This window comes from Saccharothrix coeruleofusca, assembly GCF_014648515.1.
GTDB classification, from domain to species: domain Bacteria; phylum Actinomycetota; class Actinomycetes; order Mycobacteriales; family Pseudonocardiaceae; genus Actinosynnema; species Actinosynnema coeruleofuscum.
Map to the genome: position 1 here is coordinate 274 of NZ_BMRG01000009.1, position 41361 is coordinate 41634.

45 protein-coding genes are annotated in these 41361 nt (G+C 73.0%); 22 read left to right on the forward strand and 23 right to left on the reverse strand.

Annotated features, from left to right (window positions below):
* Positions 1 to 763 precede the first annotated feature (763 nt).
* Positions 764 to 1147: a MerR family transcriptional regulator gene (locus IEZ00_RS21465; RefSeq protein ID WP_189225104.1), complete on the reverse strand. Its 384-nt coding sequence runs from the start codon at positions 1145 to 1147 to the stop codon at positions 764 to 766.
* Between the two features lie 65 nt (positions 1148 to 1212).
* Here IEZ00_RS21465 and IEZ00_RS21470 point away from each other — a divergent pair, with 65 nt between their 5' ends.
* Both IEZ00_RS21470 and IEZ00_RS21475 read left to right on the forward strand, forming a co-directional pair.
* On the forward strand, positions 1213 to 2019 hold the full coding sequence (locus IEZ00_RS21470) for an SDR family NAD(P)-dependent oxidoreductase (protein WP_189225105.1): 807 nt from the start codon (positions 1213 to 1215) through the stop codon (positions 2017 to 2019).
* Between the two features lie 25 nt (positions 2020 to 2044).
* Entirely contained in the window at positions 2045 to 2224 is a 180-nt protein-coding gene (locus tag IEZ00_RS21475; RefSeq protein ID WP_189225106.1) for a hypothetical protein, read from the forward strand.
* A gap of 1019 nt (positions 2225 to 3243) precedes the next feature.
* On the opposite strand, the gene IEZ00_RS21480 is transcribed toward IEZ00_RS21475, so the two are convergent.
* Complete coding sequence (locus tag IEZ00_RS21480) at positions 3244 to 4614, reverse strand: helix-turn-helix domain-containing protein (RefSeq protein ID WP_189225107.1); 1371 nt, start codon at positions 4612 to 4614, stop codon at positions 3244 to 3246.
* Positions 4615 to 5023: 409 nt separating this feature from the next.
* Between IEZ00_RS21480 and IEZ00_RS21485 the strand changes: the two genes are divergently transcribed.
* From IEZ00_RS21485 to IEZ00_RS21495, 3 genes are all read left to right on the forward strand, one after another.
* Complete coding sequence (locus tag IEZ00_RS21485; RefSeq protein WP_189225108.1) at positions 5024 to 5344, forward strand: hypothetical protein; 321 nt, start codon at positions 5024 to 5026, stop codon at positions 5342 to 5344.
* A 330-nt stretch (positions 5345 to 5674) separates the two neighbouring features.
* A complete protein-coding gene (locus tag IEZ00_RS21490) occupies positions 5675 to 6142 on the forward strand; it encodes a redoxin family protein (protein WP_189225109.1) in 468 nt (155 codons plus the stop codon).
* A gap of 33 nt (positions 6143 to 6175) precedes the next feature.
* Complete coding sequence (locus IEZ00_RS21495) at positions 6176 to 6727, forward strand: carbonic anhydrase (protein WP_189225110.1); 552 nt, start codon at positions 6176 to 6178, stop codon at positions 6725 to 6727.
* Between the two features lie 53 nt (positions 6728 to 6780).
* On the opposite strand, the gene IEZ00_RS21500 is transcribed toward IEZ00_RS21495, so the two are convergent.
* Positions 6781 to 7179 carry a hypothetical protein gene (locus IEZ00_RS21500; protein WP_189225111.1) on the reverse strand — a complete coding sequence of 133 codons (399 nt, stop codon included), beginning with the start codon at positions 7177 to 7179 and terminating at the stop codon, positions 6781 to 6783.
* A 186-nt stretch (positions 7180 to 7365) separates the two neighbouring features.
* Entirely contained in the window at positions 7366 to 8004 is a 639-nt protein-coding gene (locus tag IEZ00_RS21505; protein ID WP_189225112.1) for a TetR/AcrR family transcriptional regulator C-terminal domain-containing protein, read from the reverse strand.
* A 92-nt stretch (positions 8005 to 8096) separates the two neighbouring features.
* Between IEZ00_RS21505 and IEZ00_RS21510 the strand changes: the two genes are divergently transcribed.
* Positions 8097 to 9299: an FAD-dependent monooxygenase gene (locus tag IEZ00_RS21510; protein WP_189225113.1), complete on the forward strand. Its 1203-nt coding sequence runs from the start codon at positions 8097 to 8099 to the stop codon at positions 9297 to 9299.
* A gap of 45 nt (positions 9300 to 9344) precedes the next feature.
* Here the strand turns inward: IEZ00_RS21510 and IEZ00_RS21515 are convergent, their stop codons facing one another.
* Positions 9345 to 10079, reverse strand: a complete 735-nt coding sequence (locus tag IEZ00_RS21515) for a TauD/TfdA family dioxygenase (RefSeq protein ID WP_209620199.1) — start codon at positions 10077 to 10079, stop codon at positions 9345 to 9347.
* Positions 10076 to 11257, reverse strand: a complete 1182-nt coding sequence (locus IEZ00_RS21520) for an MFS transporter (protein ID WP_189225313.1) — start codon at positions 11255 to 11257, stop codon at positions 10076 to 10078. The genes IEZ00_RS21515 and IEZ00_RS21520 overlap by 4 nt, the downstream gene beginning before the upstream one ends.
* Positions 11258 to 11416: 159 nt before the next feature.
* Here IEZ00_RS21520 and IEZ00_RS21525 point away from each other — a divergent pair, with 159 nt between their 5' ends.
* Genes IEZ00_RS21525 through IEZ00_RS21535 form a run of 3 tightly spaced genes read left to right on the forward strand, consistent with a single transcriptional unit; the run spans position 11417 to position 14242 of the window.
* Positions 11417 to 12391 carry an ABC transporter substrate-binding protein gene (locus IEZ00_RS21525; RefSeq protein ID WP_209620196.1) on the forward strand — a complete coding sequence of 325 codons (975 nt, stop codon included), beginning with the start codon at positions 11417 to 11419 and terminating at the stop codon, positions 12389 to 12391.
* On the forward strand, positions 12384 to 13478 hold the full coding sequence (locus IEZ00_RS21530; RefSeq protein WP_189225115.1) for a FecCD family ABC transporter permease: 1095 nt from the start codon (positions 12384 to 12386) through the stop codon (positions 13476 to 13478). The genes IEZ00_RS21525 and IEZ00_RS21530 overlap by 8 nt, the downstream gene beginning before the upstream one ends.
* Before the next feature lie 56 nt (positions 13479 to 13534).
* Positions 13535 to 14242 (forward strand): ABC transporter ATP-binding protein, encoded by a 708-nt coding sequence (locus IEZ00_RS21535; RefSeq protein ID WP_229795968.1) that lies wholly within the window; start codon positions 13535 to 13537, stop codon positions 14240 to 14242.
* Between the two features lie 46 nt (positions 14243 to 14288).
* On the opposite strand, the gene IEZ00_RS21540 is transcribed toward IEZ00_RS21535, so the two are convergent.
* The 3 genes from IEZ00_RS21540 to IEZ00_RS21550 all read right to left on the reverse strand — a co-directional run bounded on the left by IEZ00_RS21540 (position 14289) and on the right by IEZ00_RS21550 (position 16190).
* A complete protein-coding gene (locus tag IEZ00_RS21540) occupies positions 14289 to 14723 on the reverse strand; it encodes a VOC family protein (RefSeq protein WP_189225117.1) in 435 nt (144 codons plus the stop codon).
* Between the two features lie 187 nt (positions 14724 to 14910).
* Positions 14911 to 15546, reverse strand: a complete 636-nt coding sequence (locus IEZ00_RS21545) for a choice-of-anchor M domain-containing protein (protein WP_189225118.1) — start codon at positions 15544 to 15546, stop codon at positions 14911 to 14913.
* Positions 15543 to 16190 (reverse strand): choice-of-anchor M domain-containing protein, encoded by a 648-nt coding sequence (locus IEZ00_RS21550; RefSeq protein ID WP_209620185.1) that lies wholly within the window; start codon positions 16188 to 16190, stop codon positions 15543 to 15545. The genes IEZ00_RS21545 and IEZ00_RS21550 overlap by 4 nt, the downstream gene beginning before the upstream one ends.
* Positions 16191 to 16422: 232 nt before the next feature.
* Between IEZ00_RS21550 and IEZ00_RS21555 the strand changes: the two genes are divergently transcribed.
* Genes IEZ00_RS21555 through IEZ00_RS21580 form a run of 6 tightly spaced genes read left to right on the forward strand, consistent with a single transcriptional unit; the run spans position 16423 to position 23449 of the window.
* Complete coding sequence (locus IEZ00_RS21555; RefSeq protein WP_189225120.1) at positions 16423 to 17952, forward strand: anchored repeat ABC transporter, substrate-binding protein; 1530 nt, start codon at positions 16423 to 16425, stop codon at positions 17950 to 17952.
* Positions 17940 to 18776, forward strand: coding sequence for a TIGR03773 family transporter-associated surface protein (locus tag IEZ00_RS21560; protein WP_189225121.1), 837 nt, complete (start codon positions 17940 to 17942; stop codon positions 18774 to 18776). Before IEZ00_RS21555 ends, IEZ00_RS21560 begins: the two co-directional genes overlap by 13 nt.
* Entirely contained in the window at positions 18773 to 19525 is a 753-nt protein-coding gene (locus IEZ00_RS21565; RefSeq protein WP_189225122.1) for an anchored repeat-type ABC transporter ATP-binding subunit, read from the forward strand. Before IEZ00_RS21560 ends, IEZ00_RS21565 begins: the two co-directional genes overlap by 4 nt.
* A complete protein-coding gene (locus IEZ00_RS21570; protein ID WP_189225123.1) occupies positions 19522 to 20391 on the forward strand; it encodes an anchored repeat-type ABC transporter permease subunit in 870 nt (289 codons plus the stop codon). The genes IEZ00_RS21565 and IEZ00_RS21570 overlap by 4 nt, the downstream gene beginning before the upstream one ends.
* Complete coding sequence (locus IEZ00_RS21575) at positions 20388 to 21794, forward strand: choice-of-anchor M domain-containing protein (RefSeq protein WP_189225124.1); 1407 nt, start codon at positions 20388 to 20390, stop codon at positions 21792 to 21794. The genes IEZ00_RS21570 and IEZ00_RS21575 overlap by 4 nt, the downstream gene beginning before the upstream one ends.
* A complete protein-coding gene (locus IEZ00_RS21580; protein ID WP_189225125.1) occupies positions 21791 to 23449 on the forward strand; it encodes a TIGR03773 family transporter-associated surface protein in 1659 nt (552 codons plus the stop codon). The genes IEZ00_RS21575 and IEZ00_RS21580 overlap by 4 nt, the downstream gene beginning before the upstream one ends.
* Positions 23450 to 23492: 43 nt before the next feature.
* Here the strand turns inward: IEZ00_RS21580 and IEZ00_RS21585 are convergent, their stop codons facing one another.
* The 5 genes from IEZ00_RS21585 to rpmB are packed head-to-tail and all read right to left on the reverse strand — an operon-like array spanning position 23493 to position 25655.
* Positions 23493 to 24650, reverse strand: a complete 1158-nt coding sequence (locus tag IEZ00_RS21585) for a GTP-binding protein (RefSeq protein WP_189225126.1) — start codon at positions 24648 to 24650, stop codon at positions 23493 to 23495.
* A 60-nt stretch (positions 24651 to 24710) separates the two neighbouring features.
* Positions 24711 to 24944, reverse strand: a complete 234-nt coding sequence (gene rpsR, locus IEZ00_RS21590) for a 30S ribosomal protein S18 (protein WP_189225127.1) — start codon at positions 24942 to 24944, stop codon at positions 24711 to 24713.
* Between the two features lie 8 nt (positions 24945 to 24952).
* On the reverse strand, positions 24953 to 25249 hold the full coding sequence (gene rpsN / locus IEZ00_RS21595) for a 30S ribosomal protein S14 (RefSeq protein WP_189225128.1): 297 nt from the start codon (positions 25247 to 25249) through the stop codon (positions 24953 to 24955).
* The gene (rpmG, locus tag IEZ00_RS21600) at positions 25249 to 25416 is read right to left on the reverse strand and encodes a 50S ribosomal protein L33 (protein WP_189225129.1); all 168 of its coding nucleotides are present in this window, start codon (positions 25414 to 25416) and stop codon (positions 25249 to 25251) included. The genes rpsN and rpmG overlap by 1 nt, the downstream gene beginning before the upstream one ends.
* Positions 25416 to 25655 carry a 50S ribosomal protein L28 gene (rpmB, locus tag IEZ00_RS21605; RefSeq protein WP_229795969.1) on the reverse strand — a complete coding sequence of 80 codons (240 nt, stop codon included), beginning with the start codon at positions 25653 to 25655 and terminating at the stop codon, positions 25416 to 25418. Before rpmB ends, rpmG begins: the two co-directional genes overlap by 1 nt.
* 49 nt (positions 25656 to 25704) lie before the next feature.
* Between rpmB and mrf the strand changes: the two genes are divergently transcribed.
* The 3 genes from mrf to rpmF are packed head-to-tail and all read left to right on the forward strand — an operon-like array spanning position 25705 to position 27208.
* Positions 25705 to 26799: a ribosome hibernation factor-recruiting GTPase MRF gene (mrf, locus tag IEZ00_RS21610; RefSeq protein WP_189225131.1), complete on the forward strand. Its 1095-nt coding sequence runs from the start codon at positions 25705 to 25707 to the stop codon at positions 26797 to 26799.
* Entirely contained in the window at positions 26796 to 27047 is a 252-nt protein-coding gene (locus IEZ00_RS21615) for a type B 50S ribosomal protein L31 (RefSeq protein ID WP_189225132.1), read from the forward strand. The genes mrf and IEZ00_RS21615 overlap by 4 nt, the downstream gene beginning before the upstream one ends.
* The gene (rpmF, locus tag IEZ00_RS21620) at positions 27047 to 27208 is read left to right on the forward strand and encodes a 50S ribosomal protein L32 (RefSeq protein ID WP_189225133.1); all 162 of its coding nucleotides are present in this window, start codon (positions 27047 to 27049) and stop codon (positions 27206 to 27208) included. Before IEZ00_RS21615 ends, rpmF begins: the two co-directional genes overlap by 1 nt.
* 148 nt (positions 27209 to 27356) lie before the next feature.
* Here rpmF and IEZ00_RS21625 read toward each other — a convergent pair whose 3' ends face one another.
* From IEZ00_RS21625 to IEZ00_RS21650, 6 genes are all read right to left on the reverse strand, one after another.
* Positions 27357 to 28097, reverse strand: a complete 741-nt coding sequence (locus IEZ00_RS21625; RefSeq protein WP_189225134.1) for a class I SAM-dependent methyltransferase — start codon at positions 28095 to 28097, stop codon at positions 27357 to 27359.
* On the reverse strand, positions 28094 to 28570 hold the full coding sequence (locus IEZ00_RS21630; RefSeq protein ID WP_189225135.1) for a Fur family transcriptional regulator: 477 nt from the start codon (positions 28568 to 28570) through the stop codon (positions 28094 to 28096). Before IEZ00_RS21630 ends, IEZ00_RS21625 begins: the two co-directional genes overlap by 4 nt.
* A gap of 19 nt (positions 28571 to 28589) precedes the next feature.
* A complete protein-coding gene (locus IEZ00_RS21635; RefSeq protein ID WP_229795970.1) occupies positions 28590 to 29621 on the reverse strand; it encodes a methyltransferase in 1032 nt (343 codons plus the stop codon).
* A gap of 138 nt (positions 29622 to 29759) precedes the next feature.
* Positions 29760 to 30758 (reverse strand): WxL protein peptidoglycan domain-containing protein, encoded by a 999-nt coding sequence (locus IEZ00_RS21640; RefSeq protein ID WP_189225136.1) that lies wholly within the window; start codon positions 30756 to 30758, stop codon positions 29760 to 29762.
* A 68-nt stretch (positions 30759 to 30826) separates the two neighbouring features.
* Positions 30827 to 32320, reverse strand: a complete 1494-nt coding sequence (locus IEZ00_RS21645; protein WP_189225137.1) for a choice-of-anchor M domain-containing protein — start codon at positions 32318 to 32320, stop codon at positions 30827 to 30829.
* 97 nt (positions 32321 to 32417) lie between these two features.
* A complete protein-coding gene (locus IEZ00_RS21650; RefSeq protein WP_189225138.1) occupies positions 32418 to 34595 on the reverse strand; it encodes a TIGR03773 family transporter-associated surface protein in 2178 nt (725 codons plus the stop codon).
* Positions 34596 to 34825: 230 nt separating this feature from the next.
* Between IEZ00_RS21650 and IEZ00_RS21655 the strand changes: the two genes are divergently transcribed.
* The 4 genes from IEZ00_RS21655 (at position 34826) to IEZ00_RS21670 (ending at position 38903) form a co-directional block, all read left to right on the forward strand.
* Positions 34826 to 35872, forward strand: coding sequence for a GTP-binding protein (locus IEZ00_RS21655; protein ID WP_189225139.1), 1047 nt, complete (start codon positions 34826 to 34828; stop codon positions 35870 to 35872).
* A gap of 120 nt (positions 35873 to 35992) precedes the next feature.
* On the forward strand, positions 35993 to 37120 hold the full coding sequence (locus tag IEZ00_RS21660) for a FecCD family ABC transporter permease (RefSeq protein WP_189225140.1): 1128 nt from the start codon (positions 35993 to 35995) through the stop codon (positions 37118 to 37120).
* 2 nt (positions 37121 to 37122) lie between these two features.
* Positions 37123 to 37914: an ABC transporter ATP-binding protein gene (locus tag IEZ00_RS21665; protein WP_189225141.1), complete on the forward strand. Its 792-nt coding sequence runs from the start codon at positions 37123 to 37125 to the stop codon at positions 37912 to 37914.
* Positions 37911 to 38903, forward strand: a complete 993-nt coding sequence (locus IEZ00_RS21670; protein ID WP_189225142.1) for an ABC transporter substrate-binding protein — start codon at positions 37911 to 37913, stop codon at positions 38901 to 38903. Before IEZ00_RS21665 ends, IEZ00_RS21670 begins: the two co-directional genes overlap by 4 nt.
* A gap of 70 nt (positions 38904 to 38973) precedes the next feature.
* Here IEZ00_RS21670 and IEZ00_RS21675 read toward each other — a convergent pair whose 3' ends face one another.
* The 3 genes from IEZ00_RS21675 to IEZ00_RS36920 form a co-directional block, all read right to left on the reverse strand.
* The gene (locus IEZ00_RS21675; RefSeq protein WP_189225143.1) at positions 38974 to 39978 is read right to left on the reverse strand and encodes a pyridoxal-phosphate dependent enzyme; all 1005 of its coding nucleotides are present in this window, start codon (positions 39976 to 39978) and stop codon (positions 38974 to 38976) included.
* A gap of 25 nt (positions 39979 to 40003) precedes the next feature.
* Complete coding sequence (locus IEZ00_RS21680; RefSeq protein WP_189225144.1) at positions 40004 to 40987, reverse strand: GHMP family kinase ATP-binding protein; 984 nt, start codon at positions 40985 to 40987, stop codon at positions 40004 to 40006.
* Positions 40984 to 41361: Rossmann-like domain-containing protein (locus IEZ00_RS36920; RefSeq protein ID WP_268248814.1), on the reverse strand; the 378-nt coding region annotated here is incomplete at its 5' end. The genes IEZ00_RS21680 and IEZ00_RS36920, both read right to left, overlap by 4 nt.

Sequence of the window (41361 nt, forward strand, 5' to 3'; positions counted from 1 at the left end):
GGACCCGCCCGACCAGGGCCAGCGCGTTGCTGGGCCGGGTCGCGACCTGAGCCCGCCCAATTTGGACGACGTCGGTGTGCCCGGTACGGCACACCGGAGTACACGCGGGCGGTATCGGTCAGCCGTGCCCGGTAGCCGGTGGCTGGGGTCTTCCCGTTTTTGAGGGGTGGGGGATGGGGCGCTCGACGGCTTGCGGACCCGTTGATGCCGGTCTTCGCCTTGTCCCTGGGTGTGGTTGGTGGGGTCGGGACTTTGCAATGGGGCTGGATGGTTGGAGTGCCCTGGTAGCCCAGGCCGCAGATGGTGGGGATGCTGACTACCAGGGTGTCGTCATCCGCCTTGGCGGAGGCCAGTCGGTCATGAGCACGCCCGGCCACGGGGCGGTCAAGCGCGGAGAGGGACCGCCCGGACCCACTTGCGCGGGAAAGACCAGTCGATCCACCGGGCGAGGCTCCACCACCATGGACCACCCAGCTCGCGCGAGAAGATACGCCTGCTGACCGGGCGGCGGCCGTCGAACAGAGACCATCCCCGCTCGCGCGGGGAAAACCGGGTCTCGGTGTCGGTCAGGGCCTTGGCCGCCGGACCATCCCGCTCGTGCGGGAAAGACGCGCTGGAAAATCCGGACGCCAAGCTGTTCCAGCGCCCCCCGCTCGCGCGAGGAAGACGTGCCAGCGCTTCCCCACCGGCACGGCCTCGGGGGACCACCCCGCTCGCACGGGGAAGACAACCCTGAGGCACGTCCTCTGCCCCTGTTGACGAGTCAGCAGTCTTGTGAAGGCGAGGTGGCCAGGCCGGTCGGGACCGCAGCGCCGGAGAGGTAGCGCTCCAGCATCCGGCGTCGCTCGGCGAGCTGCTGCTCCTGCTGCGCCAACTGGTCGCGGACCTGCCGGGCACGGGCGACGAGCGCGGCGCAGTCGCCGGTGGGCTGCTTCGACCCGGCGCACGGGATGACCTCCCGGATGACCTCGGAGGGCAGGCCCGCGCGGTAGAGGTCCTGGATGAAGGCCACCTGGCGGATTGCCTGCTCGTCGTACTCGCGGTAGCCGTTGGTGCGCCGTTCGGAGAGCAGCAGACCTTGCTCCTCGTAGTACCGCAGCGCGCGGGTGCTGACCCCGGTGGCCTTGGCGAGCTCCCCGATCCGCATGACGCTACCTCCTGGCCGCACCGGACTTGACATTGACGTCAACGTGAAAGTTTAGCGTCGCTGTCATGAGCGCGAATGAGCAGGGCGAACAGCGGAACAACGATCGGCGCGTCGCGCTGGTCACCGGTGCGGGCACGGGCATCGGAGCCGCCCTCGCACAACGGCTGGCCGCACAGGGCATGGACCTGGTCGTAGTGGGGCGCAACGCCGCCCGCTTGGAGGACGTGGCGCAGCGACTGCACGCCGAGCACGAGGTCGACGTGCTGCCCGTGCCATTGGACCTGTCGGAGCAGGATGCCCCCACCTGCTTGGCCAAGCAGTTGGCGGAGGCGGGCATCGAGATCGACATTCTGGTTAACAACGCGGGTGCCGCCAAGGTCGGGGCGGTCGCCGATACCGATCCGCGGACGATCCGCGCCTTGGTCGACCTCAACGCTGGCGCAGTGGCCGAAACGACCGCGCTGTTCCTGCCCGCCATGGTGGCTCGCGGCCGGGGCGCGATTGTGAACATCGCCAGCACCGCCGCGTACACGCCAGGGCCCTACAACGCCACGTATGCGGCGTCGAAGGCGTTCGTGGTCTCCTTCACCCGATCGCTCTGGCACGAGGTGCGGGGCACCGGAGTCAGGGTCGTGGCGGTCAGCCCCGGCTCGACCGCCACACCGATGAACCTCCGCCGCGTTCCCGGAACGCGGCAGCCCGAGCAGGTCGCGGACACCGTCATGGCTGCTCTGCGCAGCCGCGCCCCCGTGGTCGTCGACGGTTGGGTCAACGCCCTTCTAGCCTTCATGTTCGGCCGCGTCCTCCCGCCTAAGGCGGCAGCCCGGATCACCGGGGCGTTCTTCCGCAAGGCGGCCCGAGAGGGCGATTAGCAGACCGGAACGACGCATCCGCTGGATGGCGCGCTTCTCCCTGTTGGCCGTAGCCGTCCTCGCGACGCTGGACATCTCCTCGCCCCGCCACCTGACCGGGATCGGCTCGCCCGCGCTGTCACGGGTGACCGCGACGCGGACCCGGTTCGCCAGCCACGCGGTACCGCATCCCGACCCGCCCGCCGCATCCACTGAGCAGCGCTGACCGCACCTTCTCGGGTACGGCTTGGCTACTACCGTCACCGCATTGGCGCGTGTTTGCGCTTCTGCGTTGTGCTCGCTCAGGACGGGCTGTAGTCCTGCCACCGGATGGGTGGGGTCCGCGCAGACCGAGACCCCGGTGTCGGATGGTCAGGTCGATGTCGGGTCGTAGGGGCCACTTCGAAGGTCTCCGGCTCGGTGGCAGCCAGGGCGTCGGCGACGGCGCGGTCGCAGCCGAGGTAGGTGCAAGGGGTGTCGAGTTCGGCGGTCACGAACCAAGCGTGATCCTCGGGCCACCGGATCATCCCCGCTCGCGCGGGGAAGGCCAGCCGGGCCGGTCCGCCGGGGTGGCCAGGTCGGGACCATCCCCGCTCGCGCGGGGAAGACTCGACGACGACCCGCAGGAGGTGCGCGAGTACGGGACCACCCCCGCTCGCGCAGGAAGACTGCGGCTACGACGTGCGGTGGGCCTGGACCCGGGACCACCCTCGCTCGCGCGGGGAAGACCGTGCGGGGTATGGCGTTCAACTGCCCGAGGCGGGACCACCCCCGCTCGCGCGGGGAAGACTGAACGGAAAGTAGTTGTGCGCAGGGACAGCCAGGACCACCCCCGCTCGCGCGGGGAAGACACTTTCTGACCAGGCACTTTACACGGCGTTCCGCTGTTTTAGCATCGGTTTGTGCGGGCTGGCACTGAGTGGTCAGGACAGGGGGCCGGTCTGCGGGCACTCACCGGGGTACCTGCGGCGGCTGGCTCCAACTGCTCAGCGGACACGGCGATTTGACGGGCTCGGCTTGACCTGAAGTAGTTGATCATCCGGCTATCCGGTGAGCGCGATCAGGTACTTGAGGGCGTGGCCGGACCCATATGTCGGTTCATCGCTGACCACGAGGGACGTCATCGGGAAGCGGAAAGCTTGATCGGACTGCAGGCGATGTCCAGCCTCGACAACAGCGCCACCGGGCGACGGCGAGATGCGTCGTGACGTGGGCGGCTGGGACTGTGGCCCGCGCGGTATCCGATCAAGCGGCGGTTGATCGGAGCAGGTGGACTTCGTGGGCGAGGTCGTTGACGTCGCTGTTGTGGCGGTGGTGCGCGGTTTCGGTGGCCAGGGGTGCCAGGTGGTGCAGCAGGCGGGTGGAGTTGACCGCGCGTACGGCGTCGAGTGCCTGGTGGCCGAGTTGGGTGCCGGTGTCGGGGTCACCGGCGGCAAGGGTGCAGGTGGCCAGCCAGGTGAGGTTGAACGCGCGTTGGCGGGCGTGGTCCGCGGGGGTGTGGTCGAGGGTTCGGCGCAGCCGGGTGATGGCTTGGTCGCGGTGTGCGGGGTCGTTTAGGCCGAGGTGGCTGTGCACGCGGGCGGCGGCGGTGTCCAGGGCGGTGTGGTCGAAGAAGCGGGCGAAGGGGCGGTCCTGTTCGTCGGTGCCCGCGTGGGCGAATTCGTTCTCGGCGCGGCGCAGGGAGCTGATGGCGTGGTCGGGGTGGCCTTGGTGGGCGTAGGCGACGGCCTGGTTGGCGTGCAGGAAGGCCACGGCGAGGGGGGAGTGGGCGTCCTGGGCGGCGATCTGGCCGAGTTGGAAGTATTTCAGGGCTTCGTCGGGGTCGCCGTTGTCCAGCGGCACGCGGCCCAGGTAGTGCAGCACGATGGCGGTGTGGGCGGGGTCGCCGGCGGCGCGGGTGTGCTCGACGGCGCGGACCAGGTGGCTGTAGGCCTCGGTGGTCAGGCCCAGGTCGTGGGCGGTCCAGCCGGCGAGGGTCCTGGCTTCGGCGACCGCGGCCAGCAGCTGCCTGCGGATGGGGTCGGTGCAGTCGGCGCCCAGTAACGACTCCGCCCAGCGGCTGTGGGCGAGGATGGCCTCGCGGCAGGAGCCGCCGCCGTGGGCGATGTCGTAGGCGCGCAGTCCTGCGGTCAGCGACCGCAGCTGGTCGACCTCGGCGGCGCCCAGGCGCGCCGGTACCGGTGTGGGTTGCGGGTCGGTGCTGATGAGGGTGATGTCGGCGCTGGTCAGCGCCGAGCCCACGACGAGTTTGCCGACGATGCCGAGCAGTTCACGACGACGCACGGGTCCGTCCTTCACGCTGTCCGAGCAGGGGGAGCAGGGCAGGGGAGCAGCCGTACCACCGGCGTAGGCCAAGCCCATGTAGCCGCGTGGGATGCCCAGGCCGTCGGCGATGCGCGCCAGCACCTGGTATGCCTGCACCTCGCGGCCGCGGGTGATCGCGGAGACCTCGGACTGGTGCAGGTCGGTGCGTGCCGCGATCTGCCGCTGCGACACCCCCGACCTGCGCAACAGCGCGAACACCCGCCCGATGTCGTGCCGGGCCAGTGCTTCGCGCATCTGCGGGGTCTCCCACAGGCGCGGGTCGAGCGCCTGCTCGCGGGGCAGCACGTTCATGGGGCCTCCGCTCGTGGTCCGCCGATCACGGTAGCGACGCGGTGGTGGCCGTGCCGAGGTCTGATCGGTCAAACCGATCGGTTGCGCTGATCGGGTCTGCTGATCGGGGCGGTGAGCGGTGAACGGGAGCAGTGCGGCTTCTCGCCTGCCGGGGTCGACGTGGGGCAGGGTCGCGGCACCGCACCTGAGCTGGTGCTTCCCGGATGGGTGGAGCGGAGGTGGGCGAGATGGCCGCCCTGAGGACCGAGCGCGCCGGGTTGACCGGGGGTGTTCCCAGTCCGCGCGCGGATGAGCCGCCGCGTGCCGGGACGGTGGGACGGTCGCTCCGGGTCGCCGTGATCCGGGCCGGTGTCCGCAGCGAGCGGAGCTGAGCGCGGTGGCGGGCCTGTGGCGCGATGCGGTCGCGCGGATGGTTGACGTGGACAGCCCGCTGGGGCGGGTGGGGGTGGCGGTTGACGAGCTGGCCGCCCACCTCCCGATGCCGGGCACTCAGACCCGCTGTCCGCTGTGCTCGACCATGACGTGGCCGTGCGCGAGCTTCCTCGATGCCGCCCGGCACCTGCACGACGGTGGTGTGCCCGTGGGATTGCTGGTGCCGTTGGACCTGCACCCGGTGCTGTGGCCGCCCACCGCTTCGGCGCCTGCCCCGGTCACCGCCGTGGGTGGATCGACCACCTCGACGCCTCCTGCCGTCCATCCCGCGCCCGTTCGGGAGTCCTGGGCGGGGTGACCTGTTCCGCTCGTTGAGCGCGATCGCGTCGTGGCCGGCCTGTTGCGGGGCTACCGGTGGAGGGTTGCTCGCGGAGGACTGGCGCGCTGGTCCCTGCTGTCCGTATGTCCACTTGCGACAGTGAGCGGTCGTTGCGGCGGATTCTCGGGCTGTGGGCGGAAAGTGGCTTCGTCGGAGTGGCTTGCCGGGGGTTCTCGCGTGCTCGCGAGGCTGATTGGGCAACCTGCTTGACAGATTGAGCAGCTAGGTTGACTATATAAGCAGCTTAGTTGCCTATCTGATCCTCGTGTGCCGTCGCAACGCGATCGGCGACCATCCCAGGAGCACCTCATGGCCGAGACCACCGCCGTCCCCGACGTCGGCACCCTCATGCCGGACTTCTCCCTGATCAGCCCGAGCGGCGTCCGGACGAACCTGCATGCCGCGCGTGCCAAAGCGACCACGGTCGTCTACTTCCTGAGGGCGAGCACGTGCCCGGCCTGTCTCAAGCACGCCCGTGCGCTGGCCGAACTCGCCGAGGCGGACGAGCTGGGCGGAGCCGAGGTCGTCCTCGTCGCGCCCGGAGACGTCGACGAGGCGCGCCGGCTCGCCGACCGCGTTGCGTCGTCGGCGGTTTCGGCATGGGCGTCGGGAACCGCCCACGGCACCGTGGGCATGGGCAGCTTCCTGGCCGTCCAGCACAGCGGGACCTTCCTCGTCTCGGACGACGACACCATCCGCTACCGGCGCACGGCGACCCTGCCGACACGCAGCTTCGACCGCGACGAACTCCTGGGCGCGCTCGCCCGTGCCCGCTGATGGACCAGTGGGAGAAGTTCAAAGGATGACTTCATGACCGAATTCCACGACCTCCTCGAGCGCAACCGCGAGTTCGCCTCGACCACGGATCTCCGACTCCTCGAGATGCCCGACCCCGCTCGCATGCCCGAGCGGATGCCCCTGGTGCTCACCTGCGTCGACCCCCGCGTCGAGCCCGCGGGCTTCCTGGGGCTGCGGACCGGGGACGCCGGGGTGCTGCGCAACGTCGGCGGCCGCGTCGACGACCGGATCGTCGAGGACATCGCCTACTTGGCGATGCGGCTCGGCGTCCGGCTCGACGTCGCTGTCATCCACCACACGCAGTGCGGGTCCGGTTTGCTCGCCGACCACCGGTTCCGCGGGGCTTTCGCCGAGCGCACGGGGGCCGACGAGGAGGTGCTGGCCGCGAGGGCGGTCACGGAGCCGTCGCGGACGGTCCGGCACGACGTGCGGCGGCTGCTCGCGAGCCCGCTCATCACCGGCGACGCCGTCGCCACGGCGTCCGGGCACGTCCTGAAGCTGGAGACCGGTCTGGTCGAGACGATCATCGCGGCAGCCGCTCCCGGTGAACCGGCCTCCGACTGATGCGGGAACGTGCCGCCGTGCCCGTGCTGTCAGGGCACCGGCGGCACGGCCGGTCAGAACACGCCGTACTTCGAGCGGCACTTCTGGGGCGTGCCGGACGCGCCGTCCTGGATGCAGGCCTCCAGCCGGTACGAGGTGCCGACCTCGATCCAGTCGACCACCAGGTACGGGTCGCTGCACTCCGCGTTGGACCCGTTGAAGTCCTGCGCGACAACGGCTTTCGTGTGGCCGGAGACCCACAGGAACGCCATGGCGCGCATCCCGTCCGGCTTCCCCTCGTCGCACGCGTACAGGTGCGCCCCGTCGGTGAAGCCGGCCACGCCGTAGCCGCCCTTCGCCGAACTGCCGCTGCTCACCACCGTGGACGCCGACGCGACCGGAGCCGCCAGCGCGGCGGCTGTGAACAGCGCGATCACCATGCCGATCGCGGTGGCGAATCGTCGTGCTGCCATCTGGACCCCTCCCCGTGGGCTGTCGCGGAACGGGGCCGATGGTGTCGCGCCGGTCTTGGGCGGGTCTTGGATTTTTCTTGGTTTCCCAGGTCGGCGAGATCTCGCCGCACGGCGTGAATCACGGTGTCCGGTCTTCGAGGGCGACCTGCACCGCCAGGGGCGGCGCTCATCGCGGCTTCGGGTGCCTCAACCGCTCCGCCGGGTGGCGAGCCCGTCCAGCACGATGCCGAGGTGCCGCTCGAACCGCCGATCGCCTTCGTCGTGGAGCCGCCCGGCCGCCTTGACCAGTGACGCGCCCTCGCCCAGCCAGACCTCGCGGTGGGCGACCGAGTACCGCGTCGGATCGGTCTCGGCGGCTTGGCGCTGTTCCTGCTCCTCGATGACGAAGCCGACGACGAACGCGGTGACCACGTCGGCGGCGTCTGCGGCGTCGGCGAGCCGCCAGCCGGACGCGATCCAGCGCTCGAACCACGGTTCCTTCATGCGGACCACGTCCGGGTCGGTGATCCGCGTGCCGCTGAAGGTGCGGGCACCGTCGCGGTGCAGCAGGTATTCCGCGCGCAGGACGCGGGCGTAGGCGGCGAGGTCTTCGCGCCAGTCCGCGCCGGGTGGCATCGCGGCGAGGGCGCCCACGACCCGGCGCATGACCTCGGTGGCCATCTCGTCGAGCAGTTCCTGCTTGTTGCGCACGTGCCAGTACAGGGCGGGCGCGCGGACGTCGAGCCGGGTGGCCAGCGCGCGGACGGTGAGGGCGTCCATGCCCTTGTCGTCGAGCAGTTCGAGCGCCGCCGCCACGATCCGCTCCCTGGTGAGGCCCTTGGTCATGGTTGACACCTTAACGGTGTTCAGGCACCCTGGCCGTGCCGCTTAACTTAGTTAAGGAGAGTCCGGTCGTCGTGACCGGAGGGGGAGCGATCATGCGGAAGAGGGCACTGGTGGTCGGGCTCGGCATCGCGGGGATGTCCGCGGCGATCGGGCTGCGCCGGGCGGGGTGGACGCCGGTGATCGTCGAGCGGGCGCCCGAGCGCCGAACGGGCGGCTACTTCATCGCGCTGTTCCCGGAGGGCAGGCGGGCCGCGGTCGACCTGGGGGTCGTCGACCACCTGCACACCCGCACCCCGGAGTGGAAGCCGGACGGGAGCACGTGGGCGTTGACCCGCAGGGGCAGGCGGAAACCGGCTCCGAGGTTCCTGGACCAGCCCGACGGGCCCACGGCGGTGCTGCGCGGCGACATCGAGTCCGCGCTGTGGCGGAGCGTCGCGGGCGACGGCGTCGAGGTGCGCTTCGCCACCACCCCGGTCGCGATCACCGAGGGCGCTGCCGGGGTGGAGGTCCTGCTGGAGAGCGCCGACACCGGTGCGCGGTACCGGGAGGACTTCGACCTGGTCGTCGGCGCGGACGGGATGCGTTCGAGCGTGCGCCGGATCGCCTTCGGGCCGCACGAGGACTACCTGACGAAGTGGAACGCGATGATCTGCGCCTTCCAGTTGAAGGAGCAGGTGCCCTCCTTCGAGGCGAGCGACAGCGTCGTCGACGCGCGCTCCAAGCGCGCGGTGTGGGTGTTCGGGTTCGCCGATCACGCGCCCACAACGCTGCTGACCTACCGCACCAAGGACATCCAGGAGCAGTTCACCGGGTCACGGGTCCAACGGCTGCGCTCGGTCTTCTCCGGGATGGACAGTCCCGTGGTGCGCCACGTCCTGGACTCCCTGGAGCAGACCGACGACTTCCTGTTCGACTCGGTGCACCAGGTCAGGATGCCGAAGTGGAGCGCGCGGCGGGTCGTGCTGGTGGGGGACGCGGCGTGGTGCATGAACCTCTACTCGGGCATGGGCGCCACTTCCTCGCTGCGCGGCGGCGCGGCGCTGGGCGCGGCGTTGCGGGAGCACCCCCACGACCTCACCGCCGCCCTGGACGCCTGGGAGGCGGGATTGCGCCCCTTCATCACCAAGCACCAGCGCGCCGCCCGGCTCAAGCAGCAGATGTTCGTCCCGTCCAGCCGCAGGGCCGAGGTGCTGCGCTCGGCCGCCCTCGACCTGCTCCGCAAGGTCCACGACCGCCGGATCACGGCGGACACCACCGCACCGCGGGCCCCGGTCTCGTCCGGCACGACGCGGTGACGACGGTGCCCGCGTCGTGCCGGACGGGATCGCGCCCCCGCCGGACTACCCGGCGTCGGCGGTGCGCAGGGTCTGGATGTGGGTGGTGCGCTCGCCGGTGTGCGGGTCGCGGCCGTGCCAGCAGCGGTAGTTGTCGAGCACGAGGATGTCGCCTTCCTCCAGGGTGAAGCGGGGCAGGGCGGGGTGGACGCGGGCGACCGCGTCGTCGAAGCGGGCGAGCATGGCGGTGACGCGCTCGGCGTCCGGGTCCCGGTGCAGCGGCACGGCGCCGTCGGTGCGGCGGGTGATGCGCCTGCCGGTGCGGGTGTGCTCGATGTGCCTGCCGACCCTGGGCGTGGCGGGCAGCCCGCGCGTGCCCGCCCAGCGGCCGTAGAGGTCCACGTCGCTGTCGGCCAGGAACGCCCGCAGGTCCGGCGGCAGCGAGTCGGTGAAGGCGTGGGCGTCGAGGGCGAACGACTCGCCCCCGCTGGGCGCCTGCCGGGCGAGCATGACCAGGACGTGGTCCTCGTCGGGGTGGCGGCGTCGGGTGGGGGTGCCCGCGACGTCGACGACCACGTCGAAGCTGTCGGCGTGCAGCGGCACCAGGCCGCCGTCCACCGAGTGCCGGGTCCGGTGGGGGTACAGCTCGCGCAGACGGGTGCCGAACAGCAGGGCCGCGGCCACGGTCAGCGAATCGGGCACGGCGGGCAGCCCGGACAGCACCACCGCCCCCGCCTCGGCCAGCAGCCGCCGAGCGCGGGGGTCGGCGGCGTCGACGCGGTCGGGGACGATGCCGGTCACCGGGCGGTCCCGAACCCGCGCGAGGAGGGCACGAGCGCGGCGGCGGCCGGAGCGGCGAAGCAGACCACCGCGCACGCGGCCAGCACCGGTCCCGCGCCGAAGTGGTCGATCGCCGGGGCGATCAGGGCCAGGCCCGCCGGGGCCAGGCCGTAGGAGAGCAGGAAGTCCAATGAGGACACCCGAGCCAGCATCCGGGGGTCCACCTCCCGCTGGGTCGCGGTGAACCACGGCACGTTGAACAGCTCGATGCCCACGCCCGCCAGCACGTAGGCGGCCAGGATCGCGGTGGCGGGCGCGGGCACCAGCAGGCTCAGCGGGGCGAACCCGTAGCAGGCCAGTCCGGCGAGCGCGGCCCACCCCTGGTGGCGGGGCTTCCAGCGGGCCATGAGCAGCGCGCCGAGCAGGGCACCGACGGTGTAGGCGGTCAGCGCGGCGGCCAGCACGGCCTCGGTGCCGTACCGGTCGCGGCTCACCAGCGGCAGCACCACGCCGGTGGCGGAGTAGCCGGTGGCGATCACCGCGGTCAGCGCGCCCAGACCGGCCAGGAACCAGGGGTGCCTGCGGGCTTCGCGGATGCCGTCGAGGAAGTCGGCGGTGAAGCGGGTCCGCGCGCCGGGCACCGGCGCCCGGTCGGCTCCGGCGGGTGGGATCAGCGCGGCGCCCAGCCAGAGCACGCCGGTGGCGACGAGCAGGACCGGGGTGTCGACGACCACGGCGAGCAGCGCGGTCACGCCGGGGGCGACCAGGGTGGTGACCCGCACCGAGAGGGTCAGCGCGGCGTTGGCCCGCTGGCGCTGGTGCTCGGCCACGACCTCGGCGGTCAGCGCCTGGAACGCCGGGCGGCAGGCGCCCTGCCCGGCGCCGACGACCGCCGCCGCGGTGGCCATCAGCACCAGCGAGCGCCCCATGCCCATGGCGATCACCGGGGCGGCCACCCCCGCGACCAGACCCGCCCACAGCACGACCGCGCGGCGGGAGTGCCGGTCGGCCAGCACCCCGGCCACCGGGACGGCGGCGAGGAAACCGGCCGTGCGGGCGGCCAGGACCACGCCCAGCTCGACCGCGGTGATCGACCGCTCCAGCACCGCCAGGCCGAGGACGAACGGCAGCGCCCACGTGGCGATGCCGGAGGCGGTGCTGCCCGTCCAGAGCCGGAGGAAGGACGGGCTTCGGAACACCGATGCCGACTGGTGCTCGGCCGGTGCGACGTCGTGCACCACGCGGACTTCCCTTCGCCGAGGGCTTGATTTGGCAATGATTATCGTTCAGGGTAGCGGTGCCGCTTTCGAGGTGTGGAGGGGACCGTGTCGCGCCCAACGTCGCGCTCAGCTCGCCTGGTGTCCGTGCTCGCCGCCGCGATCGTGGCCGCCGCGTGCGCCACACCGCAGGACTCCGCGGGCACCGCCGCGCCGTCCGGCGCGGTCGAGATCGAGAGCTGCGGGAAGCGGCTGGCCTTCGCCGACGCGCCGCGGCGGGTGGTGGCGCTGGACCAGTCGTCCACCGAGACGCTGCTGGCGCTGGGCGTGGGCGACCGGGTGGTCGGCACGGCCAACCTCAAGACCGAGGTGGCCCCGGAGCACGCCGAGGCGTACGCGAAGATCCCCGTGCTCTCGCCGAAGGTGCTCACCGCCGAACCGCTGCGCGCGGCCAACCCGGACCTGGTGGTGGCCTCGTTCAAGGAGCTGTTCACCGCCGACCGCGCGGGCACGCGCGACGAGCTGGAGCAGCTGGGGGTGCCGACCTTCGTCAGCGCGGTCAACTGCCCCGACGGTCGCACCGAGCCGTTCGAGCGGCTGTTCCGCGACTTCACCGACCTGGGGGAGGTGCTGGGCGTGCCGGACCGCGCCGAGCGGCTGGTGTCCGAGCAGCGCGCGATCGTGGAGCAGGTCCGCGCCGCGGGGGAGCGGCGCCCGGAGGGCATCGAGGTCGCCTGGGTGTACTCGGTGTTCAACGGAATGCCCTACGTGGCGGGCGGGACCGGCATGGCCGACCACATGAGCGAGCTGGCGGGCGTGCGCAACGTCTTCGCCGACGTGGACCAGGAGTGGCCGGAGGTGTCCTGGGACGAGCTGGCCAAGCGGGAACCCGACGTGATCGTGGTCGGCGACCTGTCCGAGCGCGGCAACCCCGGTGACAGCGCCGGGGAGAAGCTGGCGATGATGCGGGAGCACCCGGCGGTGTCGCAGCTGGCGGCCGTGCGCGACGGGAAGGTCGTCGAGCTGTCCGGCATCGAGATGGACCCCTCGGTGCGCACGGTCAACGCGCTGCGCGCGTTCTCCGCCGGGCTCGACGAGATCGCCGCCCGTGGCTGATCCCGCCGCACTCCTGGACCCGGCGGTCGAGCCCGTCGTCACGGCGACCGGCCCGACCGCCGGGCCGAGTGGCGCGGGTGGACGTCGCCTGGTCGTGGTCGTGCTCGGCCTGCTCGTGCTGGCGGTGTCCCTGGTGGCCGCCGTGCGCGTGGGCATCGGCGGCGGCATCGGCTGGGCCGAGATCGGCCGCTCGGTCGGCACGCGGTTCGGGCTGCCGGTGCCGCCGCTGCCCCGGCTGACCGACTCGCTGATCTGGGACCTGCGCGTGCCCCGCGTGCTGCTGGCCGCGCTGGTCGGCGCGGCGCTGGCGGTCTGCGGGGCGGCGCTGCAGAGCGTCACCCGCAACGCGCTGGCCGACCCCTACCTGCTCGGCGTGTCCTCCGGCGCGTCCACCGGCGCGGTGGTCGTGGTCGTGGTCGGCTTCGCGGGCTCCCAGCTGGGCATGACCGGCGGGGCCTTCCTCGGGGCGCTGGTGTCCTTCGCGCTGCTGATGCTCCTGCTGCGCCGCCGGGGCCTGGACTCGGTGCGCATAGTGCTGACCGGGGTCGTGGTCGGGCAGCTGTTCACCGCCCTGACCTCGCTGATCCTGATGGCGACCGGCGACGCGGACAGCACGCGCGCGCTGACCCACTGGCTGCTCGGGTCGCTGGCCCCGGCCCGCTGGCAGTCGGTGGTGGTGTGCGCCGTCGCCTGCGCCGTCGGGCTGCTGCTGATCTGGCTGTGCTCGTCGGCACTGGACGGGTTGGCCTTCGGCGCCGATACCGCCGCCTCGCTGGGCGTGGACGTGCGCGCGGTGCGGGTGGTGGTGTTGGTGACCACCTCGCTGATGACCGCCGTCGCCGTGGCGGCGGTGGGGGCCATCGGGTTCGTGGGGCTGATCGTGCCGCACGGCGTGCGGTTCCTGGTCGGGCCGCTGCACCGGGTCCTGCTGCCGGTGTCCGCGGTCGTGGGCGCGGTCTTCCTGGTGTGGACCGACGCCCTGGCGCGCATGGCCTTCGCCCCGCTGGAGGTGCCGGTGGGCGTGTTCACCGCCCTGCTCGGCGTCCCGCTGTTCCTGGTGATCCTGCGACGGCGGGGAGAGCTGTGAGGATCGAAGCGCGACACCTGTCATGGGGAGTTCCCGGTCGCACCATCGTGCGCGAGGTGGACCTGACCGTCGAGTCCGGTGAGACGGTCGGCCTCGTCGGTCCCAACGGGTCGGGCAAGTCCTCGCTGCTGCGGTGCCTGGCCGGGCTGCGCGCCCCGACCTCCGGCGAGGTCCGCTACGACGGCGTCGACATCACGGGCTGGTCCGCGCGCACCAGGGCGCGGCACGTGGCGTTCGTCGAGCAGACCGCCGACACCGACAGCGATCTGACCGTCGGCGAGGTGGTCATGCTCGGCCGCACCGCGCACGGCTCGCCGTGGCGCGGACCCACCGCCGCGGATCGCGCGATCGCCGCCGCCGCCCTGGACCGGCTGGACCTGGCGGGGTTGGCCGACCGGCCGTGGAAGCAGCTGTCCGGCGGCGAGCGCCAGCGCGCCCACCTGGCCCGCGCGCTCGCCCAGCGCACGTGGGGCCTGCTGCTCGACGAGCCCACCAACCACCTCGACGTCCGCCACCAGTTGGAGCTCATGGAACTGGCCGCCGCCACACCGCGGACGGTGGTCGTCGCCCTGCACGACCTGGCGATGGCCGCCCGCTACTGCGACCGGCTCGTCCTGCTCCAGCGCGGTCGCGTCGTCGCCGACGGACCGGCCGAGCGGGTGCTGACCCCCGCGCTGCTGCGCGAGGTGTTCGAGGTGGACGCCGACGTCGACCGCGACAGCGCGGGCCGCCTCGCGGTGGCTTACCGAGGACCCGCGCGTTGAGCCGTCGAGCGGCGACGAGGGACGGTCGGGGAGGCGGGCACGCGGGTCACGCCGGGGCCGCGCCGACGCAGAACTCGTTGCCCTCCGGGTCGGCCATCACCACGTGGTGTCCCTCGAACTCCTCCAGCACGCTCCCGCCCGCCAGCACCAGACGCTCGGCTTCCGCCTTGATCCGCGCCCACCGCTCGTCGGGACTGCCCTGTCCCGGCACTCGGATGTCGATGTGGAGTCGGTTCTTCGCCGTCTTGGGCTCGGGGACCTTGAGGATGCAGAGCCGGGGACCTACGCCGTCAGGGTCGCAGAGCCAGGCGCCGTCGTCCGCGGACTCGCCCTCCGGCAGGCCGAACTGCGCGAGCCACTGCTCGCGCGTGGCGAACGGAGCAGGTGGTGGTTCGTCGACATAGCCCAGTGCCGTCTTCCAGAACGCGGCGAGGAGCTGCGCGTCCGCGCAATCAAGCGTCAGATCGATTCCGGCTGCCACGGCAGGACCGTACCGCGCACGTCTGACGGCCGAGCTCGTGATCAGAGGAGCGATCGAGCCGGCGCAACCCCGGTCGCGGGGGTACTCGCGCCCGGTGCTGATCGGCCCTGGCTGATCACCGCGAGGTGAACGCGCTTGAGCCCGAGTCCCGGCACCACCGGCTGGGCGGTGCCGGGACTCCGGTCGATCAGGGCTGGACGGTGAAGGTGTAGCTCTTCAGGCCGCTGGTGAGCGCGCCGCCGGTGGCGCCGGTGGCGGTGACCTCGAAGGTGGCGGTGTAGGTGCCCGCCGCCTCGAACGCCCAGTTGGCGTGGGCGTGGCCGCCGATGGCCAGCGCGCGGCTGTCGGGCAGGCCGTTGCCGCTGTCGAACCACACGCTCACGGACCCGCCGAAGCCGGTGGTGTAGACGCTGAAGTCGGCGGGCCCGGTGACCGAGACGAGCTTCACGGTCAGCGAGTTGTTCAGCAGCACGCCGGTGGGGACGCCCGCGGTGTCGAAGCCGGGCCACAGGACGCCGTTGACCTGGCTCTGGGGCAGGACCCAGAAGGTCGACCCCGGTGCGCCGAGGAAGGCGTAGGCGCTGCTGGAGGGCACGGTGGACTTGCTCGCCGGGACGGCGTTGAGCGTCACCGCGGACGGGTCGCGGTCGACGGCGGGGGAGACGGTGCCGTCGCGCAGGTCGAGGGTGAGCGCGCTGCCGGTCCAGTCGACGTCGATGACGTCGACGTGGCCGGAGGAGAGGGTGGTGGCCGCGTGGGCGGTGCCCGTCGGGAGCAGGGCGAGCGCGGCGACGAGTGCGGCGGCGGAGAGGCGGGTGCTCATCGGTTCACCTTGAAGCGGTAGGTGGCGGGCTCGGACACGACCCGCTCGCCGGTGGTGGCGAGCGTGCCCGCGGCGCGGACGGTGATGGTGTAGTAGCCGGGCGCCTCGAACGCCCAGTTGGCGTGCTGGTGGCCGCCGGGGGTCAGCGCCAACCGGTCGGGCAGGCCGTTGCCGCTGTCCACCAGCACGCTCGGGGCGCCGACCGCGTCGGTGGTGAAGATGCTGAAGTCGCCGGGGCCGTGGACGCGGGTGACGTTCAGGCGCAGCGAGCCGTCGACGAAGACGTCGGGTTCGACCTCCTCGGCGGCGATGCCCGGCCACAGCAGGCCGGTGTCCTCGACCTCGGGCAGCACCCAGACCGGCCTGCCCGGCGCGCCGAGGAAGGCGTAGGCGGGGTCCGCGGGCACGGTGGTCCTCGCCTGGGACTTGGCGACCAGGAGGACCTCGGCTGGGGAGTACTCGGCCTCGGCGGCCTCGTCGTGGACGTGCAGGTCGAACGCGCCGTCCTCGTAGGCGACGCCGAAGACGTCGACGTGGCCGGTGTCGATCGTGACCACCGGGGCGGCGGTGGCGGACGCCGCGACGACGCCGGACAGGCCGGCCGTCGCGGCGAGGAGCAGGGCGATGCGTGCAGTCGTGCGCACTGTGGGTGCACTCCAATCGTGCGGTGGCGCGGCCGGGTGGGGCCGCCACGGGAGCATTACACATGATTATCGTTTCCAATACGGCTGAACGGAGCACTTCCTCCGGCGCGTGGCGCACGGTGCGCCCGGCGGGGGCGGGCTCCGTTCGGCCCATTGAAAACGGTTGTCGTTTGTATTAGTTTCGCGGTGCCCCGCCGGTCCGGCGAACGGGCGACTGGAGGTTGGAGAGCAGATGCGAGTGCGTGCGCCCTCGCGCGTCGCCGCGGCCCTGTGCGTGCTCGTGGTCGCCGCCACCGCGTGCACGTCTTCCGCCGCCGGGGGCGCGGGAGACGGGTTGTCCGTGGTCACGACCACCGAGATCCTGGCCGACCTGGTCCGCAACGTCGGGGGTGATCGGGTGCGGGTGGACTCGCTGGTGCCGCCCGGTGGCGACCCGCACTCCTACGAGCCCACGCCCGCCGACGCCAAGAAGATCGCCGCGGCGGACGTGACGTTCACCAACCACCTGCTGCTGGAGGAACAGCGGCTGATCAAGGCCGTCGACGCCAACGCCCGCGAGGGCACGCCGAACGTCTCCCTGGCCGAGGCGTCGGAGACCTACGGCGCGAACGTGATCCCGCTGGTGGAGAACGTCGGGCTGGACGTGCTGTGGCTGGGGCTGCGGGTGCGCGGTGACGGGAAGCAGCGCGGCGCCACGCGCACCTCGCAGGTGCGGCTGACCGCGACCGCCGTGGACGGCCCCGGCGAGCTCGTGGCCTACCTGACCGAGTCGCTGGGCAAGCCCGTGACGTACTTCGACTCCGGCGACGGTCTGTCCGATGTGGACTCGACCACCCTGCCCCCGGCCGCCCACACCCACCTGAACTGGGCGTTCACCGCGCCGGGAACCTACCGGTTGACCTTGCGGGCGGCCCTGCTCAACGACGGGGGAGACCCGGTCCCGCTGGGGGAGGGCACCTTCGCCTTCGCGGTGGGCGTCGACCCCGGCGGCATCGCGCCCACCGTGCTCAACGAGGGCCACACCGACCTGACGGTCGACCTGGACACCGGTGAGCTGTACACGTTCAACGACCGCGCGGGCGGCACCTCGCAGCAGGTCGTGCCCGCCGCGGAGGCGGTCATCGAGGTGCCCAACAAGGCGATCACCACCGTTCCCGACGACCAGCGGTTCGCGTTCCTGGGCGCCGCGGGCGCGTCGGTGCACCAGCTGCCGCAGGCGGTGCTGGGCAAGCACGTGCACGGCGAGATCGACCCGCACCTGTGGCAGGACGTGCGCAACGCCCGCGCCTACGCCGAGGTCATCCGCGACACCCTGCGCACCGCCGACCCCGACGGCGCGGCCGACTACGACCGCGGCACCCGCGACTACACCGCCCGCCTCGACGAGCTGGACGCCCACGTCCGCGACACCGTGGCGGCCCTGCCCCGGCAGCGCCGCCACCTGATCACCACCCACGACGGCTTCGGCTACTTCGCGCACGCCTACGAGATGAGCGTGGCGGGGTTCGTGGTGCCCAACCCCGCGCAGGAACCCAGCGTCGAGGACGTGCGCAAGCTGACCGAGACCATCCGCAACCTGAAGGTCCCCGCCGTGTTCATGGAACCCAACCTCGCCCAGCGCGCCTCGGTGCTCACCCAGGTCGCCCGCGACCAGGGGGTGCGGGTGTGCCTGCTGTACGGGGACTCCTTCGACGAGCGCACCCGCAGCTACGCGGACATGATGCGGCACAACGCGCAGGAGGTCGCCCGGTGCCTCGCCTGACCCGAGCCCTGGCCGCGCCCGTCGTCGCGGTCCTCGCCGCGCTGATGCTCGGCCAGCACACCGCGCACGCCGCGCCGGTGGTCGTCGCGGACGGCCACGTCGACCTCGGTCCACGACTGGTCGAGGGCGACTGGGTGGTCCAGATCCGCGACGACACCGGCGGGGAACCGGTGTGGCGCGAACCCTCCGACGTGGTGATCCAAGTGGCCGACGCGGCGAAGAACACCGTCCCCGACGACCCCGCCTACGCGTTCCTCGGCGCAGCAGGCAGCGACATCTGGGTGCTGCCGCAGGTGCAGGCGCAGGGCGTGGTGTGGCCGGGGTGGAACACCCAGGACCCCAGCATCCGCGACCTCGCCGGGCGTGGCGTGGACTGGCGCCTGCACGGCGTGAGCGGACCCGGCCGCTTCGAGCTGTTCCTCAACGGCAGCTTCGGCGCACCCGAGACGGTCTTCAGCAGCCGGCGGCCCTATCCGCAGCAGACCGGTGTCGAGCCGGGCACCCACGCCCACGGCAACTGGGTGTTCACCGCCCCCGGCGCCTACTCCCTCGACGTGGAGATGGCCACCGCCGACGGCCGCTCGGATCGCGCGACCTTGAAGGTGCACGTCGGGCCGGGCGACCCGGCGGCGGCGTTCGCCGCGGTCGAGCGGAGCGCCGGGCCGTCGAGCACGTCCGCCGCGCGGCAGGCCGGTGCGGCGGACGAGGGCTCCTCCGGCACGCCGTGGGGCTGGGTCGCCCTGGCAGCCGTGCTCGTGGCGGGGTTGATCGCCACCCCGCTGCTCGCCGCGCGGTCCCGTCGGGCGGCGAGGGGGGACCGGTGAACGCCCCCGTGCTCGACGTCCGGGGCGTCACCGTGCACCTGGGCGGCCGGGAAGTGCTGTCCGATGTGGACTTCCGCCTGCGGCGGGGCGAGCTGGTCGGCCTGATCGGGCCCAACGGCGCGGGCAAGACGACCCTGCTGCGCACCGCGCTGGGGCTGGTGCCGATCCACCGGGGCGCGGTCGTCGTGGGCGACCGCACGCCGCGCCAGGCGCAGGGGTCGTTGGGCTACGTGCCGCAGCGCCACGAGTTCGCCTGGGACTTCCCGATCACGGTGGAAGGCGCGGTCGCGACCGGCCGCACCCACCTGACCGGCCTGCTGCGCCGCCGCACCGCCCGCGACCGGGAAGCCGTGGCCGACGCCCTGGACCGCGTCGGCATGGCCGACCTGCGGACCAGGCCCGTCGGCGAGCTGTCCGGCGGTCAGCGCCAGCGCGTCCTGGTCGCCCGCGCGCTCGCCCTGCGACCGCGGGTGCTGCTGCTGGACGAGCCGTTCACCGGCATCGACGTGCCCACCCAGGAGCTGCTGAGCGGCCTGCTGGCCGGGTTGCGCGACGAGGGCGTGGCGGTGCTGATGACCACCCACGACCTCGCCGCCGCCAGCGCGCTGTGCGACCGGCTGTGCCTGCTCAACCGCACCGTGGTCGCCGACGGCGCGCCGAGCGCGCTGGCCGACACCGACATCTGGCTGCGCACCTTCGGCCTGGATCGCGCCGAGCAGCTGCTCAAGGCACTGGGGGTGACCGGGTGACGGCCCTGGAGTTCCTGACCGCCCCGTGGGAGTACGACTTCTGGCGCCGGGCCCTGCTGGTGGCGTTGATGTCCGGCCTGGTGTGCGGCGTGATCGGCAGCCACGTGGTGCTGCGCGGCATGGCGTTCATCGGCGACGCCGTCTCGCACGCGGTCTTCCCCGGCATCGCGGTCGCCTTCGTGCTCGGCACCAACCTGGTGCTCGGCGGCGCGGTCGCGGGCGTGGTCACCGCGCTGCTGATCGCGGTGTTCACGCAGAACCGCAGGCTCAAGGAGGACTCGGTCATCGGGATCTTCTTCGCGGGCTCCTTCGGCCTGGGCATCGTCATCCTCAGCACCGCTCCCGGCTACGGCGGGTCGCTGGAGTCGTTCCTGTTCGGCTCGATCCTGGGCATCAGCGACTCCGACGTGGTGTCGGTCGCGGTGATCGGCGCGCTGCTGCTGGCGACCACCGGCGTGCTCAACAGCCGGTTCACCGCCGCGACGCTGGATCGCGAGCAGGCCCGCGCGGTCGGGCTGCCGGTGTTCTGGCTCGACCTGGCCCTGCACGTGATGGTGACCCTGGCCATCGTCATCTCGCTGCAGGCGGTGGGCAACATCCTGGTGCTCGCCCTGCTGGTCACCCCCGCCGCGGCGGCCAGGCTGCTCACCGACCGCCTCGGCGCCATGATGCTGCTGGCCCCGCTGATCGGCGCGGGCGGCGGCGTGCTGGGCCTGTACCTGTCCTACGCCTTCGACCTGGCCGCGGGCGGCCTGATCGTGCTGACCCTCACCGCGATCTTCCTGCTGTGCTGGTTCTTCGCGCCCCGCCACGGCCTGCTCACCCGCACCCGCCGGACCGCCGCCCCCGCCGAGGAGAAGCCGTGACCCACGCCCGAACCGGCGCGCTGCTCGGCGTGGCCGCCGCGCTGCTGGTGGCGACGCCGACCGCGAGCGCCCAACCCGTTCCCACCACGCCGACCGACGAACCCACCGCGGACGTGGTGCTCGACGCCGAGGGCGGCGGGCTGTCGCTGGACGCCCCGTCCGCGTCCGTCGAAGTGCCCGCCGGGGACGACCGGGTGGAACTGGACTGGGACACCGCCGGCGTCGAACCCGGCACGGTGTTCGGTGATGCCGTCACGCTGAGCGCGTCGCTCCTGGTCCCGCCTGATCCCGCCGAACCCGCGGCGCAGGACGGACCGACCCCCGAGGAGCAGGTCGGCCTGCCCGCCGTCCTGCCGGTCGGCGCCACCGGCACCCTGGAGGTGGACGCGCCCGCCCCCGGTGAGCACGTGCTGAGGGTGCGCGCCCAAGCGCGCTCGCTCGACGGCAGGCCACTGGCCGCCGAGCGCGACTACCGGCTGGTCGTCGCCGAGGTGACCCGGCCGGAGACCGGCAGGCACCCGACGACGGTCGAACCGAGGGCGCTCCCGCAGGTCCCGGCCCCCGCCGCGGCACAACCGCGGCCAGGGGCAGCGGCCGCCGCGCCGCCGCCGACCGCCACGGGCCGGGTCACCCTCGACCGCGGCCACGTCGACGCCGTCGCACCCCGCCTGCTCCCGGACGGCCTGCACCTCCAGGTCAAGGACGGCACCGTCGCGGGCACCGCCACCTGGCGCGAACCCTCCGACGTCGAGTTCCGCGTCACGGCCGCCGCTCGCACCGCGCTCCCCGCGCAGCCGCAGCTGTCCTTCCTCGGCGGGGCGGGCAAGCAGGTCCACCTGCTGCCCCAGACCCAGCGCAACGACCTGCTGTGGACCGGCTGGTCCACCGAGGAGCTGCGACCGGCCGAGGTGTCCGGGCCGGTGACCTGGGCGCTGACCGCGGTCGACGGGCCAGGCGCGTTCGGCCTGTTCACCACCGGCTCGTTCGGCGCCCCGACCGTCATCTTCAACAGCACCGACGGCCTGCCCGACACCCACTCCGCGGCCCTGGGCACCCACGCGCACGCCAACTGGGTGTTCGCCGAGCCCGGTCGGTACCGCCTCACCTTCACCGTCAGCGCGCCCAGGGCCGGTGGTGGCGCGCTGACCGACACCGAGACCTACACGTTCGTCGTCGGTGACGGCGCGGGCACTCCGGCCGACCAGCGGCCCGCCAACACCGGCACCGACACCGACACCGGCACCGGCACCGGCACCGGCCGGCAGAGCGGCACGCCCAACCGCCTGGCGTCCACCGGCCCCGTCGGCATCCCCGCCACGGCGGGCCTGGCGCTCGTGCTCATCGCGACCGGCGCCGCCGCCCTCGTCCTCACCCGCCGCCGCCCCGCCCCGGAGGAGCCGTGACCACCTCGACCCGCCGCCGGACAGCGCTCGGCGCGCTCGCGGCCGCCGCGCTGGCCGCGCTGTCCTCCACCCCGGTCGTCACCGCGGCCCTCGCCCAGGACGCCACACCCGTGGTCGACCGGGGCCACGTGGACCTGCTCGCGCCCGCCGTCGTGGACGGCGCGCTGAAGATCCGCTACAAGGACGGCAGCACCGAGCCGCCGACGATCCACGACCCCGAGCACGTCGTCACGCACGTCAAGCCCGAATCGGTCATCCAGGTGCCCGACATCCCCGAGTACGCCTTCCTCGGGCCGGTGGGCAGCGACCTGTGGCTCATCCCCGAGATCCAGAACCCCGACGTGGTGTGGGCCGGGTGGAACACCGAGTCCCTGACCGCGGACCGGGTCGCCCCGGACTCGGTGCGCTGGACCCTCGACGCCATCGGCGGCGACGCGCCCGGCAGCGCCGCCCCCGGCAAGCTCACCGTGTTCCAGACCGGCCCGGTCGGCGAGCCGCTGCCCCGCGTGTTCGACACCTCCGGACCGCTGCCCCAGAGCACCCCGCTGGTCCCTGGCACCCACGCCCACGCCAACTGGACGTTCTCCGCCCAGGGCGTCTACCGGCTCACCTTCACCGTCGAGGCCACCACGCCCGACGGGACGCCGTTGCGCGACACCACGACCTACGCCATCGCTGTCGGCGCGGTCGATCCCAGCACCGTCAGGCCCGGCACGGGCACCCCGCCCTCGTCGTCCTCCTCGCCTCCCGCGTCCTCTTCGACGCCGTCCACCACCACGACCACGACGACCACGACGACCAGTACGGCCAGCACGACCACGCCATCCACCCCTCCGAAGTCGTGCGTGGTGCTCGACGACGGCCACGTCGACCTCATCGCCCCGCGCCTGCTCGACGGCGCGCTGCGCACCGGGGTCAAGGACGGCGCCGCCGGACCCGAGCGGGCGGTGTGGCGGGAGCCTGCCGACGTGGTGCTGCACGTGGTCCCCGAAGCACGCAACACCGTGCCCGCCGACCCGGCCTACGCCTTCCTGGGGGCGCCCGGCACCCCGGTGTGGCTCATCCCGCAGACCCAGGTCCCCGGCGTCGTGTGGGCGGGCTGGAACACCGAGTCCCTCACCCCGCAGCAGGTCAGCGGCGACGTCGAGGTGAGCCTGTCCGCTGTGGAGGGTCCCGGCGAGGTGGCGGTCTTCCTCACCGGCATCGCCCCGACCGTGCTGGTCGACTCCGGTGACGGCCTGCCCGACGCCATCACCGTCCCCCTGGGCACCCACGCCCACGCCAACTGGGCGTTCGGCGGCGAAGGCGTCTACCGGATCACCGTCGAGGTCACCGCCACCCTCGCCGACGGCCGCGCGGTCGCCGACCGCGACGTGTTCACCATCGCGGTCGGCGACGTCGACCCCACGGCGGGCGAGGACTGCGCGCCGCCCAGCACCACGTCCACCACGTCCACCACGCCCGCCCCGACCGGCACGGCCACCACCGGCCCGCTCACGACCACGCGGCCGGTGGCCGCGGCACCGAGGTCGGCGGGCTTGGCCTCCACCGGTGTCGGCGGTGTGGGCACGATCGTGCTGCTCGCGGTCGTGCTGGCCACCGCCGGTGCGCTGGCACTGGTCCTGGCGCGGCGCAGGCGCTCCCACGGCGGCTGACGGGCGTTCAGGGAGGGGGGAGGGCCGGCCGAGCCCTCCCCCTTCACAGCTCCGCGGTGTGGCGGGAGGGCGGGAAGTGGTGCTCGTGGTCGTGCGGGTCGAGGTCCCACGGCGGCAGCGGGTCGTCCATGCGACGCCAGGCGGTGGGACCCGCGGCCAGTTCGGCGTCGGTGAGCAGGGCCGGGTCCAGGCGGCGGCGCGGCTCGTCGGGGTCCAGGCCGATGCCGATGAAGACCAGCTCCTGGCGGGCGGTGTGGCCGGTGAGCGACTCGCCCGGCTCGATGGTCATGTTCGGGCCCGCTTGGGACCACACGGCCAGGGTGCTCGGACGGCTGGCGAGGTGGCAGAACCCCTTGCTGCGCACCACGCCGGTCCAGTCCTCCAGCGCGGCGGCCAGGCGGGCGGGGTGGAACGGGCGGTCGGCGCGGTAGGTGACCGAGCGGATGCCGTACTCCTCGGTCTCCGGGGTGTGGGAGCCCGCCAGCTCCTGCGCCCAGCCCGGTGACGTCGCGGCGCTGACCGGGTCGTAGCGGCCGGTGTCGAGCACCTCGGCCATGTCCACCACGCCGCGGTGGGAGCGGATCAGCCGGGCGGCCGGGTTGAGCTCGCGCAACAAGCCCTCGGTGGTGGCCAGCCGCTCCGGAGTGGCGAGGTCGGTCTTGTTGAGCACCAGCACGTCGGCGAACTCGACCTGGTCCACCAGCAGGTCGGAGATGCCGCGCTCGTCGCCGTCGGCCGCTTCGAGCCCGCGCTGGTCGAGCCGGTCGCCGCGTTCCAGCTCGGACAGGAAGGTCGAGGCGTCGACCACGGTGACCGTGGTGTCCAACCGGGCGTGGTCGGACAGGCTGGTGCCGTCCTCGAAGGTCCACTCGAAGGTCGCCGCGACCGGCATGGGCTCGGAGATGCCGGTGGACTCGATCAGGATGGCATCGAACCGGCCCTCGCGGGCCAGCGCGCCGACGCTCTCCAGCAGGTCTTCGCGCAGGGTGCAGCAGATGCAGCCGTTGGTCAGCTCGACCAGGCGCTCACCGCCCCGGCCGGACACCAGCGAGGCGTCGATGTTGACCTCGCTCATGTCGTTGACCACCACCGCCACCCGGCGTCCCCCGCGATTGGCCAGGACGTGGTTGAGCAGGGTGGTCTTGCCCGCGCCGAGGAAGCCGGACAGCACGGTGACGGGAACTCGCGGATCGGTGGTCATGGGTTCTTCCTGGTAGGGGGCGGTGTGCTCCGCCCGCGCGGGCGGAGCACACCGGTGAGGTCAGCGACCCCGGGACGGGTAGGGCAGCAGCGCCATCTCGCGGGCGTTCTTGATCGCGGTGGCGACCTGGTGCTGCTGCTGCGGGGTCAGGCCGGTGACGCGGCGGGAGCGGATCTTGCCGCGGTCGGAGATGAACTTGCGCAGCAGGTTCACGTCCTTCCAGTCCACCTCGGTGACGCCCTCCTTGCGCAGGAGGTTGACCCGCCGCTTGGCGGGGCGTTCGACTCGGGGCACGGTTCCTCCTACCAGCTGGACTTGGTCACGCCGGGCAGCTCGCCGCGGTGGGCCATCTCGCGCAGGCGGATGCGGGACAGGCCGAAGGCGCGGAAGACCGCGCGGGGGCGGCCGTCCACGGCGTCGCGGTTGCGCAGCCGGGTGGGGCTGGCGTCGCGGGGCAGCCGCTGCAGCGCGGCCAGCGCCTCGTCCCGGCGCTCGGGATCGGTGCGGATGACCTCCTTCAGCTCCGCGCGCCGCTGGGCGTAGCGGGCGACGGTCTCGCGCCGCTGCCGGTCGCGGGCGATCTTGGACTTCTTGGCCATCAGCGCTCCTCCTTGAAGTCGACGTGGCGGCGCACGACGGGGTCGAACTTGCGCAGCACCAGGCGGTCGGGGTCGTTGCGGCGGTTCTTGCGGGTGACGTAGGTGTAGCCGGTGCCCGCGGTGGAGCGGAGCTTGATGATCGGCCGGAGGTCGGTGGACTTGGCCATCAGAGCTTCACCCCCTGCTTGCGCAGCTGGGCCACGACGGATTCGATGCCGCGCTTGTCGACGGTCCTGATGCCCTTGGTGGACAGCGTCAGCACGACGTAGCGGTTCTCCGAGGGCAGCCAGAAGCGCCTGCGCTGGGTGTTGGGCAGCCAGCGCCGCGAGGTGCGCCGGTGCGAGTGCGAGACCTGCTTGCCGTAGCCGGGCTTGCGCCCGGTGACCTGGCAGTGCCGTGAGGACACGGTACCTCCGCTTTGTGAAACGACAATCGTTTCCGTTAGGCTAGCCCACATGGGAACCGAGGTCCTACTGGTGGCCGGATTCACCGCCCACGACGTGGCCGAGGAGGTCTGGCGCGCCTGGCCGGGGTCGGTGCTGGTCCGCCACGACCTGCGCGGTCTCGCCGAGGGCGTGGTGCGCCGCTGGGTCGACGGCGAGCTGAGCGTGCTGGAACTGGCCCACGGCTGCGTCTCGTGCACGTTGCGCCTGGACCTGCTGCCGCTGCTGGAGCGCTTGGGCGGTCGGGTGGTCGTGCACCTGGACCCGGTGCTGGAGCCGGAAGCGGTCTGCTTCGCCCTGCGCGGGATCGACGCGCGGGTCGAGGCCGTGGTCGCCGCGGTGGACCGGACGACCTGGTTGGCCGACGCCACCGGCGACGACACCCTGGACGAGCGCGGTCTGGGCGCGGGGGACGGCGACGAGCGGACCGTGGCGCAGGTGGTCGTGGGGCAGGCCGAGTTCGCCGACGCGATCGTGCTGACCGGCGCGGGCGACACCCCCGCGCTGGAAGCCGTGCTGGACCGGTTGAACCCGCTCGCGCCGCGCCGGGACCGCGACGCCCTCGACGTGGCGGAGCTGCTGGCCGCGATCCCCGAGACGGCCCGCAGGGGCCGTTTCGACGACGGCTTCGGCGTCCTGCTGCACGGGCAGCCGCCGCTGGAGCCCGCGCACGGCGCGGCCGTGGTCCACTTCACCGAACGGCGCCCGTTCCACCCGATGCGGCTGCACGAGGCGATCGACGTGCTGCTCGACGGTGTCGTGCGCACGCGCGGCCGGGTGTGGGTGGCCAGCCAGCCGGATGTCGCGCTGTGGCTGGAATCCGCGGGAGGCGGGCTCAACGTCGGCAACCTCGGACCGTGGCTCGCGGCCGTCGAGGACTGGTCCGAGGTGCCCGCCGAGCGCCGGGCGGCCGCTTCGGCCGTGTGGCACCCCCGCTTCGGCGACCGGTCGCAGGAACTGGTCGTCATCACCTCCTCCGCCTCGGCGGAGGAGATCACCGCGGCCCTGCGCGGCGCGCTGGTGACCGACGAGGAACTCGCGCTGGCCGACGAGCTGGAGTTCGTCGACCCGTTCGCGCAGTGGCACGACGAGATGGAGGAGCTGTGAAGCAGGGCATCCACCCCGACTACCACCCGGTGGTCTTCCAGGACCAGTCCACGGGCAAGGCGTTCCTGACCCGGTCCACGGCCACGTCGGACCGGACGGTCGAGTGGTCGGACGGCAACACCTACCCGCTGATCGCGGTCGACGTCACCGCCGACTCGCACCCGTTCTGGACCGGCAACCAGCGCGTCATGGACACCGCGGGCCGCGTGGAGAAGTTCAACCGCCGTTACGGGAAGAGGAACCGCTGATGGCCGTGCCCAAGCGCAAGACCTCGCGCAGCAACACCCGCCACCGCCGCGCGCAGTGGAAGGCCCAAACCCCCGACCTGGTGCCGGTCACCACCCTGGACGGCCGCAAGCTGGTGGTGCCCCGCAGGCTCGTGGCCGCCTACCGGCGCGGCCTGCTGTAAACCCGGCCGACGCGGGGCCGCGTCGGACCCGGCGCGTGGAACCACCCCGCACTGATCGCCTGTTCCCGGCGATCAGTGCGGGGTGGTTCCGCAAGCTGGTGGTCGAGCGGGCCGGGTGGTGAAGCCGACAGCGTGCCCGAACCGACCGCTAACGCCGCCGCCAGGCCAGCAGCCCGTCCCGCAGGTCGGCGGTGGGCTCGAAGCCTGCATCGCCCAGTTCGGCGTGCAGCACCTCGTCGGAGACGACGAACGACGGGAACGACACCGACTCCTCCGAGATCAGGCGGTCGCCCTCGTGCACCCGGTAGGTCATCGTCCATACCAGACCGTCGCCGTCCACTGTGGCCTCCGCGACCGTGTCGTACCGGCGACGTCCGAGGGTGCGGCCGGGCATGGTGGTCGGCGGCACCGCCACCGGGGTCTGCGGGGCCTGCACGTCCACCAGGATCAGGCCGCCGGGATTCAAGCGCGCCGCCCAGCGCGCCCACAGCGCCTCGCGGTCGGCGGGGGAGAAGTGGGTGAGCACGTGCAGCAGCACGACCGCGTCCACCGGGCCGTCGACCTCGGCGGTCAGCGCGTCCTCGGGCAGCACGGTCACCGGCGGGTCCTCCAGCGCCGCCAGTCGGGTGATCAGCGCGGCGCGCATCACCGCGGCGGGTTCGACGGCGAACACCTCGCCGCCGTCGGGCAGGTTCGCCAGCAGGGTCGCGGTGAACTGGCCGGTGCCCGAGCCGATCTCCACCACGCGCCGCGCGCCCGCCAGCCGCGTGGTCAGCGCCGCGTTCACCGCGTCGCGCAGGGCGGCTGGGAAGATCAGGTCGTAGTACTGGGCGTTGACGGCGTAACCGTCCGCGCCTCTGGTGCCGGTGGCGGTCGTGGTGGGACTCATCGCTCAGCTTCCTCCGGTGGTTCCGGGACGGTCGTGACCGACCGCGTTCCGGTCGCGCGCCCGGCCGGGCAGCGCGGGCACAAGCCGGTCAGGTCGGCCCAGGTGGTGATGTCGGAGAACCCGTGGGCGGCGGCCGCGTCGGCTGCCCACCTCAGCACCACCGAGGCGTCCACCGGGGCCGCGTGGCCGCAGCGCACGCAGGTCAGGTGGTGGTCGTGGGTGTCGTCGGTCCTGAGGTGGAACAGGTGGCGTCCCCGCCGGTCCGGCCTGGTGCCGATGACGCCCGCGTCGACCAGGGCCGCGATCTGCCGGTACACCGTCGACAGGCCGACGCGCTCACCACTCGCCCGCAGGGCGTGGTGGATCGTGTGGACCGCTGCCGGTCCGGGCAAGCCGGCCAAGGCGCGCAGCACCGCGCGCCGGTGCGGTGTCATCCGGAGCCCGGTGACCCCGTCGGCGTTGCTCCGGTCCACTGTCGCACCTCCGGTGCGGTCAGGAGGCGACGGCCTCGATCAGGAAGAACCCCGATGGCGGCAACGGGGTGATGTCGGTGACCGCGAAACCGCCGCCGTGCAGCAGGGTTTCGAACTCGGCGCGGGTGCGCTCCCGGCCGCCGAGGTTGACCAGCATGTTCAAATCGCTGAGGTAGACCACCGGTGACGGGGCGTCCTCGACCGCCTCGGGCAGCAGCGGCTCGACGACCAGCAGCCGGCCGTGCTCGGGCAGCGCGCGTCGGCAGTGCCCGAGGATCGTGGTGGCGCGTTCGTCGTCCCAGTCGTGCAGGACGCTCTTGAGCAGGATCGCGTCGGTTCCCGTGGGGGCCGAGGTGAAGAAGTCGCCGGTCCGGATGGCGCACCGCGACGCCACACCCGCCGCGCGCAGCGTGTCCTCGGCCCGCGCGACGCCCTCGGCCGTGTCGAACAGCACCCCGCGCAGGCCCTCGTGCCCGCGCAGGATCGCGGCCAGCAGCGTGCCGTCGCCACCTCCGACGTCGGCCACCGCGCCGAAGCGCCCGAAGTCGTACGCTCCGGGCAGGGTGGCCGCGACGAGGCGGGTGCCCTGGCTCATCGCGGCGTTGAACCCGGCCGCCAGCTCCGGCGAGGTCCTGAGGTGGTCGAAGAACGGCGCCCCGAACTCGTCCTCGAAGGTGGTGCGGTCGGCCGCGACGGCATCGTCCAGGCGGTGCCACGGCCGCACCATGACCGGGTCGGTGAACACCCTGGCGAACGCGTGCAGGGAACCCCGACCGGTGGACCTGAGCATCCCGCCCATCGGCGTCAGGGCGAACCGGTCGTCATCGCGCGCCACCGCTAAGCCGAGCGCGGCCGCCGCGCGCAGCAGGCGGCGCGTCGTGCCGGTCGGGGTGTCGCACATCCCGGCCACCTCTTCGGTGGACCGCTCCGCTTCGCCGAGGGCGTCCGCCACGCCGAGCCGGACGCAAGCGCCCACGACCTGGGAAGCCATGGAGCCGAAGATCAGGTTCATCAGGGCGCGGTGCGGGTCGGTGATCGTGTCCTGCGACAAGGGGTCCCCCTGCGGATGTGTCGAGCGACAACGATAATCAACACCAAGATACCCGTTGATCACGCGTGTTGTCGTGGTCGGAACCCGCGGCCCGGACCCGGAACGGCAACCCGCTCGCACGCCTGACCGGGTAGCGGGTCAGGACTTGGCCGCCGCTCGCAGGGCGCGGATCCTCCGCCGGACGCGCCACAGCGCGACGAGGAGGCCGATGAACAGCACCAGCGTGCCCGTCGCGGTCCACGACAGCGCCCAGACGGTGGTGCCGGCGGTGGCCGGTTCCACCGCTCTGGCCAGGTCCTGCGTCGCCGAGGTGACGGGTTCGGCCCGCACGCGGACGTCGTGCGGGCCCAGCGGCCAGATGCCGGTGAGGGTGTGGGTCAGGGTCACGGCGTTGCCGGGCAGCAGTTCGGGGAGCACCTCGCCGGTGGCGCCGCGTTCGACGAGGCCGAGGGGACCGCTCGCGTTCACCGAGGGGCGCAGCGCGAGGCGCAGGTTGCCGTCGTTGACGATCGTGTAGGTGACGTCGACCTCGCCGGTGCCGACCGGGTTGAGCGTGCCGCGGTAGGTGGCGGTCAGCGAGTCGATCCGCGCGGAGGCGTTGATCGGGCCCGCCACGCGGACGTAGAGCCTGCTGCCCACGCGGCGCTCCACCTCGACGGGGGTGTCGCCGCCGGTGGTCAGCGCGGCGACGAGGCCGCCGACGTGGTCGCCCGGTTCGGCATCGGCGGGGACGGTGACGTTGAAGGGCACGATTGCGGTTTCGCGGGCGGGCACGACGACCCGAGGCGCTGAGACGGTGATCCACTGGCCGACCACGGTGGAGGGTTCGTCGCGGGCGAGCAGGTCGAAGCCGCCGGTGCCGGTGTTGACCGCGTCCCCCGCGTACAGGTCCAGCGCCAGCTCGGTCTCCCCGAGGTTGCGCACGGCGAGGTGGTCGTCGTAGCGCATGCCCGGCTCCACGACGTAGTCGAACCGGGCTCGTCCGTCGGGGCCCGCAGCCGAGGCAGGTGCGACCGACCACGTCTGCCGCCCGGTGTCGCCGTCGGCGGGTTGGGCCGAGGCCCGCGGCACGGGCAGCAGGCTGGTGACGACGAGGGCCGTCCCGATGAGGCGGACCGCGGTCGACAGGGTTCTCACGAGTGCTCCAGCACGGGAAAAGGGGAGTGCGGGTCCGCTCCTCGGAGCGGACCCGCACCGGGGTGGGATCAGATGGCGGTGAGGATGAGCAGGGCCCGGTAGGTGCCCGGCGCCAGGTCGGCCGGGGCCTCCAGGCTCAGCTCGGCGCCGAGCTGGGCGGTGCCGCGACCGGCGCCCGCCGCCGCGGTGCCCAGCTGCGACCAGGTGGCCAGGCCGTTGCCCGCGGTGAAGCCGGAGGCGACCGGCGGACCCGCGGCCACGGTCTGGTTGGGCGAGGCGGACAGCACGGTGGGCGCCCAGCCCAGGTACTTGCCGCCGAGCTGCTGCCCGTCCACGGTGGTGAAGGCGCGCACCCGGCCGGAGGCGTTCCAACCGGGGTTCTCCGCACGGGTGTCGGTGACCGTGATCGGCTTGAGCGCGCCCGCGGCGGTGTAGCGGTCGGCGGCCGGGTTGAGCGTCAGCGCGCCGAGGTCGACCTCGCGGTTCTCCGGGGCGACGCTGAGCACGAGCGCGCCCTGCTGCTCGGACAGGGTGGTGGTGATGGTCGGGCCGTTGACCGGGTCGTTGCCGTGGTCGTCGACGTCGATGACGACCGGCGCGGACTCGGCGATGAGCTGGTGGTCGTGGTTGTAGAGCACGGCCTTGATCTCGCGGTTGTCGTCGGAGGTGCGGACGACGAAGCCGTACTTGGCGGTGTAGGCGTCCGGCACGAACGACCACTGGGCCTCGCCCGCGGCGCGGGTCAGCCAGTGGTAGTGGTCCTCGTCGGTGGGCGGGGTCTGCACCGCGGTCAGCGCCGCGACGCCGCCCGCGTGGTAGTGGCTCGCCAACCCGGTGATGGTGAGCTGCGTGGCAGGGGTGCCGGGGTCGGGCGTCGGCTCCTGCGGCAGCTCCTCGCCGACGAAGAACGTGTAGACGACGGGCTGGAGCCGCGTGGGCGTGCCGCCGGGGGGCGTAACCGCGGCGCGCACGGTCACCTGGTACTCGCCCTGCTCGGTGAAGCCCCAGTTGGCGTGCTCGTGGTCGGCCGCGCTGGTGAACGACTTCGGCCCGCCGTCGGCGGAGGCGAGGAAGACGTTCGGGCCGTCCTCGCCGTTCTGCCACAGCGCGAACGCGCCGGGGCCCCGCACCGAGTCGAGCTCGTAGGTCACCGACGTGCCCTCGGCCACGGCGGAGCTGTAGCCGAAGCCGCCGAACACCTGGCCTGCCTGGGAGGTCTGCGGCAGCAGGTAGTACGTCTGGCCCTGCGCCTTCCAGCCGGGCAGGGTCGCGACGGTCGCGCTGACCGTGCGCGAGGCCACCGACGGCTTGGCCTGGATCACCAGGTCGCCGGGTGCGACGTTGCCCGCGGCGGTGTGCGCCACCAGGGTGTGCGCGGAGTCCACCACGTCGACGTAGAACACGTCGACGTGGCCTTCGGACACGACCTGCTTGTCGGCGTAGGCGGACTCGGCGTTCGCGGTCCCGGTCAGGGAGCCGACGGCCAGGCCCAGTGCGGTCAGCGACGCCACGGCGGCGACGCGACCGGTGACCCGCGTTCTGCGTTCTCGTACTGCGTTCAAGGTCTTCCTCGGTTCTGCCGCTCCCCTGCGGGGAGGGCGTGGGTGGGGATGGCGCACGGGCGCCGGGGATGTGTTCGGTTCCTCCCTCGCGGGTGTGTCAACGCCGTCGCCGCACCGCGGCCAACGTCGTCAGGCTGGTGAGCAGGAAGCCCAGTGGGAGCAGCAGCGCGGCGACGACGACCAGGGCGACGACCAGCTCGTCGTCGAGGCCCGTGTCCGCCAGCCCGCCCGCGCCGAGGGCGCAGTCCTGCCCGTCGGGGGTGCGGCCGACCTGCTCGACCACCTCCGACTTCGGCCGGGCGGTCTTCGGGTCGCCCGGCCCGACGTGGAAGGCCAGGGTGCTGCGGGCGGTGGTCGGGCGGCCGTCGACGGTGGCGCTGAACGAGAAGGTCACCGCGTAGCCGCCGGGCGCGGTGAAGGCCCAGACGCCGTGCACGTGGACGCCGGACCGTCCAACCGGGACAGTCGTCGCCCTGGGGAAGCCGTCGGCGGTGCCGAAGTAGCGGTCGCCGACCCCGCCGAACGGGTCCTGACCGTAGACGGCGAGCTTCCCCGGTCCCCGGACCTCCTCCAGGGTCATCGTGACGTCCCCGGTGATCCCGGTGAGAACGGACGGGTGCTGGGTGTTCCAGCCCAACCACGGGATGCCCGAGCGCTGCGTCAACGGCATCATCCACACGGGACCGCCGCCGAGGAAGTCGTAACCGGACCCGGCCGGTGGCGTGGTCCGGGCGGTGTCGTCGAGGTGGAACACGTACCCGCCGGGGTCGCGGAACACCGGCTCGCCGTCGCGGTCGTCCTTGATCCGCGCGGTGAGCGCGCCACCTTCGACCACCGGTCCGTAGTCGAAGTGGCCGTCGGTGACGACTTCCACCTCGCCGGGCTCGACCACGCGGGTCACCGACGTGGGCACGCACGGCGGGGGCGGCGCGCCGGGGCCGGTGGGCGGCTCGGTCGGGGACGGGGACCTACCGGAGGCGGTGGTGGTGGCGGTGGACGTGGGCGCGGGGTCGGGCGTGGGTGCCGGGTCGGGCGTGGTGGTCGTCGGCGGCGCCGGGTCGACCGCGAGCGGGACGGCGCGCGCGGTGGCGACCACCCGCCCCTGGGAGTCGCGCACGTCGAACCCGAGCAGGGCACCGTCGAGGTCGGCGGTGGCGGGGAGGGTCAGCGCCGGACCGGTGCCCCGGTCGGTGACGCGGTCGCCGACGCGCGTCCACCAGGAAGCGGTGCGGTCCGCTCGTTCGGGGGTGATCAGCGCGGAGGCGGTGATGGTCTGGCCGGTGGCGTAGCGGTCGCGGACCCCGGTCACCACCGCGCCCGCAGGCGCCCTCGGGTTGGCGACCGCCGGGGAGTCGGACGGGGCGACCAGGTCGCCGATCGCCGGGGCGAAGCGGGCGGTGAAGGCGAGCGCGTCGGGGACGTCGGGCAGCGACAGCGCGCCGCGACCGCCGTCGAGGGCCGCGTGCCCCACGACCTCGTCGCGGTCGGCGTGGTGCCGCGTGAACTCCACCCACCCGGTCGGGACGCCGCCGTCGAGGTGCGGCGGACCGCCGGTGACGGTGGCGGAGAGCCGGAGTCCTCCGCCCGCTTCCCCGACCTCCAGCGCGGTGGAGGTCGGGGTGGCCGCGTGCGGGCCGACCGCGAAGACGTAGCGGGTCGAGGCGGAGACCAGGGGCGTGCCGGAGGTGGTCGTGGCCGACGCGGTGAACTCCAGCTCGTACACGCCGGGCGCGGTGAACGCCCAGTTGGCGTGCGCGTGGGTCGGCACCGAGGCGCGCAGGGTGCGCACGCCCGCGTCCCGCGAGCTGAACACGCGCTCGGGGCCGTCGGTGCCGGTGAAGTAGACCTCCACGTTGCCGGGGCCTCGCGCGGAGCGCAGCGTGATGTCCACGGTGTCACCGGCCAGCGCGCCGCGCGGCACGCCCTCGGTGTTCCAGCCCGCCCACAGCACACCCGGCTGCGACGCCTGGGGCAGCACGTGGATCGGGGCGCCCGCGGGCACGCCGAGGAAGGCGTAGGCGGGTGAGGACGGGGCGCGTCGCGCCGCGGCGTCGCTGACGTGCACCGTCGTGCGCGCCGGGTCGAAGCGGGTCGCGACCCGGTCCACGTCGGCCTTGCCCGCGACGACGAGGCGGCCCTCGTCGAGGAGCACCGAGACGAGGTCGGCGTGCCCGGTGGAGAGCAGCTGCCTGCCCGCAGGCCGAGGCGCCGGGCCCTCCGCGGCGTGCGCGGGGACGAGACCGCCGGAGAGCGCCACGAGGAGCGCCGCGATCACGGCACGCACCGATCTCGGCGCTCGCGCCGTGGTCCACCCGCTCTTGTCGCGGCAGGCCGCGTGGTTCGGCATCGCTCCCCCAGTGGTCGTCTACTGGCAGAACTTAAGGCAAAGGACAATCGTTTTCAATAACTGCTCGATCGCGACCCGCCCGTCGCGCTCCGGCGGTGGCGTCGGATCGCCGGGTGAACGTGGTTGTACTGAAAATCATTGTCGTTTACCGTGGTCGTGTGGACACATCCGTCGTCTTGGTCGCAGGGTTGGGCGAGCACTCCGTCGCCGAGGAGGTGTGGCGGGCGCTGCCGGGTTCGGTGCTGGTGAGCCACGACCTGAGCGAGTTGTCCGACGGCGTGGTGCGGCGCTGGGTCGACGGGGTGCCGACCGAGCTGCGCCTGGAGCACGGCTGCGTCTCGTGCGCGATGCGCTCGGACCTGCTGCCGCTGCTGCGGCGGCTGCGGGGTCCGGTGGTGGTGCACCTGGACCCGGCCCTGGAGCCCGAGGCGGTGTGCCTGGCGCTGGAGGGCGAGCCCGTGCGCGTCGAGGCGGTCATCACCGTCGTGGACCGCGCCACGTGGTTCGCCGACGCCACCGGGGGTGACCTGATGGCCGAGCGCGGGCTGTCCGCGGCGCCCGGCGACGCCCGCACCGTGGCGCAACTGGTCGTGGGACAGGCGGAGTTCGCCGACGCCCTCGTGCTGACCGGGCCGACCGGTGACGAACGGGTGTCCGCCGTCCTGGAGCGGCTCAACCCCCTGGCGCCCCGGTGCGAGTTGTCGGTGCTCGACGTCGACGCGTTGCTGGCCTCGATCCCGCCGGGATCGCGCCGGGGGGAGGTGGACGACACCTTCGACGCCCTGGTGCGGGGCGAAGTTCCGGGGGAACCCGCGCACGGCGTGCACCTGGTGCGCTTCACCGCGCGTCGCGCCTTCCACCCCGTGCGCCTGCGCCGCGTGCTCGCCGCGCTCTCCGGTGGTGTCGTGCGCATGAGGGGCAGGGTCTGGCTGGCCGGTCGCGACGACTCGGTGCTGTGGCTGGAGGGGGCGGGCCGCGCGGTGCGGATCGGCGACGTGGGCCCCTGGCCCGCCGCTGTCGGCGGTTCGTCCGGGGCGGACGGGCACGGGCGGGCGCAGGACTTGGTGGTCGTCGCGTACCGGGGAACGGGGGAGGTGATCGAGGCCGCGCTGAGCGAGGCCCTGCTCACCGACGAGGAGCGGTGGTTGGCGGCCGAGCTGACCTTCGCCGACCCGTTCCCCGGTGCGCGCGAGACGCTCGGGTGACCAACGCGGTGCGCGTCGGCCGCCGGTGGAGTTCCGAGGCGGCCGGGCGAGCCGCGCCGCACGGGATGTCGCACGGGACGTCGAGCCGGGCAGCCACTCGATCGTGCTACGTTCCTGTCAATGAAAATCAATGCCAAAGTCGCGGACGGGGCACAGGCTCCGCCCGCGCGGGTTCGCGGCGACGAGGCGGTCCGGGGGCTGCCGACCGCGTCCGGCCGCCCCGGAACCGCCGCCGCCTGCGCGGTCCTGGGCGCCGCGCTGGTGATCTCCGTGCTCGCCGCGATCAGCCTCGGTTCGGCGGTGATCCCCTTCGGCGACACCACGCGCTTCCTGTGGGCGGCGCTGACCGGCGGCGTCATCTCCGCCGACGAGGTGACGCAGTACCAGATCATCTGGCAGGTGCGCACGCCCCGCGTCGTGCTGGCGGCCGTGGTCGGGGCCGGGTTGAGCGCCGTCGGCGTCGCGGTGCAGGCCATGGTGCGCAACGCGCTGGCCGATCCCTTCATCCTCGGCGTGTCCTCGGGCGCGTCGGTCGGCGCGGTGTCGGTCACCGTGTTCGGCGCGCTGGCGGGGTTCGGGATCTACGCGGTGTCGGTGGGGGCCTTCCTCGGCTCGCTGGTCGCCTCGGGGCTGGTCTACCTCGCCGCGCGCTCGGCGACCGGGGTCACCCCGCTGCGCCTGGTGCTGACCGGCGTGGCGCTGGCGTTCGGGTTCGAGGCGCTGATGAGCGTCATCGTGTACTTCGCCCCCGACAGCGAGGCGACCAGCACGGTCCTGTACTGGACGATGGGCAGCTTCGGCGCGGCGACCTGGGGCGCGCTGCCGGTGGTGACCGCGGTGGTGGTCCTGGCCGTGGTGGCGCTGCGCCGGGCCGCGCGGGGACTGGACGTGCTGTCCTTCGGCGACGAGAGCGCCGCGAGCCTGGGGGTGGACGCCGACCGGCTGCGCGGGTGGCTGTTCGTGGTCACCGCGCTGGCCACCGGGGCGATGGTGGCCACCAGCGGTGCGATCGGGTTCGTCGGCCTGGTCGTGCCGCACCTGGTGCGCATCGTGGTCGGCGCGGGCCACGCCAGGGTGCTGGTGATCGCGCCGCTGTTCGGCGCGGTGTTCATGGTGTGGGTCGACCTGGTCTGCCGTGTCGTGGTCGCGCCGCGCGAGCTGCCCCTGGGGGTGATCACCGCGCTGGTCGGCGTTCCGGTGTTCATCACGCTGATGCGCCGCCGCGGCTACCTGTTCGGGGGGCGGTGACCGTGGAACTGGACGTTGACCGGCTGTCGGTGGAGCTGGCCGGACGCGCGATCGTCGAGCAGGTCTCGCTGCGCGTGGGCAGCGGCTCGGTGGTCGGGCTGGTCGGCCCCAACGGCTCGGGCAAGTCCACCGTGCTGCGCTGCGTCTACCGGGCGCTGCGCCCCCGGTCGGGGGTGGTGCGGGTGGGTGGTGCCGACATCGGCGCGATGTCGCCGCGCGAGAGCGCCCGCCTGGTGGCGGCGCTGACCCAGAACAGCTCGGGCGAGCTGGACTTCACCGTGGCGGAGGTCGTCGCGCTGGGGCGTGCGCCGCACCTGAAGGGCAACGCGCCGCTGAGCGCGCGGGAGGCCGCGCTGTGCGAACGCGCCATGCGCCAGGTCGGCGTGGACCACCTGGCGCACCGCGGCGTGCTGTCGCTGTCGGGCGGCGAGCGGCAGCGCGTGCTCATCGCCCGCGCCCTGGCGCAGGAACCCGAGGTGCTGGTGCTGGACGAGCCCACCAACCACCTCGACCTGCGCCACCAGGTCGACCTGCTGCGCCTGCTGCGCGACTCGGGGCTCACGGTCCTGGTGGTCCTGCACGACCTGAACCTGGCCGCGGCGGCCTGCGACCGGCTGTGCGTGCTCTCGGAGGGCGCGCTGGTGGCCTCGGGAACACCGGCCGAGGTGTTGACCGAGCAGCTGCTGCGCGAGGTGTTCAGCGTCCGCGCCTCGGTCGTCGCGCACCCGCTGGACGGGGTGCCCCAGATCTTGTACACGCTCGCCAACCACGTCGAAGAGGGAAGCGCACCATGAGATCACCCACCTCCGGCCGACGGCTCGCGATCACCGCGGCAGCGGCAGCGCTGTTGTCCGGCTGCGGCGCCCAGGTCCAAGGCGCCGGGGAGCAGAACGCCGCCGTGGTGGTCAACCGCTGCGGCGAGCAGGTCGAGTACCGCGTGCCCCAGCGGGCCGTGGTCTACGAGGGCGGCAGCGCCGACAAGCTGTTCTCCCTGGGACTGACCGAGCACGTCCACGGCTACGTCATGCCGCCCGCCAACCCGCCGGTCACCGAGTCGCCGTGGGCGGCGGAGTACGCCGAGGTCGAGTTCCTCAGCGACGACCTGCTCAACCGCGAACTCGTCGTCGACGCCAAGGCCGACTTCGTGGTGGCGGGCTGGAACTCCGGTTTCAGCGACCAGCGCGGCATCACGCCGGAGATCCTCGACGGCTTGGGCGTGCAGAGCTTCATGCACACCGAGTCCTGCTTCAACTACCCGAACTTCCCCGAGCGCAAGACCCCCTTCGAAGCGCTCTACACCGACCTGGAGCGGCTGGGGAAGATCTTCCGCGTGGAGGACAAGGCCCGCGAGGTGGTCGACGGCCTCAGGACCAGGGTGGAGGCGGTGAAGTCGCGGGTGCCGCAGGGGGAACCGGTGCCGGTCTTCCTCTACGACTCCGGCACCGACCAGCCCTTCACCGCGGGCAGCCAGGTGCCGCCCACCGAGATCATCGCCTTCGCGGGCGGGCGCAACATCTTCACCGACCTCGACGCGCGCTGGACCAAGGTCGGCTGGGAGCAGGTCGTGGAGCGGGAGCCGGAGGTGATCGTGATCCTCGACTACGGCGACAAGCCGGCCCAGGAGAAGATCGACTTCCTCAAGTCCTCGCCCACCACCGCGAAACTGCCCGCCGTGGTCAACGACCGGTTCTACGTGCTGGACTACAACGAGGGCATCAGCGGTCCCCGCAACGTCGACGGCCTGGAGGGCTTCGCCGAGTACATGCGGGGCCTGCCGCGCTGAGGTGACGGGGAGATCCGCGTGCGCGAGCACGGGGAGGTGGGCGCACGCGGATCTCCCGCCCACCCCGCCGTCAGCGGTGGCCGGTGGGCGCGGGAGCGCGTTTCCAGTCCATCCGACACCACGGCAGGGCGAGCTCATCGGTGGTGGAGACCTGCGTCGGGGCCAGCGAGTCCAGCGGCGCGGCCCGCTCGTGCCGGGCGAAGACCGACTCCGCGTAGCGGTGGCCGGTGTCGGCCGCGATGAACACCACCGTCCGGGTCGGCGCGAGCCCGCGCTCCCACCGGGCGCACGCGTAGGCCGCGCCGGTGGACAGGCCCGCGAACACGGCGTGGCGCCGCAGCAGGTCGACGCTGCCCGACATGGCGGTGTCGAAGGACGTCCAGTGGATCGTGTCGTACATCCGGTGGGAGACGTTGTCGAAGACGATGGAGCTGCCGATGCCCGCGATGATGATCTCCGGGTCGTGCACGTGCTCGGCGCCGAAGGTGATGCTGCCGAAGGGCTGCACCCCGACCAGCGTGGTGTCCGGCGCGTCGCGGCGCAGGTAGGTGGCCAGCGCGCCGGTGGACGCCCCGGAGCCGACGCCGCCGACGAGGGTGATCCCGTCGCCCAGCTCCGCGGCGAGGCGCTCGGCGATGGGGCGGTAGCCGAGGTAGTGGATGTCGTCGTGGTACTGCCGCATCCAGTGGTAGTCGGGGTGCTCGGCGAGGATCTCCCGGATGCGGTGCACCCGCCGGTCCTGGTCGTGCTTCAGGTTCGCGGACGGGGGCATCTGCTCCAGTTCCGCGCCCAGGATCGCGAGTTGGGTCCGCAGCGTCGCGTCCACGGTGGTGGACCCGACGATGAGGCACCTCATGCCGAACCGGTGGCAGGCCAGCGCGAGGGCGTAGGCGTAGATGCCGCTGGAGCTGTCCACCAGGGTGTCACCGGGGCGCACCAGACCGCGGTCGAGCAGGTGCTCGACCGCGGCCATCGCCGAGACGACCTTCATCGTCTCGAACCTCAGGCACACGACGCCTTCTTCCACCGCGATCAGGTCAGGGGCTCCGATGGCCGCTGCGACGTGGTCGTGCACGGTCCTCCTCCGCAGGGGTGGTGGGTCAGCTCCCGGAAGTGGTGAACACGCTGGTGATCGGGATTCCGGCACGTCCGAGCAGGTCCGCGCAGGCGTTGGCGCGACGCCCGGCCCCGGTGCGGCCCGCGGCGAACAGCACGCCCGCGACGTTGCCGCTGTGGGCGACCTGCACGCCGACCGCGCCCGCGCGCTCGGCCACCTCGATCAGCAGGGGCAGCTCCGGTTTCGGCAGCCGTCGTTGGTTGAGGCGGGCGCTGCGGGTGCAGACCCGGCCCAGCAGCTCGGGATCGCCACGCCTGATCGCGCGGCGGATGTCCGCGCGCAGCCCGGCGAACACCTCGACCTCCTCGTCGTCGTAGTCGTCGCTGGGCAGGGCCGCCGTGTCGACGGGCGCGCCACCGCCGGTCAGGCAGCTCACCACCACCAGCGGCGGCAGCCGGTCGCCGAGCACCTCGATGACGGTCCCCTCGCGCTGGGCGAACAGCAGGGGGCGGTCGTCGAGCATGAGCGGGTCGCTGGCGGTCTCCACCCGGACCGCGATGGCCGCGACGACCCGCGCGGGCAGGGTGGTGCCGTAGCTGTCGGCGACCGCGCGCACCGCCGCGATGAGGTCGCTGGTGGACGAGCCCATGCCGACGCCGACCGGCACGCCGCCGCGCAGCAGGACGCGGCCCCCGTCCGGCCGCTGCCCGGTCCGGCGGGCGCACTCCGCGACGGCGAGCGCCGCCGCGCGAGCGGTGTTGGTGCGGTCGGGTGGGTCCACGCGGATGTCGGAGGGGGACAGCGCGCGGTCCCGCCGGAACTCCGCGTGCGTGGCGGGCTCCGCGACGGGCAGGGTGACCAGGCCGTTGCGGCGCCCTCCCCGTCCGTCGGGGAAGCAGCCCTGGAGCAGCTCGCCGTGGTGGCAGGCCGCGCGTCCCCTGCCCACGGCGGGCGGCGGGCCGCCGGTGAGCGGTGGTCGGTCCAGCACTGTCGTCGCGGCTTCCGGCCGGCTTCGCGCCGTCTTCATCGCGTCCGATCTGCGCGATACCGGTACAGGACGGTGGTTTCCGCGCTGAACTGCGAGAAGGGGAAGGGTTCGGCCGACAGCGCGGTGACCCCGCCGCCGAGGAACTGCCTGGCGATCGCGCTGCCGCTCTGGGCGTAGACCACCAGCGGAACGCCCCGGTCCCGGCAGCGGCGCAGGATCCGGTCGAAGGTGCCGTTGCTCAGCGTCATCCCGGTGGCCACGACGGCGTCGGCGACGTCGAGCACCTCGTCCATGTCGCGGGTCACGGCGTCGCCCCACTGCGTGGTGCGGAGGTTGTAGTCGCAGGGCAGGCACTGGGCTCCGCGCTCGCGGATGGCGGCCACCAGGGGGTTGACCACGCCGATCAGCGCGAC

What these genes read in the sequence shown, in the direction of transcription:
- IEZ00_RS21625 (WP_189225134.1), bottom strand. Translation starts at nt 28,097, where the DNA reads ATGAGTCCCACCACGACCGCCACCGGCACCAGAGGCGCGGACGGTTAC.
- IEZ00_RS21480 (WP_189225107.1), bottom strand. Translation starts at nt 4,614, where the DNA reads ATGAACGTGCTGCCCCGCGAGCAGGCGCTCGACCCGCGCCTGTGGGAG.
- rpmG (WP_189225129.1), bottom strand. Translation starts at nt 25,416, where the DNA reads ATGGCCAAGTCCACCGACCTCCGGCCGATCATCAAGCTCCGCTCCACC.
- IEZ00_RS21660 (WP_189225140.1), top strand. Translation starts at nt 35,993, where the DNA reads ATGAAAATCAATGCCAAAGTCGCGGACGGGGCACAGGCTCCGCCCGCG.
- IEZ00_RS21505 (WP_189225112.1), bottom strand. Translation starts at nt 8,004, where the DNA reads ATGACCAAGGGCCTCACCAGGGAGCGGATCGTGGCGGCGGCGCTCGAA.
- IEZ00_RS21680 (WP_189225144.1), bottom strand. Translation starts at nt 40,987, where the DNA reads ATGAAGACGGCGCGAAGCCGGCCGGAAGCCGCGACGACAGTGCTGGAC.
- IEZ00_RS21465 (WP_189225104.1), bottom strand. Translation starts at nt 1,147, where the DNA reads ATGCGGATCGGGGAGCTCGCCAAGGCCACCGGGGTCAGCACCCGCGCG.
- rpmF (WP_189225133.1), top strand. Translation starts at nt 27,047, where the DNA reads ATGGCCGTGCCCAAGCGCAAGACCTCGCGCAGCAACACCCGCCACCGC.
- IEZ00_RS21555 (WP_189225120.1), top strand. Translation starts at nt 16,423, where the DNA reads ATGCGAGTGCGTGCGCCCTCGCGCGTCGCCGCGGCCCTGTGCGTGCTC.
- IEZ00_RS21500 (WP_189225111.1), bottom strand. Translation starts at nt 7,179, where the DNA reads ATGGCAGCACGACGATTCGCCACCGCGATCGGCATGGTGATCGCGCTG.
- IEZ00_RS21585 (WP_189225126.1), bottom strand. Translation starts at nt 24,650, where the DNA reads ATGACCACCGATCCGCGAGTTCCCGTCACCGTGCTGTCCGGCTTCCTC.
- mrf (WP_189225131.1), top strand. Translation starts at nt 25,705, where the DNA reads ATGGGAACCGAGGTCCTACTGGTGGCCGGATTCACCGCCCACGACGTG.
- IEZ00_RS21670 (WP_189225142.1), top strand. Translation starts at nt 37,911, where the DNA reads ATGAGATCACCCACCTCCGGCCGACGGCTCGCGATCACCGCGGCAGCG.
- IEZ00_RS21470 (WP_189225105.1), top strand. Translation starts at nt 1,213, where the DNA reads ATGAGCGCGAATGAGCAGGGCGAACAGCGGAACAACGATCGGCGCGTC.
- IEZ00_RS21485 (WP_189225108.1), top strand. Translation starts at nt 5,024, where the DNA reads ATGGTTGACGTGGACAGCCCGCTGGGGCGGGTGGGGGTGGCGGTTGAC.
- rpsN (WP_189225128.1), bottom strand. Translation starts at nt 25,249, where the DNA reads ATGGCCAAGAAGTCCAAGATCGCCCGCGACCGGCAGCGGCGCGAGACC.
- IEZ00_RS21545 (WP_189225118.1), bottom strand. Translation starts at nt 15,546, where the DNA reads ATGAGCACCCGCCTCTCCGCCGCCGCACTCGTCGCCGCGCTCGCCCTG.
- IEZ00_RS21475 (WP_189225106.1), top strand. Translation starts at nt 2,045, where the DNA reads ATGGCGCGCTTCTCCCTGTTGGCCGTAGCCGTCCTCGCGACGCTGGAC.
- IEZ00_RS21495 (WP_189225110.1), top strand. Translation starts at nt 6,176, where the DNA reads ATGACCGAATTCCACGACCTCCTCGAGCGCAACCGCGAGTTCGCCTCG.
- IEZ00_RS21490 (WP_189225109.1), top strand. Translation starts at nt 5,675, where the DNA reads ATGGCCGAGACCACCGCCGTCCCCGACGTCGGCACCCTCATGCCGGAC.
- IEZ00_RS21510 (WP_189225113.1), top strand. Translation starts at nt 8,097, where the DNA reads ATGCGGAAGAGGGCACTGGTGGTCGGGCTCGGCATCGCGGGGATGTCC.